Origin of the sequence: Marisediminicola senii, assembly GCF_011057645.1 — a bacterium.
Classification (GTDB): Bacteria; Actinomycetota; Actinomycetes; order Actinomycetales; family Microbacteriaceae; genus Marisediminicola; species Marisediminicola senii.
In genome coordinates, this window is sequence record NZ_JAALGE010000021.1 from 1 (window position 1) to 43,583 (window position 43,583).

42 protein-coding genes are annotated in these 43,583 nt (G+C 69.8%); 18 read left to right on the top strand and 24 right to left on the bottom strand.

Annotated features, from left to right (window positions below; translation table 11 throughout):
- Positions 1 to 187 precede the first annotated feature (187 nt).
- From G5S38_RS08455 to G5S38_RS08465, 3 genes are read left to right on the top strand one after another with little or no spacing between them, the layout of a single operon-like run.
- Positions 188 to 1,378, top strand: coding sequence for an OmpA family protein (locus G5S38_RS08455; RefSeq protein WP_165067257.1), 1,191 nt, complete (start codon positions 188 to 190; stop codon positions 1,376 to 1,378).
- Entirely contained in the window at positions 1,375 to 2,037 is a 663-nt protein-coding gene (locus tag G5S38_RS08460) for a hypothetical protein (RefSeq protein WP_165067260.1), read from the top strand. Before G5S38_RS08455 ends, G5S38_RS08460 begins: the two co-directional genes overlap by 4 nt.
- Positions 2,038 to 2,096: 59 nt before the next feature.
- Positions 2,097 to 2,990, top strand: a complete 894-nt coding sequence (locus tag G5S38_RS08465) for an oxidoreductase (protein ID WP_165067263.1) — start codon at positions 2,097 to 2,099, stop codon at positions 2,988 to 2,990.
- A 28-nt stretch (positions 2,991 to 3,018) separates the two neighbouring features.
- On the opposite strand, the gene G5S38_RS08470 is transcribed toward G5S38_RS08465, so the two are convergent.
- On the bottom strand, positions 3,019 to 3,894 hold the full coding sequence (locus tag G5S38_RS08470; protein WP_165067266.1) for an alpha/beta hydrolase: 876 nt from the start codon (positions 3,892 to 3,894) through the stop codon (positions 3,019 to 3,021).
- A 96-nt stretch (positions 3,895 to 3,990) separates the two neighbouring features.
- Here G5S38_RS08470 and G5S38_RS08475 point away from each other — a divergent pair, with 96 nt between their 5' ends.
- A complete protein-coding gene (locus tag G5S38_RS08475; RefSeq protein ID WP_165067269.1) occupies positions 3,991 to 4,440 on the top strand; it encodes a MarR family winged helix-turn-helix transcriptional regulator in 450 nt (149 codons plus the stop codon).
- A complete protein-coding gene (locus G5S38_RS08480; protein ID WP_201276628.1) occupies positions 4,437 to 5,840 on the top strand; it encodes an MFS transporter in 1,404 nt (467 codons plus the stop codon). The genes G5S38_RS08475 and G5S38_RS08480 overlap by 4 nt, the downstream gene beginning before the upstream one ends.
- Here G5S38_RS08480 and G5S38_RS08485 read toward each other — a convergent pair.
- Genes G5S38_RS08485 through G5S38_RS08495 form a run of 3 tightly spaced genes read right to left on the bottom strand, consistent with a single transcriptional unit; the run spans position 5,824 to position 9,250 of the window.
- The gene (locus G5S38_RS08485; protein WP_165067272.1) at positions 5,824 to 6,669 is read right to left on the bottom strand and encodes a transglutaminase family protein; all 846 of its coding nucleotides are present in this window, start codon (positions 6,667 to 6,669) and stop codon (positions 5,824 to 5,826) included. The genes G5S38_RS08480 and G5S38_RS08485 overlap by 17 nt on opposite strands.
- Entirely contained in the window at positions 6,666 to 7,595 is a 930-nt protein-coding gene (locus G5S38_RS08490; RefSeq protein WP_165067275.1) for an alpha-E domain-containing protein, read from the bottom strand. The genes G5S38_RS08485 and G5S38_RS08490 overlap by 4 nt, the downstream gene beginning before the upstream one ends.
- Positions 7,589 to 9,250: a circularly permuted type 2 ATP-grasp protein gene (locus tag G5S38_RS08495; protein ID WP_165067278.1), complete on the bottom strand. Its 1,662-nt coding sequence runs from the start codon at positions 9,248 to 9,250 to the stop codon at positions 7,589 to 7,591. Before G5S38_RS08495 ends, G5S38_RS08490 begins: the two co-directional genes overlap by 7 nt.
- A 194-nt stretch (positions 9,251 to 9,444) precedes the next feature.
- Here G5S38_RS08495 and G5S38_RS08500 point away from each other — a divergent pair, with 194 nt between their 5' ends.
- From G5S38_RS08500 to G5S38_RS08520, 6 genes are all read left to right on the top strand, one after another.
- Positions 9,445 to 9,795: a hypothetical protein gene (locus G5S38_RS08500; protein WP_165067280.1), complete on the top strand. Its 351-nt coding sequence runs from the start codon at positions 9,445 to 9,447 to the stop codon at positions 9,793 to 9,795.
- Between the two features lie 25 nt (positions 9,796 to 9,820).
- Positions 9,821 to 9,952: a hypothetical protein gene (locus G5S38_RS15850; protein ID WP_268921058.1), complete on the top strand. Its 132-nt coding sequence runs from the start codon at positions 9,821 to 9,823 to the stop codon at positions 9,950 to 9,952.
- Positions 9,953 to 9,970: 18 nt separating this feature from the next.
- Positions 9,971 to 10,894, top strand: coding sequence for an SMP-30/gluconolactonase/LRE family protein (locus tag G5S38_RS08505; protein WP_165067283.1), 924 nt, complete (start codon positions 9,971 to 9,973; stop codon positions 10,892 to 10,894).
- 132 nt (positions 10,895 to 11,026) lie between these two features.
- Positions 11,027 to 11,998: an aldo/keto reductase gene (locus G5S38_RS08510; RefSeq protein ID WP_165067286.1), complete on the top strand. Its 972-nt coding sequence runs from the start codon at positions 11,027 to 11,029 to the stop codon at positions 11,996 to 11,998.
- A gap of 116 nt (positions 11,999 to 12,114) precedes the next feature.
- Positions 12,115 to 12,861, top strand: coding sequence for a FadR/GntR family transcriptional regulator (locus G5S38_RS08515; RefSeq protein ID WP_165067289.1), 747 nt, complete (start codon positions 12,115 to 12,117; stop codon positions 12,859 to 12,861).
- Positions 12,855 to 14,093, top strand: a complete 1,239-nt coding sequence (locus G5S38_RS08520) for an alpha-hydroxy acid oxidase (RefSeq protein ID WP_165067292.1) — start codon at positions 12,855 to 12,857, stop codon at positions 14,091 to 14,093. The genes G5S38_RS08515 and G5S38_RS08520 overlap by 7 nt, the downstream gene beginning before the upstream one ends.
- A gap of 79 nt (positions 14,094 to 14,172) precedes the next feature.
- Here the strand turns inward: G5S38_RS08520 and G5S38_RS08525 are convergent, their stop codons facing one another.
- The 3 genes from G5S38_RS08525 to G5S38_RS08535 all read right to left on the bottom strand — a co-directional run bounded on the left by G5S38_RS08525 (position 14,173) and on the right by G5S38_RS08535 (position 17,253).
- Positions 14,173 to 15,567 carry a dihydrolipoyl dehydrogenase family protein gene (locus G5S38_RS08525; protein WP_165067295.1) on the bottom strand — a complete coding sequence of 465 codons (1,395 nt, stop codon included), beginning with the start codon at positions 15,565 to 15,567 and terminating at the stop codon, positions 14,173 to 14,175.
- 88 nt (positions 15,568 to 15,655) lie between these two features.
- Entirely contained in the window at positions 15,656 to 16,276 is a 621-nt protein-coding gene (locus tag G5S38_RS08530; RefSeq protein WP_235928972.1) for an alpha/beta hydrolase, read from the bottom strand.
- 5 nt (positions 16,277 to 16,281) lie between these two features.
- Entirely contained in the window at positions 16,282 to 17,253 is a 972-nt protein-coding gene (locus tag G5S38_RS08535) for a ring-cleaving dioxygenase (RefSeq protein WP_165067298.1), read from the bottom strand.
- A gap of 168 nt (positions 17,254 to 17,421) precedes the next feature.
- On the opposite strand from G5S38_RS08535, the gene G5S38_RS08540 reads away from it, so the two are divergent.
- The gene (locus G5S38_RS08540; RefSeq protein WP_165067301.1) at positions 17,422 to 18,399 is read left to right on the top strand and encodes an ATP-binding cassette domain-containing protein; all 978 of its coding nucleotides are present in this window, start codon (positions 17,422 to 17,424) and stop codon (positions 18,397 to 18,399) included.
- A complete protein-coding gene (locus G5S38_RS08545) occupies positions 18,396 to 19,253 on the top strand; it encodes an ABC transporter permease (protein WP_165067304.1) in 858 nt (285 codons plus the stop codon). The genes G5S38_RS08540 and G5S38_RS08545 overlap by 4 nt, the downstream gene beginning before the upstream one ends.
- 21 nt (positions 19,254 to 19,274) lie before the next feature.
- Here the strand turns inward: G5S38_RS08545 and G5S38_RS08550 are convergent, their stop codons facing one another.
- The 3 genes from G5S38_RS08550 to ddaH form a co-directional block, all read right to left on the bottom strand.
- Complete coding sequence (locus G5S38_RS08550) at positions 19,275 to 20,474, bottom strand: kynureninase (RefSeq protein ID WP_165067307.1); 1,200 nt, start codon at positions 20,472 to 20,474, stop codon at positions 19,275 to 19,277.
- Between the two features lie 78 nt (positions 20,475 to 20,552).
- Positions 20,553 to 21,797 (bottom strand): ornithine--oxo-acid transaminase, encoded by a 1,245-nt coding sequence (gene rocD / locus G5S38_RS08555; protein WP_165067310.1) that lies wholly within the window; start codon positions 21,795 to 21,797, stop codon positions 20,553 to 20,555.
- Positions 21,794 to 22,645: a dimethylargininase gene (gene ddaH / locus G5S38_RS08560; RefSeq protein ID WP_407943834.1), complete on the bottom strand. Its 852-nt coding sequence runs from the start codon at positions 22,643 to 22,645 to the stop codon at positions 21,794 to 21,796. Before ddaH ends, rocD begins: the two co-directional genes overlap by 4 nt.
- A gap of 193 nt (positions 22,646 to 22,838) precedes the next feature.
- On the opposite strand from ddaH, the gene G5S38_RS08565 reads away from it, so the two are divergent.
- Positions 22,839 to 23,276, top strand: coding sequence for an Lrp/AsnC family transcriptional regulator (locus G5S38_RS08565; RefSeq protein WP_165067313.1), 438 nt, complete (start codon positions 22,839 to 22,841; stop codon positions 23,274 to 23,276).
- Positions 23,277 to 23,368: 92 nt separating this feature from the next.
- Here the strand turns inward: G5S38_RS08565 and G5S38_RS08570 are convergent, their stop codons facing one another.
- The 5 genes from G5S38_RS08570 to G5S38_RS08590 form a co-directional block, all read right to left on the bottom strand.
- On the bottom strand, positions 23,369 to 25,210 hold the full coding sequence (locus G5S38_RS08570; protein WP_407943835.1) for a glycoside hydrolase family 15 protein: 1,842 nt from the start codon (positions 25,208 to 25,210) through the stop codon (positions 23,369 to 23,371).
- 116 nt (positions 25,211 to 25,326) lie between these two features.
- The gene (locus G5S38_RS08575) at positions 25,327 to 25,782 is read right to left on the bottom strand and encodes an SRPBCC family protein (protein WP_165067316.1); all 456 of its coding nucleotides are present in this window, start codon (positions 25,780 to 25,782) and stop codon (positions 25,327 to 25,329) included.
- A 153-nt stretch (positions 25,783 to 25,935) separates the two neighbouring features.
- Positions 25,936 to 27,351 carry a DUF2252 domain-containing protein gene (locus G5S38_RS08580; RefSeq protein ID WP_165067318.1) on the bottom strand — a complete coding sequence of 472 codons (1,416 nt, stop codon included), beginning with the start codon at positions 27,349 to 27,351 and terminating at the stop codon, positions 25,936 to 25,938.
- Positions 27,352 to 27,425: 74 nt separating this feature from the next.
- Positions 27,426 to 27,782 carry a GntR family transcriptional regulator gene (locus G5S38_RS08585; RefSeq protein ID WP_165067320.1) on the bottom strand — a complete coding sequence of 119 codons (357 nt, stop codon included), beginning with the start codon at positions 27,780 to 27,782 and terminating at the stop codon, positions 27,426 to 27,428.
- On the bottom strand, positions 27,779 to 28,708 hold the full coding sequence (locus G5S38_RS08590; RefSeq protein ID WP_165067322.1) for a hypothetical protein: 930 nt from the start codon (positions 28,706 to 28,708) through the stop codon (positions 27,779 to 27,781). The genes G5S38_RS08585 and G5S38_RS08590 overlap by 4 nt, the downstream gene beginning before the upstream one ends.
- A 201-nt stretch (positions 28,709 to 28,909) precedes the next feature.
- On the opposite strand from G5S38_RS08590, the gene G5S38_RS08595 reads away from it, so the two are divergent.
- Positions 28,910 to 29,911, top strand: a complete 1,002-nt coding sequence (locus tag G5S38_RS08595) for an isopenicillin N synthase family dioxygenase (RefSeq protein ID WP_165067323.1) — start codon at positions 28,910 to 28,912, stop codon at positions 29,909 to 29,911.
- Positions 29,912 to 30,250: 339 nt separating this feature from the next.
- Here the strand turns inward: G5S38_RS08595 and pdxH are convergent, their stop codons facing one another.
- The 5 genes from pdxH to G5S38_RS08620 form a co-directional block, all read right to left on the bottom strand.
- The gene (gene pdxH / locus G5S38_RS08600; RefSeq protein WP_165067325.1) at positions 30,251 to 30,913 is read right to left on the bottom strand and encodes a pyridoxamine 5'-phosphate oxidase; all 663 of its coding nucleotides are present in this window, start codon (positions 30,911 to 30,913) and stop codon (positions 30,251 to 30,253) included.
- Between the two features lie 167 nt (positions 30,914 to 31,080).
- Positions 31,081 to 34,557 (bottom strand): bifunctional proline dehydrogenase/L-glutamate gamma-semialdehyde dehydrogenase, encoded by a 3,477-nt coding sequence (locus G5S38_RS08605; protein ID WP_165067327.1) that lies wholly within the window; start codon positions 34,555 to 34,557, stop codon positions 31,081 to 31,083.
- A 289-nt stretch (positions 34,558 to 34,846) separates the two neighbouring features.
- Positions 34,847 to 35,707: an ABC transporter permease subunit gene (locus tag G5S38_RS08610; RefSeq protein WP_165067329.1), complete on the bottom strand. Its 861-nt coding sequence runs from the start codon at positions 35,705 to 35,707 to the stop codon at positions 34,847 to 34,849.
- Positions 35,697 to 36,617, bottom strand: a complete 921-nt coding sequence (locus tag G5S38_RS08615; RefSeq protein WP_165067331.1) for an ABC transporter ATP-binding protein — start codon at positions 36,615 to 36,617, stop codon at positions 35,697 to 35,699. Before G5S38_RS08615 ends, G5S38_RS08610 begins: the two co-directional genes overlap by 11 nt.
- Positions 36,614 to 37,321, bottom strand: coding sequence for a TetR/AcrR family transcriptional regulator (locus G5S38_RS08620; protein ID WP_165067334.1), 708 nt, complete (start codon positions 37,319 to 37,321; stop codon positions 36,614 to 36,616). The genes G5S38_RS08615 and G5S38_RS08620 overlap by 4 nt, the downstream gene beginning before the upstream one ends.
- Before the next feature lie 140 nt (positions 37,322 to 37,461).
- Between G5S38_RS08620 and G5S38_RS08625 the strand changes: the two genes are divergently transcribed.
- Positions 37,462 to 39,426, top strand: a complete 1,965-nt coding sequence (locus tag G5S38_RS08625) for an FAD-binding protein (RefSeq protein WP_165067336.1) — start codon at positions 37,462 to 37,464, stop codon at positions 39,424 to 39,426.
- A 296-nt stretch (positions 39,427 to 39,722) separates the two neighbouring features.
- Here the strand turns inward: G5S38_RS08625 and G5S38_RS08630 are convergent, their stop codons facing one another.
- A complete protein-coding gene (locus G5S38_RS08630) occupies positions 39,723 to 40,130 on the bottom strand; it encodes a DUF202 domain-containing protein (RefSeq protein WP_165067339.1) in 408 nt (135 codons plus the stop codon).
- Positions 40,127 to 40,525, bottom strand: coding sequence for a YidH family protein (locus tag G5S38_RS08635; RefSeq protein ID WP_165067342.1), 399 nt, complete (start codon positions 40,523 to 40,525; stop codon positions 40,127 to 40,129). The genes G5S38_RS08630 and G5S38_RS08635 overlap by 4 nt, the downstream gene beginning before the upstream one ends.
- A gap of 237 nt (positions 40,526 to 40,762) precedes the next feature.
- Between G5S38_RS08635 and G5S38_RS08640 the strand changes: the two genes are divergently transcribed.
- Positions 40,763 to 41,086 (top strand): hypothetical protein, encoded by a 324-nt coding sequence (locus G5S38_RS08640; RefSeq protein WP_165067345.1) that lies wholly within the window; start codon positions 40,763 to 40,765, stop codon positions 41,084 to 41,086.
- 16 nt (positions 41,087 to 41,102) lie between these two features.
- Positions 41,103 to 41,909: a DNA/RNA non-specific endonuclease gene (locus G5S38_RS08645; RefSeq protein ID WP_165067348.1), complete on the top strand. Its 807-nt coding sequence runs from the start codon at positions 41,103 to 41,105 to the stop codon at positions 41,907 to 41,909.
- Positions 41,910 to 41,950: 41 nt separating this feature from the next.
- Here G5S38_RS08645 and G5S38_RS08650 read toward each other — a convergent pair whose 3' ends face one another.
- Both G5S38_RS08650 and G5S38_RS08655 read right to left on the bottom strand, forming a co-directional pair.
- The gene (locus G5S38_RS08650; RefSeq protein ID WP_235928973.1) at positions 41,951 to 42,493 is read right to left on the bottom strand and encodes an acyl-CoA thioesterase; all 543 of its coding nucleotides are present in this window, start codon (positions 42,491 to 42,493) and stop codon (positions 41,951 to 41,953) included.
- 69 nt (positions 42,494 to 42,562) lie between these two features.
- On the bottom strand, positions 42,563 to 43,486 hold the full coding sequence (locus tag G5S38_RS08655) for a DNA-3-methyladenine glycosylase family protein (RefSeq protein WP_165067353.1): 924 nt from the start codon (positions 43,484 to 43,486) through the stop codon (positions 42,563 to 42,565).
- Positions 43,487 to 43,583 lie beyond the last annotated feature (97 nt).

Genomic DNA, 43,583 nt, shown 5'->3' on the forward strand with positions numbered 1-43,583 from the left:
GGTTCAGGGCGCGCACGAAGGCTGCCGCACGGGTGTAGCGCAATCGGCCCGCCGCCCCGCCGCCCCGCCGCCCGGCCCAGTGTCAGGCGGCGGGGTGGCGCTCATCCAATCCCGCCTGCACCACCCTGTCGTTGCCCCGTCAGGGACGCGCCTGTCATAGGGTGATCCGACACCGGTGCTGGAGGGGATGATCGCTCATGATGTCGAACCAGGGCGGGCCAACGTGATGTTGGCGTCGTCGGTCCGCCAACGGCCGTCGCGCCGCCGCCCGCTCGTCGCCACCCTTGTGGCCTGCCTCGCATTGGGCATCGTTCCCCTGTCTGGCCAAACCCCTGCCAGTGCAGCACCCGCGGCCAGTGACCTGCGCGAGCCGCAGCAGTCGGAGGACGGCGTCGAGGTCTCGACCTATGGGACCGACTCGGTGGCAGTCGACATGCGCGGGCACGAGACCCGTGTCTATCAGGCCGTGCATGCGGTGCAGCGACTGGACAACGTCACCGTCGTCTACTGGTCGATCGGGTGGGACGTCGAACCCTGGTTGTGCTGTTCACTGTTCGGGCCATACGGTCGCGGCCCGATCGGTCAGAACACGTTCGCCGTCAGCATCTCGCCCGCTTTCGTCAACGTCGTATTTCCCACCGACGGGCGGCTGCTGTATGCGATTCCTGACCCGACCCGCGACTTCGGTACGCCACCGACAGCCGCCTCGACCGCCGATGCGCTCCCGGACGAACCGGGTGTCATGAACGTGGTCTACAGCGTCCTCCCGCCACTCCCCGCAGGCGTCGACACCGTCGACGTGACCCTCGGGTACGCGGGCCTCGTTCTCGACGTTCCCGTCGACGACGGCCTGCTCGAACCCACTGTCGAAGGCCCGCAAATACCGGTCGGGACAGGATGGCCGGAGATTCCGCCACAGATGCTCGAACCTCTGCCATACCCCGAAGTCTCGGAGCGCCCCCTCTTCGCCCCAACAGAACGAATCGACGGCTTCAGCCGGGAACGCGCAGCCGATGCGGACGTGACGATCGATGTGGCAGCCGACCTCCTCTTCGCCTTCAACTCCGCCGATCTGTCACCCGACGCATCTGCGCAGTTGGCAGCGCTCGTCGACCAGATTGCGGAACGCGCGACGGCCGGTGAGATCGCGGTCATCGGTCACACCGACGACGTCGGCGACGACGCATTCAACTCGGACCTCTCGGTGCGGCGGGCTGCCGCGGTGGCCGGCGTGCTCGAGCCGGCGCTGGCAACCGCTGGACTCGACGTCTCGATCGAGGGCAGGGGCGAACGAGAACCAGTGGTGGAGAACGATACCGAGCAGAACAGGCAACTGAACAGGCGTGTCTCGATCGTCTTCACGGCGGCTGCATCATGATGCGGGCCGTTCGTCCCGTCGCTGCCCTGCTCGGTGTGATGGCCATGGGCGGCATGGCGGGCTGCACCGCGTTTGGCGGGGACGAACCCGCGCCATCGTCCTCTGCTTCCCCGGAATCGTCGCCGGCCGCGGTGGAGTCCTCAGAGCTGTCGCGCCAGATACTGGACGCGGCCGCTGCGGCCGATGGCGACCTGCCGGTACTCGGTTCACAGACGATCGAGGTGGATTCATTCAACTTCGACGACGAGGTGATCGACGTCACGGTAGCGGTGCACCGAATCGAACGACGCGCAGACTCGACGATGGTCACGCTCTCGATGTCGAGTCCGAGCGAAGGAGCTGCGCTCGACGGCGCGGTCTTCGCGGACGGAGCTGCCGGAACGTTCTTCGACCGCATCGCTATCGAAGACCCGGAAGGCGGCGTGCGTTATCTCGGACTGTCCTGGCGTCGCGAAGTCAACTCCGAGCTGTCTCCGCCCGCCGATTCGCCGCTCAATTCATGCGTGTGCGCGTACCGACAGAACCTGACCCTCGGCAATGAGCCAGTCTTCATGGACGCCCTCTACGCGCCACTTCCTCCAGACCTGTCGACCGTCTCGGTGACCGCACCGGGCGGATTATCGATACCCGGCATTGATGTGAGCGAATCCCCCGAATAGGGCGACTGCCCGCGAGCGCCGCGCAGGCGATGTACCGGGGCGCGGGATACCGTGAATGCATGCCCTCCCCCGACTGGACCACGTCAGACCTGCCCGCCCTCGCCGGCTCCACCGCCATCGTCACGGGCGGCAACAGCGGCATCGGGCTCGCGGCCGCCCGCGCCCTCGCCGGGCGCGGCGCCCATGTCGTGCTGGCCGTGCGCGACCTGCAGAAGGGGGCAGATGCCGCGGCATCCATCGCCGGGTCGGTCGATGTTCGACGGCTCGACCTCGCCGACCTCGCGTCGGTGCGCGAGTTCGCGGCATCCATCACCGACCGGGTCGACCTGCTCATCAACAATGCCGGGGTCATGGCGCCCCCGCTCAGCCGCACCGCCGACGGCTTCGAGATGCAGTTCGGAACGAACCACCTCGGGCACTTCGCGCTGACCAACCTGCTGCTTCCACAGGTCACCGGCCGCGTCGTCACGGTGTCGAGCCTGGCCCACCGCGCTGGCACCATCGACCTCGTCGACCCCAACTACACCTCGCGCCGCTACAACCGCTGGTCGGCATACGGGCAGTCGAAGCTCGCGAACCTGCTGTTCACGCTGGAGCTGCAGGCGAAGCTCGCTGCGGGCGGATCGGGAGTCATCGCGGTCGCCGCGCACCCCGGGTGGGCATCGACCAACCTGCAGGGACGCTCGAGCAACCCGGTGTCTGCCTGGTTCTCGCGGCAGGGCAACCGGCTGTTCGCACAGGACGCCGATGGTGGCGCACTGCCGACGCTGTATGCCGCGACCGCCGGCGTACCGGGCGGCAGCTACATCGGCCCGGGAGAACGCGGCGGCATGCGCGGCGCCCCCACCTTCGTGGACCGCGTTCCCGCGGCATCCGACGCCGACATGGCGCGCAAGCTGTGGGACCTGTCGGAGCGGCTCACGGGCGTCGGCTACCCGGTGCAGTCGGTCTAGCCTCGCTGGCCCTGCCTGCCCCGCTCGCCTAGCGGGCGGGTGGGATGCGTTCGCCGAGCCAGCGCACCAGGTCGGCGGTGACGTCGAGGTAGTTGGTCTCGTTGTAGACCTCGTGGCGTGCGTCGTCGTAGATGATCAGTTCGACGTCGGTGAGCTTGGACCTGGCGAGGTAGGCCTCGGCGAGCAGCTCGGCGCTGCGGGATCCGCCGAACGAGTCGTCGCTGCCGACCTGGATGAGCACCGGCACGTCGTGGCTGAGGTTCTTGGCGGGCCTGCCGAGCAGCCTGACCGCGTCTGCCGGGCCGAACAGGGTGATCGCGTCGGCCTCGAACGTGAGCTTGTCCTCCAGAAAGGCGGCGGCGATGGTCTCGTCGCGGCTGAGCCATTCGTGGCCGGTGGTTCCGAGGTGCTTGTGCTTGGCGTTGAGCAGCCGGCCCTTCATGTGCCGCACGGTGCGCAGCGCGGTGCCGGAGAGCACGACGGCGTCGTAGGACTCCGCGTGCTCGTTGAGCAGCTTCTGGGCGATGATCGATCCCCAGCTGTGCCCGAACAGCACGAGCGGGATGCCGGGGTTCTCGCGCCGGATGAGGCCGCTGAGGTGGTAGACCGCGTCGACGGTGGCGTTCATTCCGCCTGGGCCGAGCCTGCCGAGACGGTCGAGCACACCCCCGTGCTGCTCGACCCCGGTCTGGCCGTGGCCGCGGTGGTCGTCGGCGTAGACGGTGAAGCCGGCGCGCACGAGCGCCTGCGCGAGTCGCTCGTAGCGGATGGCGTATTCACCGAGTCCGTGCAGCAGATGCACGACACCGCGCGGCTTGCCGGCCTTCCACTGGTAGTAGTGGATGGTCACGCCTCGCGCGTCGGTGAACGTGTGGTCATGCCGCGCCGCAGTGAACTGGATCACGCTGCCTCCTCGCCTCCCCTCAGTGTATTGCCGCAGTCACCCCCAGCATTCGGGCCCCAGGTCGTTAGCAGGGCTAATTTGCTAGGCTAATCACTTGTGACTGCTCCCGACGATTCCGCGCCCTCCGCCGTCACGTACGAGCTCAGCCGCGAACTCCGCATCGCGGTCAACCGGCTCTCCCGTCGGCTCCGCGCGGAGAAGGCCGACCACGACCTCACCGACGGGCAGACCACGGTGCTCGGCATCATCGAGCTGACCGGGCCGCGCACGCTCACCGAACTGAGCGAGATCGAGCGCGTCACTCCCCCGTCGATGAGCCGCACCGTCACGGCACTGCTCGAGGCGGGCTACATCGAGCGGCAGCCGTCCGACGACGACGGGCGGAAGGTGCTGCTGAGCCTGACGGCGAACGGCCACACCCTGGTGCTCGAGACCCGCCGCCGCCGCGACGAGTGGCTCTATACGCGGCTGGCCACGATGACGGAGGCCGAGCGCCGGACACTCGCCGACGCGGCATCCATTCTCCGCCGATTGTCCGACGAATGAGCTCGATGTTCCGGTCGCTGGCCGGCTACAACTACCGGCTGTGGGCGGCGGGCGCGTTCGTCTCGAATGTCGGGACATGGATGCAGCGCACCGCCCAGGACTGGCTGGTGCTGACTGAGCTCACCGACAACGACGCTTTCGCGGTGGGTCTCGTGATGGCCCTGCAGTTCGGGCCGCTGCTCATCCTGCTGCCCGTGACCGGCCTCGTCGCCGACCGGTTCGACCAGCGCACCATCCTGATGGTCACGCAGGCCACGATGGGCGTGCTCGGGCTGGCGCTCGGCATCCTCACCGTGACCGGGGTGGTCGAGCTCTGGCACGTCTACATCTTCGCGGCGCTGCTCGGCTGCGCCGCCGCGTTCGACGCCCCCGCGCGGCAGGCATTCGTGTCCGAGCTGGTGGGCGGAACCAACCTCTCGAACGCGGTCGCCCTCAACTCGGCGTCGTTCAGCGCGGCCCGCATGGTCGGCCCTGCCGTCGCCGGGATGCTGACCGCGGTCGCGGGCGCCGGCGCGGTGTTCCTGATCAACGCGGCGACCTTCGCCGCGGTGCTCATCGCGCTCAAGATGCTGCGCGTGCGCGACCTGCGGCGCGAGCCCCGAGCGGCCAGGCAGCGCGGCGACCTCGCGGGCGGCTTCCGCTACATCCGGCGCCGGCCCGACATCATGGTCGTGCTCGTCATGATCTTTCTGGTCGGCACCTTCGGGCTCAACTTCGGCATCTACATCGCCACCATGGCGCGCGTCGAGTTCGGCGCTGGGGCGGCCGAGTTCGGGGTGCTGTCGTCGATCATGGCGATCGGCTCGGTCACCGGGGCGCTCCTGTCGGCGAAGCGGGAGTCGCCCCGCATGCGCTTTCTGATCGCGTCATCCATCATCTTCGCGCTCGGCTGCCTGCTGGCCGCGGTGCTGCCGTCGCTGTGGATGTTCGCGGCGGCGCTCGTGCTCATCGGCGTCGCAGCGCAGACCTTCATGACCACGGCGAATGGGCTCGTGCAGCTGTCGACCGACGCGGCGGTGCGCGGCCGCGTGATGGCGATCTACATGGCGATCTTCATGGGCGGCACGCCGATCGGCGCCCCCGTCGTCGGCTGGATCGCCAACGAGTTCGGTCCGCGCTGGTCGCTCGTGGCCGGCGGCGCGGCCGGGCTCATCGCCTGTGCGGTGGGAATTGGATGGCTCGTGCAGCACCAGCACCTGCGCGTCGGGTTCTCCGGCCGGCGGTTGCGGGTGATCCACGACGGGTCGGCCGAGGCGGGCCCCGACACCGTGGTTCCAGACGAGCCGAACGCGAACGGCGCGGTGCGCGGTGCGGGTGTGCGCGACAACGACGTCGACGACGACGACGTCAGCAACGACGTCAGCGACGGCCTGCCGCCCCGCGTCACGTCTCGCGAGTGATCTCGACCTTCACGAAGAGGTTCGACCGGAACGGCCCGGCATACACGCCGCGCAGCGGGGGCACGTCGTTGTAGTCGCGGCCGCGGCCGACCGCCACGTGCCGGTCGCCGATGTCGATCTGGTTCGTGGGGTCGTAGCCGCGCCAGTCGCCGCAGTACCACTCGACCCAGGCGTGCGATTCACCGGTGACGGTCTCGCCGACCTCGGCGTTCGGCTTGGGGTGCAGGTAGCCGGACACGTACCTCGCCGGGATGCCGACCGCGCGCAGTGCGCCGATGGCGAGGTGCGCGATGTCCTGGCACACGCCCTTGCGGTGCTCCCAAGCCTCGGCGGCCGTGGTGTGCACCTCGGTGACGCCCGTCATGTACTCGACCTGCTCGCCGATCATCACGCAGATGCGCTGCGCCGCCTCGCACGGGCTGAGGAAGTCATTGGCGATCTCGCGGGCGAGCGCGACGACCTCCTCCGGCGGGTCGGTGCGGCGGGTCTGCCCGCGCTGCTCGACGTACTCGATGGCGCGCTCAGACGCGATCGCGAGGTCGTCCCAGCTGAGGGTGTGCGGCGAGTGGGTGAACCTGTTGACCTCGACCAGGCTGTTGGCAGTCAGCGTCAGGTCGCGGTGCGGTGATAGCAGCTCGAACGACGAGACCTTGCTTCCCCAGTAGTCGACGTAGTTGTGCGCGGTCGACGTGGGCGAGATCTCGAGGTTGGAGTACAGCACCAGTTGGCCGTCGGCGCTGGCTGGCAGCATCCGTGCCTCGTTGTACGACGCGGTGACTTCGCCCTCGTAGTGGAACCCGGTGGTGTGCCGGATGCGTAGACGTTTCACGAGTTCTCCTTGACCCAGTGCGGGGCCGCGTTGCTGGGGAAGTACCGCTGGCGGATGGCTTCGGATGCCGCACTAGTGGCCGCCTGCACGCTGTCCATGTGGCCGTCGAGGTCTTCGAGGATCTCGGTGATCGGCCGGTACTCGAGCTCGCTGCGGATCTGCCCGAGCACGCGCTGCGCCTGCTCGGAGACGCCGGAACGGTCGGTGCGCGGTTCGATGTCACGCATGCACATCTCGGCCCGTCGAACGGAGAACAGGATGCTTCGCGGAAACAACCGGTCGAGCAGCAGGAACTCCGCCGCATTGCGCGCGCTGGGCACGCCGCGGTAGGTGCGCAGGTATGCCTCGTAGGCGCCGCACGAGCGCAGGATGGTGGTCCACGACGGCCCGCTCGCCTCGGTGAGCGAGCGGGTGGCGAGCAGCCGCGCGGTCATGTCCGCCCGCTCGATGCTGCGGCCGAGGGTGAAGAACTGCCACGCCTCGTCGCGGCTCGTGGCCGACTCGATTATGCCGACGGCGAGCGCCGAGCGCTCCCGCACCCAGCCGAAGAACTCGTGCACCTTGTCGGTGGCGACCTTGCGCGGCATCCGCGCCCGCGTGGTGTTGAGGCACTCCCACAGTTCGGTCGACACGATCTCGCGCGCCCGGCGGGCATTCTCGCGTGCGGCCCCCAGGGAATAGGCGATGGATGCCGGCTCTGACCGGTCGACGGCGAGGATGCTCAGCACGTCTGCACGGGTGATCTCCCGGTCGTCGGAGACCTCGCTTCCCATCACGCTGAGCAGCGAACGGCAGGCCAGGTTCTCCTCGATCCACGGGTCCTCGAGCAGCAGCTGGAGGTGCACGTCGAGGATGCGGGCGGTGCCGTCGGAACGCTCGATGTAGCGGCCGATCCAGAACAGCGACTCGGCGATGCGGCTCAGCATGGGGTGGGCTCCTCGTCTGCGGTGAGGGTCTGTTGCTGCTGCTCCTGCTGCCCGTGGTCCTTGGGCCGCTCGCTCGGCGAGTGGTCGCGTTCGCGCGCCTGCAGCATCTCGGGGGTGATGATGCTGATCGATTCGGTCGCGGCGGCCTGGCCGGCGACGAGGCCCTGGATGCTGTGGCGCGAGACCTGGAGCGAATCCTGCCCGACGACCCAGGTGTCCTTCGACCCGCCGCCCTGGCTGCTGTTGACGACCAGCTGGCCCTCGGGGAGCGCGACCCGGGTGAGACCGCCGGGGAGTACCCAGACGTCCTTGCCGTCGTTGACCGCGAACGGGCGGAGGTCTGCGTGGCGGGGCCGCATGCCGTCGTCGACCAGCGTGGGGATCGTCGACAGCTGCACGACGGGCTGCGCGATCCAGCCGCGCGGGTCGGCGAGCAGCCGGTGGCGCAGCGCCTCGAGTTCGGCGGGCGACGCGTCGGGCCCGATGACGAGTCCCTTGCCGCCCGAGCCGTCCACGGGCTTGACCACGAGTTCGTCGAGCCGGTCGAGCACCTCTTCGAGGGCGCCCGGGTCTTCGAGTCGCCAGGTGTCGACGTTGGGGAGGATCGCCTTCTCCGACAGGTAGTACTGAATGAGGTCGGGCATGTAGGTGTAGACGAGCTTGTCGTCGGCGACGCCGTTGCCGACCGCGTTCGCGATCGTGACGTTGCCGAGCCGTGCGGCGAGCAGCAGGCCGGGCGACCCGAGCATCGAGTCGGTGCGGAACACCAGTGGGTCGAGGAACTCGTCGTCGACCCGGCGGTAGATCACGTCGACCCGCGTCGGGCCCGCGGTCGTGCGCATCCAGACCCGGCCGCCGGAGCAGAACAGGTCGCGCCCCTCGACGAGCTCGACTCCCATCAAGCGAGCGAGCAGGGTGTGCTCGAAATAGGCGGAGTTGTAGACACCGGGGGTGAGCACCACGATCGTGGGGTCTTCGACGCCCTCGGGGGCACTCGCGCGCAGGGCGTGCAGCAGCTTGTGCGGGTAGTCGCCGACCGGGCGCACGCGCATCTTGACGAACAGCTCGGGCAGCGTCTGGGCCATCACCCGCCGGTTGGAGATCACGTAGCTCACGCCGGACGGCACGCGCACGTTGTCTTCGAGCACCCGCCATCCGCCGGTCTCATCGCGGATCAAGTCGATGCCGGAGACCTGCACGCGCACGCCGTTGGCCGGGTCGATGCCCGCGGCCACGCGGTGGAAGTGGCTCGACGAACTGATCAGCGACGCGGGGATGATGCCGTCGCGCACGGCGTTCTGCGAACCGTAGATGTCGGCGAGGAACGCCTCGAGTGCGAGCACCCGCTGCTTCACTCCCGCCTCGACGGTGAGCCATTCGGCCTGGTCGATGACCCGCGGAACGGCGTCGAGCGGGAACGGCCGCTCCTCGCCCGCGAAGTCGAACGTGACCCCCTGGGCGAGGTAGGAACTGGCCAGGGCGTCGGTGCGCCCGCGCAGTTCGTCCTGCGTCATCTCGGCGAGCGCGGAGTGGATCTCGCGGTACGCCGTGCGGATCGAGTCCGGCTTCTCGAACATCTCATCGAACGGGATCGCCCCGCGCCGCTTCGTTGTGGTGAGGGCCGGCGAAGAGTAACCATCAAACAAATCGCCCATGGTGCGAGCCTAAACCCGCGGTGTTGCCGCGATGTTTCGGGCTCAGCGGCCCGCGGGAGGGCGTCGGGAAGCCGCCGGCGAGGGTCGACAGGCGCGCGTGCGTGACGGGCGCGTGACGGGCGCGAAGAGTACACAGCTTTGAGCCCCCCGCAACCGGGTTGTCGCTTTCTGCGGTTTCGGGGCACCCTGTATCAATGCGATCACTTCATTACGCCGGGGAATCCGTCGTGGTCAGCGCCGATACCTGCGACGCGGTCTTCCGCTATGCCCAGGCATTGGCCGACGCCGGACGTTCAGACATCGTCACCATCCCGATCCTCGTCGAGGGTAGGCGCGAGTTCTCGAACATGCTCCTCGGGCCAGCCAGCCTGCTGTTCTGCACGCCGGCGCCCGACAGTGACATCGACATGGAAGACCCGGCGATGCTCGAGCAACTGCGCGAACGCACTGCCGCGCTCGGGCCGCAGATGGCATTCGCCGGCGGACAGGACGAGCAGTCCCGCGACGCGCGGTCGGCCGACATCAACCAGTCCGACTTCCTCTAATACCCCTCCCACCGAATCGAGTCCCGTGTTCCGTCTGCTTCGCTTTCTGCCCATCGTTCTGCCCCTCGCCCGCCGCGCACTGCGTAGCCCGCAGGGCAAGGCCGCCATCGCCAAGGTGAAGTCGCGCCTCGCCGGCGGTGGCAGCACCCCGCGTTAGGGCGAAGGAGCCCGGAGCGTGAACGCCCTACTCGCGGCCGATGCGGTCGTCGAGCTGCTGTGGACCGGATCGGTGTGGGGCGAGGGGCCCGTGTGGCTGCCCGCCACGTCGGCCCTGCGCTGGAGTGACATTCCGAACAACCGCATCCTGCAGTTCGATGCCGCGAGTGGCGCCGTCTCGGTCTATCGCGATGGCGCCGAGTACACGAACGGCCGGACCCTCGACCTGCGGGGCGATGTCGTGCAGTGCAGCCACGGTCGCCGGGCGGTCGAGCGCGACGTCGACGGGCGGGTCGAGACGATCGTCGGCGGATTCGCCCTCGGCCGGTTCAATTCACCGAACGACGTCGTCGTGGCGAGGGACGGCGCGATCTGGTTCACGGACCCGCCGTACGGCATCCAGGAGAACGGCCACGAGGGGCACCCCGGCACGCAGGACTACGACGGGTGCTGGGTGTTCCGTTACGACCCCGTCTCGCGGGTGGCCGAACCCGTGATCACCGACCTGGTGCACCCGAACGGACTCGCCTTCTCGCCCGACGAGGGCACCCTGTACGTGTCGGACACCGCGTCGTCCACGGACGATGCGGCGAATGCCGCGGGCGCGCCAGACCAGGGCGCAGCCGGTAGCGTGCCCCGCAGCATCCGGTGCTACGACACCACCACGCTCGCCGGCCGAGACTTCGCCGCGCCGACCGGTCTGGCCGACGGCCTGCGCGTCGACACCGCGGGCAACGTGTGGACCTCGAGCCACCGCGGGGTCGAGGTGTTCTCGCCGGCCGGCGACCAGTTGCTCTACATCGAGGTGCCAGAGCGTGTCTCGAACCTGTGCTTCGGCGGCGACGACGGCACCGACCTGTACATCACCGCGTCGACCAGCCTGTATCGCATCGGCACCACGGCCAGGGATGCCGCGCGACGGGTGCTGCAGACGGGCCCATAACGCAGTTCGCAGCGCGAGCGTCCCAGGCCGGCTCGCAGGTCGGCTTGCAGGCGGGCTCGCAGGCCGGGTAGCACTCGTGCGCGTCGCCCGCGACCCCTGTACAGGGCGCGCGCCGCGACGGAGAGTGGACCCATGGAATACACACACCTCGGCCGCTCCGGCCTGAACGTCTCCCGCCTCTGCCTCGGCACCATGAACTTCGGCCCGGAGACCGACGAGCCGACCTCGCACGGCATCATGGACTCCGCCCACGACTACGGAATCAACTTCTTCGACACCGCCAACGTCTACGGGGGCGACAAGGGCAAGGGTGCCACGGAGACCATCGTCGGCAACTGGTTCGCGTCGGGCGGCGGTCGCCGCGAACGCACGGTGCTCGCGACGAAGCTCTACGGCGACATGAGCGACTGGCCCAACGACGGCAAGCTGTCGGCACGCAACATCCGGCTCGCCCTCGATGCCAGCCTGCAGCGCCTGCAGACCGACTACATCGACCTGTACCAGTTCCACCACATCGACCGGGCGACCCCGTGGGATGAGATCTGGCAGGCCATGGAGACCGCCGTCGCGCAGGGCAAGATCCTCTACGCCGGAAGCAGCAACTTCGCCGGCTGGCACATCGCGACCGCACAGGCCGAGGCGCGAAAGCGCAACTTCCCCGGCCTCGTGAGCGAGCAGTCGATCTACAACCTGCTGGTGCGCGACATCGAGCTCGAGGTCATCCCCTCGGCGCAGGGCAACGGCCTCGGCATCATCCCGTGGTCGCCGCTCCAGGGCGGGCTGCTCGGCGGCGTACTCAAGAAGCAGCGTGACAGCAGCCGTCGCGTGGGCGAACGTGCGGCGAAGCAGCTCGACGAGAACCGCGAGGCGATCGGGCAGTACGAGGACTTCGCCGACGAGCTCGGCCACGAGCCGGGCGACGTGGGCCTGGCCTGGCTGCTGCACCAGCCCGCGGTGACGGCGCCGATCATCGGACCGCGCACCAGCGAGCAGCTCGACGCGGCCGTGCGCGCCGTCGATGTGACATTGGATGCCGCGGCCCTCGCCCGCCTCGACGAGATCTTCCCCGGTAAGAAGACCGCGCCGGAGCACTACGCCTGGTAGCGGGTAGGTCACTGCGGCACGGGGCCGCGCATCCGGAGTCGGGTGCGCGGCCCCGCACTGTTTCGCTCGACGGGTTGGCGTCGGATCCCGAATCCGGTACGGTGTGGTCAGACCACATGCTCGACGACGAGGACACCGTGACCGCAGAAGGCACCCCAGACCCGCGCAAGGCCTGGGAGACCGTGCTCGCCAGCATCGAGGGCGACCTGCTCTCCGGCCGACTCGGACCAGGCGACCACCTCCCGCCCGAACGCGCACTGGCCACCGCCCTCGGCGTCGGACGGTCATCCGTTCGCGAAGCCGTGCGCGTGCTCGAAGTGCTCGGACTCATCCGCACCCAGACCGGATCCGGACCGCAGTCGGGCGCGATCATCGTCGCCCGGCCGTCCGGCGGCATGTCCCTGCTGATGCGCCTCCAGGTCGCCGCCCGGGCATTCCCGGTCGACGACGTCGTGAGCACCCGCCTGATCCTCGAGGCAGCGATCGCGACGCAGCTCGCATCGGGCCCGTTCGACCTCTCCCCCGCTCGCGAACTGCTGGACTCGATGGATGCGCCGGGGCTCGGGGCCGCGGACTTTCTCGCGCTCGACGCGCAGTTCCACGTGTCGCTCGCCGCGGCATCCACCAACACCGTCCTGGCGGCCATGATGGCGGGCCTGCGCGACTCAGTGGAGGGCTACGTGCTCGCCAGCGCACCCGACGCCGACGCCTGGCCAGACACCGCAGCGCGCCTCAGGGCCGAGCACCGCGGCATCGTCGCGGCCATCGACGCGGGCGACCCCGACACGGCGAGCGCACGCATTCGCGACCACATCCACGGCTACTACCTGCAGACCACCACACCGAAGGAGACCCCATGGTGAAGCGACAGTTTCCCAAGCCCCGCGACCTCGCGCCGCTGATGAAGTTCAAGGCCCCGACCCTCAACGCGAAGAAGCGCCGCCTGCAGGAGGCCCTCACCATCGAGGACCTGCGCCGGATCGCGAAGCGCCGCACCCCGACGGCCCCGTTCGACTACACCGACGGCTCCGCCGAGGCCGAACTGTCGCTGCGCCGTGCGCGACAGGCGTTTCGCGACATCGAGTTCCACCCCGCCATCCTGCGCGACGTCTCCCAGGTCGACACCTCGTCCACCGTGCTCGGCGGCCAGGTCGCGATGCCGTTCGGCATCGCCCCCACCGGGTTCACCCGCATGATGCAGACCGAGGGCGAGATCGCCGGGGCCACCGCGGCGGGTGCTGCCGGCATCCCGTTCAGCCTCTCCACCATGGGCACGACCTCCATCGAAGACGTCGCGGCCGCGAACCCGAACGGGCGCAACTGGTTCCAGCTCTACATGTGGAAGGACCGCGACCGGTCGCTCGCCCTCGTCAACCGCGCCGTCGCGGCCGGGTTCGACACGCTGCTGGTGACCGTCGACGTTCCGGTCGCCGGCGCCCGACTGCGCGACACCCGCAACGGCATGACCATCCCGCCGACCCTGACCCCCGGCACGATCATCGACGCGTTGCCGAGGCCCGCGTGGTGGATCGACTTCCTCACCACCGAACCGCTTGCCTTCGCGTCGCTCGACCACTGGTCCGGCACCGTCGCCGAGCTGATCAACACCATGTTCGACCCCACCGTCACCTACGAGGACCTCGAGTGGATCAAGGCGCAGTGGCCGGGCAAGCTCGTGGTGAAGGGCGTGCAGAACGTGGATGACGCGAAGCGCCTCACCGCGCTGGGAGTCGACGGTCTGGTGCTCTCGAACCACGGCGGGCGCCAGCTCGACCGGGCGCCGATCCCGTTCCACCTGCTGCCGGAGGTCGTGCGCGAGGTCGGGATGGACACCGAGGTGCACCTCGACACCGGCATCATGACCGGTGCCGACATCGTGGCGTCCATCGCCCTCGGCGCGAAGTTCACGCTCATCGGGCGCGCCTACCTCTACGGGCTCATGGCTGGCGGCCGCGAGGGGGTCGACCGCGCCATCGAGATCCTCAGCACCGAGATCACGCGCACCATGCGGCTGCTCGGCGTCACCTCGCTCGACGAGCTGACCCCGGCACACGTCACGCAGCTCGAACGGCTGGTGCCCCGCCCTCGCGTGTGAGCGCCGCGGCGGGCCGACGCAGGCGGGCCAGTGCGCGCAGGCCAGCGCGCGCGGCCCGCGCGGCCTCCGCTGGCCCCGCTCAGTCCCTGGAGTGCTGCAGCGACCGTGCCGCCATGCCGATGACGACGCTGTAGGTCGGGTAGGCGAACTTGACGTTGGCGAGCGTCGCCACGTCGACGCCCGCGGCCATCGCGGTCGTCACCGACTGGATAACCTCGACCGCGTTCTCGCCCACGGCGTGCGCACCGAGGATGAGCTCGCGACGCCGGTCGGTGATGAGCTTGAGGAACCCGGTCTCGCGGTCGTCGATGACCGCTCGGTCGACCGCGGAGTACGGCACTGTGGCGACGACGCAGTGCGGGTCGCGCTCCCTGGCCTGCTCCTCGGTGAGTCCGACGCCGGCGTAGTCGGGGTCGGTGAACCCGCCGGCCGGCAGCAGGTGATGCGGGGTGCGACGGTTCGCGTCGAGTACCGCGTTCTCGGCCGCCGCCTCGCCCTCGAACTGGGCCGCCTGCACGAGCATGTCGCGTCCATTAGCGTCGCCGACCGCGAAGATGTGCGGAACGGCGCTGCGAAAGTACTCGTCGACGGGAATCGCCGGACGCTCGATCTCGATCCCGACGTTCTCGAGCCCGAGGTCTCGAACGTCGGCGGGCCACCCGGTCGCCATGATGACGGCGTCGAAGCTGCTCGAGCGGGGGGCGTCGCCCTCGCGCCAGAGCAGGGTGATCGCGTCATCCTGCCGCACGAGTCCCTCGACCGAGTCGATACCCGTGTGCACGGTGGTTCCCTGCGACCGGAACGCCGCGGTCACGGCCGCCGAGATGTCGGGGTCGGACGGCATCAGGATGCGTGGCGCCACGTCGAGCAGGGTGACGCGTGACCCGAATGCGCTGAAGATCGTGGTGAGCTGCGCACCGGTATTGCCGCCGCCGATGATCGCGACGCGGTCGGGCAGGTCGGGAAGGTCGAGCACGTGCTCCGGCACCGTCGCGAGTTCGGCCCCCGGGATGGGCAGCCGGCGGGAGTGTCCGCCGACGCACACGATCACCGAGTCGGCGGTGACGCGCCGGCCGCTGTCGAGCACGAGGGTGTGGGCGTCGGCGAAGCGGGCACGCCCCTCCATGATGAGTTCGATGCCGGCATCCGCGAACCGCTGGGCCTCGCTCTTGAGCGCGCGAACCCGGTCGATGGTCTCGCGCACCCTGGCCGTGGTGACCGGCCAGTCGATGCGCTGGTCGGTACCACCGATGCCGTAGACGCCGGCCGATCGTGCCTCGCGCACCAGGCGGGCGGTCTTGGCGAGCACCCTGGTCGGAACGCACCCGGTGTTCACGCAGGTTCCGCCGGTGCGAGAGGCCTCCGCCACCCCGACCCTGGCCCCGAGCTCAGCGGCTCGGAGCGCGGCGGCGGTTCCCGCGGGGCCCGCACCGATCACGAAAACGTCGAAGTGGTCTGCAGCATCACCAGTCATGGCATCACTGTGCCACGGCCACCTGACGGGCAGGCGCGAGAACACGCGGCCGGCCTCGCGATGAGACCGGCCGCGGCATCCACAAAAATCAGGCCGCGTGCTGGCGCAACCACTCCTGCGCTGCGGCGAAGTCGGCCTGGTCGATGCCATGGCCGCCAGGGCGCGACGACCTGGTCACCTCGGCGCCGCGGGCGTCGAGGGCCGCGACCAGCCGGTTGACGCTCTCGTGCGGCGCCATCGGGTCGCTGACCCCGTTGGCCAGGAAGATCGCGCTGGCCGACAGGTCGGTGTCGAGTTCGCGGTCGTCGAGCGGGAACATGCCCGAGAACGCGACGACCCGGTCGATCACGTCGGGGCGCAGCAGCGCGGTCGCGAGGGCGATGTTCGCGCCGTTCGACAGGCCGACCGCGATGAGCTGGCGCCCCTCCAGCCCGTAGGCCTCGCGGGCCCTGGCGATGAAGTCGACGAGTTCGGCGCTGCGGGTGACGACGTCCTCGACGTCGAACACTCCCTCGGAGAGGCGGCGGAACCAGCGGTTCATGCCGTTCTCCGAGACGCGTCCGCGAGGCGAGAGCACGGTGGCATCGGGATGCAGCATGCCGGCGAGACCGGCGATGTCGCGTTCGTTGCTCCCGGTGCCATGCAGCATGAGCAGCACCGGTGCGTCGGGCAACCCCGGCGTGTGGAGGTGGATCCAGTCGTCGAGCACGGCCGTCACTCCTCGACCAGCGCCGGGTTGTTCCCGGCCGGGATCGTGATCGGGGCCACGGCGTTCTCGATGGCCTCGCGGGACGGCTCGAGCCACGGCGGCAGCTTCAGCGATCGACCGAGTTCGAGCAGGGGCTCGTCGATGTCGAAACCGGGGGTGTCGGTCGCGATCTCGAACAGCACGCCGCCTGGCTCGCGAAAATAGATCGAGGTGAAGTACTGCCGGTCGAGGATGGCGGTCACGGCGTAGCCGCGCGCCGCGAGCTCCTGGCGCCAGAGTTCCTGCGTCTCGATGTCGGGCACGCGGAACGCGATGTGGTGCACGGTTCCGCCGGCGGTGAGGCCGCTGGGCCCGCGGGGGTCGGCGATCACGTCGACGATGTTGCCGGGGGCGCCGTCACCGGCGGCCACGCGAATGCGCCCGGCGGCTTCGCCGACCGCGTGCATGCCGAGGTCGGCGGTGAGCACCTCGAGGGTTCCGCTCGGGTCGGCGACGGTCAGCACCGACGAGTGCTGGCCGCGCACGGCGAACTCGGCCGGTACCGAGGCCGAGTCCCACGGATTGCGGGGGTCGGTGATGGATGACGCGACCAGGTCGATCTGCAGGCCGTCCGGGTCGCGCAGCGACAGGCGCTCCTCCCCGGGCAGCCCGGTGGTGATCGCGGATTCGACGCCGATGGCACCGAAGTGGTCGGCCCACCAGCCGAGGCTCCCCTGCGGAACCGAGAATGCGGTGGCGGTGGACTGGCCGCTGCCGTGGCGTCCGCTGCGGATGCCCCGCCACGGGAAGAAGGTCAGCAGCGAGCCGGGGTTGCCCGCGTCGTCGCCGTAGTACAGGTGGTAGGTGCCGGGGTCGTCGAAGTTGACCGTCTTCTTGACGAGACGGAGCCCGAGGCCCGTGATGTAGAAATCGATGTTCCGCTGCGGCTCACCGGCGATGGCGGTGACGTGGTGCAGTCCGGATGTCTGGGCTGTCATGATGTGGCCTTTCTGATGGTGGCCGTAGGTGTGCGTGGCGGTCGCTGCCGCGTTATCCATGCAAACGCATGTTATCGGAAATGCATTCCCGCGGGTTCATCGCTCTGTTTTTCGCTGTGGGAGATCAGGTCTGGTCGGCTGTCGGTGGTGGCCACTATCGTCTGGCGCATGGCGTACATCGAAGCGGTGAACCTGGTCAAGACGTATACCCCCAAGGGCGCGCCGGTGGTGCGTGCGCTCGACGGCCTGAGCCTCTCGGTGCCGCGCGGAACGGTCACCGCGCTGCTCGGCCCGAACGGCGCGGGCAAGACCACGGCGGTCAAGGTGCTGACCACCCTCATCACGGCAGACTCGGGCACGGCGACCATCGACGGGCTCGATGTCGCGACCCAGGGGTCGGAGATCCGGCCCATCATCGGCGTCTCCGGGCAGTATGCCGCGGTCGACGAGAACCTCACCGGGTTCGAGAACCTCGACATGGTCGGCCGGCTCTATCACCTCGGCGCGAAGGCATCCCGGCGCCGGGCCACCGAACTGATCGAGCTCTTCGACCTCACCGAGGCGCAGAACCGCCCGGTCAAGGGATTCTCCGGCGGCATGCGGCGGCGCATCGACCTCGCCGGGGCGCTGGTCATCGACCCGAGAGTGCTCTTCCTCGACGAGCCAACCACCGGCCTCGACCCGCGCAGCAGGCTCGGAATGTGGGACATCATCACGCGACTCGTCGCCACCGGCACGACGGTGCTGCTCACCACGCAATACCTCGAGGAAGCCGACCAGCTGGCCGACGACATCGCCGTCATCGACAACGGCAAGGTCATCGCGCAGGGCACCTCCGACGAGCTCAAGTCATCGATCGGCGGCCAAACCGTCGAACTCAGCCTGGTGTCCGAGGCCGACAGCGCGAGCGCGCTCGAGATACTCCGCTCGCACGGCACCTCCGCCCCCGATGTGTCGGCCGACCAGCGCACGCTGTCGGTCACGGTAGCGAGCGGTCCGGCAGCGCTGCAGTCGGTGCTCGCACAGACCGAGGCGCGCGGCATCCGCCTCCACGATGCCGGAATGAAGCGACCGACGCTCGACGACGTGTTCCTCACCCTGACTGGGCACGCCGCCACCGTCGAAGAAGAGGAGAAGGCGTCATGACGACCACCCGGCAGACTCCCACCCACGTCGCGCCGCCCGTCGGCCGGTCGACGGCGGGCCTGGGCGACTGGTTCTCCGACGGGTGGATCACCACCCGTCGCAATCTGATCAAGATCAAGCGCGTGCCCGACATCCTGGTGTTCACCACCCTGCAGCCGATCATGTTCGTGCTGCTGTTCAGCTACGTGTACGCGGGCAGCATCGACATTCCGGGTAGCGACTACAAAGAATTCATCATGGCGGGCATCTTCGCCCAGACCGTGGTGTTCGGCTCCACCTATTCGGGTTCAGCGATGGCGCAAGACCTCAAAGACGGCATCATCGACCGTTTCCGAACCCTGCCGATGAACCCCACGGCCGTGCTGGTCGGGCGCACCAACGGAGACCTGCTCATCAACGCGATCTCGATGGCGGTCATGCTCGCCACCGGGTTCATCGTGGGCTGGCGGGTTCGCTCGAGCTTTCTCGAGGCGGTCGCCGCGGTCGCGCTGCTGCTGCTCTTCGCCTACGCGCTGTCGTGGGTGATGGCGTTCCTGGGCATGAGCGTGCGCAGCCCCGAGATCATCAATAACGTGTCGTTCCTCGTACTGTTCCCGCTCACGTTCATCTCGAATGCGTTCGTTCCGCTCGACAGCCTGCCGACGCCACTGCGCATCTTTGCGGAATACAACCCGGTCTCCGCCCTCGTGGAGGCGGCACGGCAGCTGTTCGGCAACGTGCCGGCGCAGACGCCGGAGCCCACCTCGTGGACCCTGCAGAACCCGGTGCTCACGGTGTTGATCGGCATTGTGCTGATGCTCGCCATCTTCGTGCCGCTGGCCACCCGCAAGTTCAGCCAGGTCAGCACGCGGTAGCGGGCCCTGCGTCGCAGGTCGTTACGCCCCCGGGTATGCGATGGCGAACATGCCGATCTCGACCTCGGCGAAACTCGTCGACAGGGGCGACAGGCCGATGCGGATGCCGTCGGGTCCGCGAAAGTCGGGAATCACGCCCTGGTCCCAGAGCCGCGGCACGATGTCGCCGAAATCGTGGCGGTCGAGGGTGATGTGCGAGCCGCGCATGTCGGCGTCGCGCGGTGAGGCGAGCCGGGCGTCGGGCAGCAGGTCGTCGGCCAGTTCGACCGCGAAGGCCGTGAGCGCCTCCGACTTGGTGCGCACGGCGTCGATGCCGACCGATTCGATGAGTGCGATCATGTCGCGCATGGCCAGCATGCCGAGTACCGGTGGGGTTCCGCTCGTGAAGCCCCGGATGCCGTCTGCCGGCTCGTAGCCCTGGCCCATGGCGAAGGCATCCCTCGTGCCCAGCCAGCCCTGGATCGGCTGCCGCAGCTCGCCCTGCAGCCCGGCCCGCACGTAGGCGAACGCGGGTGATCCCGGGCCGCCGTTGAGGTACTTGTAGGTGCAGCCGACGGCGAGGTCGACCCCCCACGCGTCGAGCTCGGTCGGCACGACGCCGACGGAGTGGCTGAGATCCCACACGACGAGCGCGCCGGCCGCGCGAGCGGCGGCCGTGATGGTCGGAACCTCGGCGAGGTATCCGGAGCGGTACGCCACATGGCTGAGCACGACTACGGCCGTGTTGTCGGTGATCGCGGCGGCGGCGATCTCGGGGGTGACGCCGGCCGCGGCATCCGTGTCGATCCAGCGCACGGTGAGCCCGCGCTCCTCGGCAATGCCCTCGACGATGTAGCGGTCGGTCGGAAAGTTGGCTCGGTCGATGGCGAGCTCGGTGCGCCCGGGCCTGGCGTCGACGGCCGCGCGGATGAGCTTGTAGAGCAGCACCGTCGTGGAGTCGCCGATGGTGACCTGGCCGGGGGCGGCGCCGAGCACGACTCGGCCGAGGTCGTCGCCGATCACGGTGGGCAGCTCGAGCCAGCTCTCGTCCCAGCCGCGGATGAGCCGCGATCCCCACTGCCCGGCGATGAAGTCGGCGATGCGGCCCCGGCTGGCGAGCAGCGGGCGTCCGAGCGAATTACCGTCGAGGTATGCGGCGACGTCGTCGTCGCGGAGGAACAGGGCGCGGTGCGGGGCCAGTACATCGAGGCGGTCGAGGTCTGCGGCCGACGTGGTCGTCATCGTCTCACCCTATGTCGCGGGTGCTGGGCGTCGGCGCCCGCCGGCGAGCTACCGCCCGGCGGGCTACCGCCCGGCGGGCTACCGCCCGGCGAGCTCCTCCAGCACGGCCTCGAGCTGGTCGATGGCGATGTCGAGGTCGGCCGCCTCCACCACGATGGGCGGGGCGAGCCGGATGGTCGACCCGTGGGTGTCCTTGGCGAGCACACCGCGCAGCATGAGCCGCTCGCAGACCTCGCGTCCGGTCGCGAGCTCGGGGTCGATGTCGATACCCGCCCACAGTCCCGCGGTGCGTACTGCGACGACCCCGCGGCCGATGAGCGCCGTGAGCCTCGCGTCGAGGCGGGCGCCCAGCATCCGTGCCCTCTCCTGCATCTCGCCGGTGGCGAGCAGCTCGACTACGGCAGTGCCTACGGCAGCAGCCAGCGGATTTCCGCCGAAGGTCGACCCGTGCTCACCCGCGCCGAGAACGCCGAGGATGTCGCTGTTGCCGACGACTGCCGAGACCGGCACGATGCCGCCGCCGAGGGCCTTGCCCAGCAGGTACAGGTCGGGAACGACCCCGACGTTGTCGCACTGGAAGGTGGCTCCGGTACGGCCGAGGCCGGACTGGATTTCATCGGCGATGAACAGCACGTTGTGCCGGGTGGTGATCTCGCGCACGGCGGGGAGATACTCGGCAGGCGGGATCACGATACCGGCCTCGCCCTGGATGGGCTCGATCAGCACGGCGACGGTGTTCTCGTCGATGGCCGCCTCGAGGGCCGCGGCGTCGCCGTAGGGAACCGAACGGAACCCGGGGGTGAACGGGCCGAAGTCGTCGGTGGCGACCGGGTCGTTCGAGAAGCTGATGATCGTCGTGGTGCGGCCGTGGAAGTTGCCGTCGGCCACGATGATGTTCGCCATGCCCTGGGCGACGCCCTTGACGCGGTAACCCCAGGCGCGGGCAACCTTGATGCCGGATTCGACCGCTTCGGCGCCGGTGTTCATGGGGATGACCATGTCCTTGCCGGCGAGGGCGGCGAGTGCGGCCGCGAACGGTTCGAGCTTGTCGTTGTGGAACGCGCGGCTGGTCAGCGTGATGCGGTCGAGCTGCTGCTTCGCCGCGGCGATCAGCGCAGGGTGCCCGTGGCCGAAGTTGACGGCGGAGTAGGCGGCGAGGCAGTCGAGGTAGCGCCCTCCCGCGGTGTCGGTGACCCAGGCACCCTCTCCGCTCTCGACCATGACCTCGAGCGGGTGGTAGGTGTGCGCGAGGTGGCTCTCAGTCGCCAGCTCGGCGCTCGTGTCGCCCGCGGCGGCCTGGCCCGCGCTCAGTACGGCGCTCATCGGCGCAGCTCCAGCGTGCAGCACTTCACTCCGCCGCCGCCGAGCAGCAGCTCGGAGAGGTCGACGCCGATCGGGTTGTAGCCGCGCTCGCGCAGCTGCCTCTCGAAGTCGGTGGCGCGCGAGGCGATGACCACGTTGTAGCCGTCGCTGAACGAGTTGAGCCCGAGGATCGCGGCATCCACCTCCGTCACCAGCACGGCGTCGGGAAAGCGCTCGCGCAGGATGGCGAGGCTGGCCTCGTCGAAGGCGCTGGGCAGGTAGGCGATGTTGGTGTCGTCGAGCACGGCGATGGCGGTGTCGAGGTGGTAGAAGTTCGGGTCGACGAGGGTGAGCGTCACGACCTCGCGGCCGTACACCGAGCTGACCTCCTCGTGGCTGTGCGATGCGCTGCGAAAGCCGGTGCCGGCCAGGATGACGCCGCCGACCAGGAGGAAGTCGCCCTCGCCCTCGTTGATGTTCTCCGGCTCGCGCACGTCAAAGCCGTTGGCGCGGAACCAGTCCATGTAGGCCGGCCCCTCCGGCTGGCGCTGCGGGTAGGTGAAGCTCGCGCCGTAGGCGATGTTGTCGATGACGAATCCGCCGTTGGCCGCGTAGACCATGTCCGGCAGGCCGTCGACGGGGTCGATGAGCTCGATGTCGAACCCGAGCGACAGGTAGGTGTCGTAAAGCGTCTGCCACTGACGCACCGCGAGCGCGGTGTCGGTGGGCAGCGCGGGATCCATCCAGGGGTTGATGCGGTAGACGACGGTGAAGAAGTCGGGGCGGCACATCAGCACGGTGCGCTTGGTCGCGACACGGGCGGGCTGGGTGCTCGGGGCTGCGGTGGGGGCGGTGGCACTGGTAGTCACGGGGCTCCTTCTGAGAGGTGGTGGCTCGTGGGCTGTCGAGGAATGGGGACGGAGGCCAGTGGATGCCGCGAGGCGCCGTCACTCCCATTGTGCACGCCCGAATCCGACTATTTCGGTCAGATCACGCACTAAATCGGCGTGCTACCCGCGGTTGGCGCATCCGATCGGCGCCACCCGGGCATACGGTGGATGCATGGACAGCCTGGACTACGGCATCATCGAGCACCTCAGACGCAACGCCCGCGCGGGCTACGGCGACATCGGAGAAGAGATCGGCCTGTCGGCATCCGCCGTCAAGCGCCGCGTCGACAAGCTGGTCGCCGACCGGGTGATCAGGGGCTTCACCATTCAGGTCGACCCGACCGTCGACGGCCTCGCCACCGAGGCCTACGTCGAGCTGTTCTGCCGGGGAACCGTCGCCCCCGACGAGCTGCGGCGCATCCTCTCCGGCATTCCCGAGGTGGTCGACGCGGGAACCGTCACCGGTTCGGCCGACGCGATCGTGCACATGCGCTCGAGGGACATCCCGTCGCTCGAGTCGGCCCTCGAGAAGGTGCGGGACGCCCCGAACGTCGACCACACCCGCAGCGCGATCGTGCTCTCCCGCCTCATCTCGCGACAGAAGCACTGACCGGCCCCAAGGATCGGCCAGGGACACTGATCGGTCAGAAGCACTGACCGGTCACCGCACTGCCCGGCGGCTTTGCAGGCCAGCCCCGCGGCTCAGTCCCGCGTCGTGGTGTCGCCGATCGTGCCGTTGATCTGGTCGATCGTGATCACGGCGTTGATGAGCGCCAGGTGGCTCAGCCCCTGTGGCAGGTTGCCGAGAAAATCGTGGGTGTCGGCATCCACCATCTCTGCATAGAGTCCGACGTCGTTGGCGAGCCCGACCAGGTCATTCATTCGGGTGGATGCCTCGTCGCCGCGCCCCACGCAGGCCAGCGCCCCGGCGAGCCAGAATGCGCACGCCACGAACGTGCCCTCCTCCTGCTCCATGCCGGAGTAGCGGTAGACGAGCGAGCCGCGGCCGAGGTCGCGGATGATCGCGTCGATGGTCGACGACATGCGCTCTCCCCGGTCGAACCCACTCGGCGCGTGCAGCAGGATCGACGCGTCGAGCTTGTCGGTGCCGGGATACATCGTGTACGCCTGAAGCGCCTCCGACCAGCAGTTCTCCTCGACCCACTCGCGGATGCGGTCGCGCTCCGCCGCCCAGCGGGCCGATCCGCCGGCGATCTGCCCGAGGTCGGCGAGGTGCACCGCGCAATCGAGGGCCTGCCAGCAGCCGAGCTTCGAGGTGGTGAAGTGCTGCTCCTCCGGTAGTTCCCAGATGCCCGCGTCACGCAGGTGCCAGGTGTCGCAGGCGCGGTCGGCGATGGCCGACAGCAGCCGCCCGGTGTCGGTGTCGAGGACGTTGCCGTCGTCGACGTACAGGCGCATGGCCTCGAACAGGTCGCCGTAGATGCCCAGCTGCAGCTGCCCCTGCGCCTCGTTGCCGACGACGACGGGGCCGACGCCACGCCATCCTGGCACCTCGGGGTTCTCGGCCCCGTGCGGAACGGTGCCGTCGAGAGCGTAGAACACGAACAGCTCCGGCCCGTGTTCGCGGATGGTGGTGAGCAGCCACGAGATGGCCGCGTGGGTCTCCTCGCGCAGGCCGAACCGGATGAGCGAGTTGACGGTGAAGGCGAGGTCGCGCACCCAGGCGAACCGGTAGTCCCAGTTCTTGTCGCCGGCCATGCTCTCGGGCAGCGAGGTGGTAGCCGCCGCGGCGATGGCCCCGGTCGGGCTGTGGATGAGCAGCTTGAGGGCGAGGGCGCTGCGGTGCACGGCCTCCGGCCACGACCCGTCGTAGCTGAACTCCTCAGACCAGACCCGCCAGTTGTCGATGGTGCGGTCGATGCCCTTGTCGACGAGCGACGGGGTGAGCATGCGCAGGGGTTCGCGATTCGTGGCGGCGAGCACGATGATGTGCCGGGAGCCGGGGGCGGTCTCGAACGCCCCGTCGACGGCCTGGCCGCCGGGGTCGTTCGGGCCGTGGTCGTCTCCGCGCACACTGATCAGCACGCCGTCGACCCTGATGACGGTGCCATTGGTGGTCTCTTCGACCCAGGGGGATGCCGCGTTCAGCATGGTGCCGGGGGTCACGCTCCAGCGCATCCGCACGGTGCCGTCGAGGCCTTCCACGCGGCGCGCGAGCTCCGACCATGGCAGGCGGCCGGCGACCCCGGTCACGAGCGCATCGGTCAGGCGCACCGATCCGGTCGCGGTGGTGAACGTGGTCTGCAGCACGTTGGTGCCCGGCACGTACTCGCGCGTCGTCGTGAAGTCGTCGACGGGCCGCATCTCGATGCGTCCGCCGTGTCGCTCGTCGAGGATCGCGGCGAAGGCGGGCGGGGTGCCGAGGTCGGGGGTCGGGAACCAGTCGATCGCGCCGTCGAGTGCGATGAGGGCGACGGTGCGCCCGTCGCCGATCGCGGCGTAGTCGCGCAGGGCGGCGTAGCCGTCGACGCGGGTGACGGTCAGTGCTGCGGGAGGGGTGGCCTGCTGGGGTGTGGATGTCACTGCTGGTTCCCGATCTCGTGCTGGTTGCGTAACGCCACCGAGCCCGCCGACGCCGCCCCGGTGGGGGCGGGCATCGACGGGCCCGGGTGAATGGTGCTGTCTGTTGCGGGTGCCGTCTAGTTCTCGACGTCGCCGCGCCAGGCGCCGGTCGGTGCCGGCTGGGCCTCGATGAACTTCTTGAAGTTCTTGAGGTCGCCCTTGATGATGGCGTCGTCGACACCGAACACGGCGCCGACCTTCTCGAGGAAGCCCTCGGCGGACCAGTCGAGCTGCACGGTGACGCGCGAGGTGGTGTCGCTGAGCTTGTGGAAGGTGACGACTCCGGCGTGGTTCTCATCTCCGCCGGTGCTGTTCCAGGCGACGCGCTCGTCGGCGTGCTGCTCGGTGATCGTGGCGTCGAACTCGCGCTCGACTCCGGCGATCTTGACCTTCCAGTGCGTGTGGGTGTCGTCGATCTGGGTGATGGACTCGACGAAGCTCAGGAACTTGGGGAAGGTCTCGAACTGGGTCCACTGGTTGTAGGCGACAGAGACGGGGACGTCGACATCGACTGTTTCGATTACCTGGGTCATGGTGAAGCTCCTTCTATATGGGTGTGGCTTCGGTGCGGATCGCTGGTCTAGACGTGAGTTTCGTGGGCGGCTGGTGTGCGAAACCTGAACGTCGACCCTCTACGTAATCAAACGAACGTGGGTGTCAGCCGTGTATCGGGCACCGTTCGCGCGTTATTGGTCTGACGGCAGTCGCCCGAGACGCACGGCGTCGAGCAGTGCGGCGTGGTCGCGCTCGGTCTGGTCTGCGTAGGAGCGCGCGAAGCGGCTGAGCGCCGTGTCGAGCTTGGGAGAGGTGCCGACGTACCCGGCGACCATCGACGCTCCGCTCGTGCGGGCGTGCCCCTTGGCGAGCAGTCTCCCGCACACGGCGGCGTAGTCGCGCATCGCCGCGGGCTTGATGTTGTCGATGGGCACGGTGCCCTTCATGTTGCGAAACTGCCGAACGTAGAACTGGCGTCCCTCGACCGTGGTCCAGCCCAGCAGCGGGTCGCTCACCGTCTGCAGCGCCTGCTGGTATTCCACGACCCGCTGTCCCTGGTGCTTGTGCCACGCCGAGTCGCCGTGCACGAACGGTGCGATCACCGAGCGCCTGGCCTCCTTGAGCTGCAGGAACACGACGTCGTCGGGGCTGCTTCCCTCGCAGAGCGCGACGAAGGCGCGCAACCCGACGCTTCCGACGCCGACCACCTTGTTGGCGAGGTCGAGCAGTGTGTAGCCGCCGATGACGCGACGCCAGTGCGGGGCGAGGGTCTGCAGGTAGTCGTCGAGCGCCTCGGCGAGGTGCTCGGCCTCGTCGTCAGGCATGTGCGTGATGAGCGGCGGCTCCTCGACGATGCGCCGCTGCCCGTTCTCCTCGTGCGAGAAGCGCGGCAGCGCGCGGTCGCTCGTGCGCCGGCGGGCCTTGGTCGCGGCCTTCTCGATGTCCCTGTGCAGGGAGACGTCGGTGGTGGACTGCTGCAGGCGGGCGACGTCGACGCGCTGGAACGAGCGCGAGAGCAGCGGCTGGTCGGCGAGGTCGCGCAGTTGCTCGCGGTAGGCGGCGACACAGGATGCCACGGCGGCTTCGCACTGGTCCTCGCTGAAGCCGTTCTGCCGACCGGCGACCCAGATGCTCGCCGCGAGCCGTCGGAGGTCCCATTCCCAGCTGCCGGGGTGTGCCTCGTCGAAGTCGTTCAGGTCGATGACCAGGTCGCGTTCTGGCGACGCGTAGAAGCCGAAGTTGCCGACGTGGGCGTCCCCGCAGATGACCGGGGTGATGCCGGTGGCGGGCAGCGCGGAGAAGTCCGACGCCATCACGATCGCGGTACCGCGCAGAAAGCCATACGGCGACGCCGCCATGCGACCGACCCGCAGCGGAACGAGCCGCTCGAGCCGACCCTCGTGCGACGAGTTGATGAGGTCGATCGGGTCTGGCCGGTTATCGGGGGCTGTCCAGTCGCCGAGCGACGAGCGGGGAACGTCCTTGCGCATCGCCTTGCCGAGCGCGTAGCGCTCGGTGCGCGGGGTGGGGCGGCGGCGCAGCGACGCGTAGTCGTCGCCGCTCAACGAGCGATGCACCACGTGCCGGTTGGAGGTGGGTTCGCTCATGGGTATTACTGTGGCACGCCCTGCGCCGGCCGCCGCGCCATCGGGCCGCGCCCGGGCCCTGGCCGTCCCCGCTCCTACGCCTGCAGCGCGGCGCGTACCAGAGCCAGCGCCTCGTCGGTGCCGAGCCGCAGCTGTCGCACCCGCTCGACGTAGGCGGTCGCCGCGAGCTGCGCCTGGCGGTGCTCCGCGTCGCCGGTGGCCGCGATGAACGAGCCGTTCCTGCCGCGCGTCTCGATGACCTCGTCACGTTCCAGCTCGCGGTAGCTGCGGGCGACGGTGTTGGGCGCGATCCCCAGGTCTTCGGCGAGCCGGCGCACCGTCGGCAGCTTCGTTCCCGGCACCAGGGTTCCGGCCCGTACGGCGTCGATGACCTGCACGCGCAGCTGCTCGTAGGGGGGCGTGGCCGAAGACGGGTCGATCACGAGGATCATGCGGACGCCGCATCCATCCGCGCCTCGGGCTTGGCCCACAGGCGGCGCCAATAGTGCTGCATCGGCTTCGACGCCCACGAGGCGGCCGAGAGTGAGATCGCCGTGGTGACGACAATGAGCAGCACCGCCATGCCGACCAGTGCGGCGGGCGCACCGGCGCCCGCGGTGTCGGCGTTCGACCCGACGAGCAGGAACGTCATCACGGCCGAGACGAAGCCCAGTACGAACGGCACCGACACGAGGTCGCGCAGGGTCATCGCGCGGATCGCGTCCTCCCAGGCGAGCTCGGTGGTCGATCCGGCGGGCTGGCGGTGCGCGACGATGCGGGCGGCGAACAGCTCTGCGCCGATGAGGGCGACGATGGATGCCACGGCCCCCGCCACGGCGCCGGACCCGACGAGATCGACTGCCGACATCCGCGCCTCCCCCAGCGCGCCCACCGACAGCGCGATCGCCGCCCCGACGACGCTGAGGGCCGCGAGGATCACCGCGCCGCGCGCGCCCCAGCGTTCGATCGGGCCGACGTAGTCCGCGAACCCCGGCGCCTGCATCCGCGCGACCCGCGGACCGTCACCGGCCACCGCGAGCTGCCCGCGCACCGAGCTGACGGCCGCGCCGGCCGCGAGGCCCAGCAGCATGCCCGCGACCAGGGCGAGCGGAACCAGGCTCGAGCCGACTCCGCCGGGCAGCAGCAGCGACCCGATGAGGCCGATGCCGATGCCGGTCATGGCGCCCGAGAACATCGATTTCTCGCGGGCGACGAGGCGAGCGACGACGAGCGGCTCGACCTCGGGAGTCATGGCGAGGTTGACCCTGCGCGCGTACTTGTCGAGTACCCGGCCGCGCTGGGCGGGGCGCCGGTCCCACGCGAGGGGAGTGGCGCTCACCACGCCCAGGATGGCGACGACGATGAAGGCGACGTACATGACTGCTCCTTACCGCTTCCGTTAGTAGCAATACAATTACTGTACCAGTACAAACTCACGTCGACAAGCAGCGTCAGCTGCGGCGGACGTTCATGTGGACGTGGACCGCAGCAGCAGCAGCAGCGGCAGCGGCAGCGGCAGCGGCAGCGGCAGCGGCGTAACACGGCGAACGCCCCGGATGCGGCGGACAAGAATAGGAACATGACAACCACAGCACTCACTCTCCCCGTGCTCGATCTCTCGCGGCTCGACGGGCCCGACGCGGAGCAGTTCCGCGCCGATCTCCGCGAGGCGACCCATGAGTACGGTTTCTTCTACCTGACCGGGCACGGTGTCCCCCAGGAACTCGTCGACCGCGTCATCCGCACCGCCCGCCAGTTCTTCGACCTGCCAGAGGCCGACAAGATGGCGATCGAGAGCCTGCAGAGCCCGCACTTTCGCGGCTACACGCGCGTCGGCGGCGAACTGACCATGGGCGCCGTCGACTGGCGCGAGCAGATCGACATCGGCCCGGAGCGCCCCGCCGTGCCCAAGGGCGACGGCGTGCCCGACTACTTCGCACTGCAGGGTCCGAACCAGTGGCCCGCCGCGCTCCCCGAGCTCGAACGCACCGTCACCGAATGGCACGACGCCCTCAGCGAGGTCGCCCTCCGCCTCATGCGTGCCTGGGCCCTCTCGCTCGGCGCAGACGAGAACATCTTCGACCAGGCGTTCGCCGAGAACTCGTCGACCCTCATCAAGATCGTGCGCTACCCGGGCAAGTCCGACCCCGAGCCCCAGCAGGGCGTCGGCGCCCACAAGGACTCCGGAGTGCTGACCCTGCTGTTCGTCGAGCCGGAGAAAGCGGGCCTGCAGGTCGAGAAGGACGGCGAGTGGATCGACGCTCCCCCGATCGACGGCGCCTTCGTGGTCAACATCGGCGAGTTGCTCGAGGTCGCGACGAACGGCTACCTCAAGGCGACCGTGCACCGGGTCATCTCGCCGAGCATCGGCCAGGACCGCATCTCGATCCCGTTCTTCTACAGCCCGGCGCTCGACGCGACGATTCCGCTGATCACGCTGCCCGACGACCTCGACGCCCCCGGCATCACGGTCGACCCGGCCAACCCGATCTACAACACGTACGGCGAGAACGCCCTGAAGAGCCGACTGCGGGCGCATCCCGACGTCGCGGCGATCCACCACCCCGAGCTGGTCAAGTAGCGCGAGGCGTTGCTCGCTGACCAAGCGATGCTAGCGCACCGCCGGTACCCCGAGCTGGTCAAGTAGCACGAGGCGTTGCTCGCTAACCAAGCGATGCTGCACCGCCGGTACCCCGAGCTGGTCAAGTAGCACGAGGCGTTGCTCGCTAACCAAGCGATGCTGCACCGCCGGTACCCCGAGCTGGTCAAGTAGCACGAGGCGTTGCTCGCTAACCAAGCGATGCTGGACCGCCGGTACCCCGAGCTGGTCAAGTAGCACGAGCTCGTGAAGTAACGCGAAGCCAGCAGTGAGGCGTCTGAGGCAGACGCCTCCGGCGCCGGAGCGCCTGCACCCCGCACGTCAGGGTTGCAGGCGCTCCGTCGTCCAGGTGGATGCCGCGGCGCCGGCACCACGGTCGCCGCGGGTGTACACGATGCGATCGTGCAGGCGCGAGGTGCGCCCCTGCCAGAACTCGATGCGATGCGGCACGACGAGATAGGCACCCCAGCCGTCGGGGCGCGGCACGGCGGTCGGGCCGGTGTCCGGGTACTGTGCCTCGAGCTGCGCGACGCGGGCCTCGAGGTCGGCCCGGCTCCCGATCGGCCGCGACTGCTCGCTCGCGACCGCGGCGATCCGCGACCCGTACGGCCGGTGCTGGAAGTACCGGTCGCTCACCTCAGCGGTCGCGCGCTGCGCCGTGCCGGCCACGATCACCTGTCGCTGCAGCGAGTACCACGGGAACAGCAGGCTGACCCTGGATTCGGCCGCGAGCGCGATGCCCTTGCGTGAGCCGTAGTTGCTGACGAACTCGAACCCGCCATCGAGTCCCTTGAGCAGCACCGTGCGGCTGCTCGGCTGCCCGTCGGGGTCGCCGGTGCCCACCACCATGGCGTTCGGCTCGTAGATGTCGTTCGCCTCGGCCTGCTCGAGCCAGGCGGCGAACTGCACCATCGGGTCGTCGTCGAGTGCGGCCTCGTCGATGCCGATCGAGCCGTAGTCGGTGTGCCTCTCGAGTGAATCCATGTCGTTCCCCTCGCGTGCTGGTGCATCGGGTGATGCGCCCGGTGCTTGCGGTTCAGGATGCCACCCCCGGCTGGGACGCCACCCGCGCGCCGTGCACCCGCGCTGCGCGCCGCATGATCGGACGGGCGAACGATCGAACGATCAAAAACGGGCGAACGGGCGTCGGGTCAGACGACCGAATCCATCGCGGTGTCCGGGGTGCCGAAGCGGTGCGCGGTGATGCTCACGGACTGCTCGAGCAGGAAGGGCAGGAGCTCGATGCGACCCTCGGTCGTCACCGGGCCCGCGTGGATCGCGGCATCCGGATCGCCCCCGATGGCCTTCGCGAGGCGTGTCGCATCGCCACCGATGAGGCGGATACGCGACGGCCTGGCCTCGAGCGCCGCGATGCGCGCCTCGAACGCCGCATCGGTCTCGACGACCATGCCCACGACCCGCAGCGGCGAGTCCTCCCCGCGCAGCAACCGTACGATGCCGGCCTGGATCGGCAGGGCGGAGCTGATGGTGACGGTGGCCCTGGCGAGGGTCGCCGCGACGAGCGTGCGCACGAGCTGCGCGGGCGATGCCCCCTCAGACAGCCGGATGGTGACGGCCGCCGGCCGGTAGCGAAAGACGTTGCGCTCCACGCCGAGTGCCGAGACGTCGCGGGCGACGCCGAACTCGGCATCCCACGCGCGCTGGTCGCTGACCGCTCCCGAGCGCACCCGGTCGAACTCGAGGAACTCCATGCCCGGCTGCGCGGCCTCGATCACGGCGACGACGCGGTCGCGCAGGCCGGCGAGCACGACCGATCCCTGGGGCTCGGCGAACACGGGTTCGACCTCGCCGAGGCTGAGCAGGTAATTCGGCCCGCCCGCCTTGGTGCCGCCGCCCACCGACGAGCGCTTCCAGCCCCCGAACGGCTGCCGGCGCACGACCGCGCCGGTGATGCCGCGGTTCACGTAGAGGTTGCCCGCCTCGACCTCGTCGAGCCACCGCGACACCTCGTCGGCGTCGAGCGAGTGGATGCCCGCCGTCAGGCCGTATGCCGACGCGTTCTGCAGCTCGATGGCCTCCTCGAGCGTGTCTGCGCGCATGATGCCGAGCACCGGGCCGAAGTACTCGGTGCGGTGGAATTCGCTGCCGGCCACGACGCCGGTGCGAACGCCGGGCGACCACAGGCGCCCCTCCGCGTCGAGCTTCTCGGGCTTGACGAGCCACTTCTCACCGCGGGCGAGGGTGGTCAGCCCGTCCTTCAGCTTGCCCGTCGCCGGCTCGATGATCGGCCCCATCTGGGTGCGGGGATCCTGCGGCCACCCCACCCGCAGGGTGCGGACCGCGTCGGCCAGCTGGCGCTGGAAACGGGTGGATGATGCGGCAGACCCCACCAGGATCAGCAGCGACGCGGCCGAACACTTCTGGCCGGCGTGACCGAAGGCGCTGCGTACGACGTCGGCCGCGGCGAGGTCGAGGTCGGCGCTGGGCGTCACGATGATCGCGTTCTTGCCGCTCGTCTCGGCCAGCACGGGCAGGTCGGCGCGCCAGGAGCGGAACAGCGCCGCGGTCTCCCATGCCCCGGTGAGGATGACACGGTCGACCGTGGGGTGCGCGATGAGCCGCTGCCCGAGCTCGTTCTCGTCGACGTCGACGAGCGACAGCACGCTGCGCGGAACGCCGCCGTCCCACAGCGCACGCACCATCACGGCCGCGCTGCGGCGGGCCTGCGGTGCGGGCTTGATGATGACCGCAGCGCCGGATGCGAGCGCGGCGAGCACGCCGCCGGCGGGGATGGCGACCGGAAAGTTCCATGGCGGCACGACCACGACGAGGCGGGACGGCATGAAGGTCGCGGCGTCCAGCGCGCCCAGGTCGACGGCGCGATCGGCGTAGTAGTGCGCGAAGTCGACGGCCTCGCTGACCTCGACGTCGCCCTCCGCAATGGTCTTGCCGGTCTCGCTCGCCATGACCTCGATGAGCCGCGCGCGGGCAGCCTCCAGCGATTCCCCCGCGCTGTGCAGCACCTGGGCGCGGGTGGTCGCGCGGCGTTGGCCCCAGGCCTCGCCCGCCGCGGTCGCGTTCTCGATGATGGCCTCGAGGGTGGCGGCATCCATCACCGCAGCTGCGGCGAGGTCGCTCTCGCCCAGCCGGGAGGTGGGAACGGCATCGAGGATGCGGCGCCCCCACGCCCGGTTGACGGCGATCGCGGGATCGGTGTCGCGCGCGTTCGCGAACGGTGCGGCGTAGGGCTCGGGCGGCCGGGTGCGGTCCTGCGAGCGGCGCGAGGCCGGTGCGAGGATGGACTCGCTCGGCTCGAGGTCGGCGAGCGCGGCGGCGAACCGCTGCTCCTCGCGCGCGAACACCTCCTCGGAGGTGGCGAGCTCGAACACTCCCGACATGAAGTTCTCGGGGCTGGCGTTCTCTTCGAGGCGGCGCACCAGGTACGAGATGGCCGAGTCGAACTCGGTCGGGCGCACGACGGGCGTGTACAGCAGCAGTCCCCCGACGTCGCGGCGCACCGCGTCGGCCTGCGCCGCGGCCATGCCGAGCAGCATCTCGAACTCGACGCGGTCGGCGACGCCGCGATGCGTCGCGAGCAGCCAGGCGAACGCGAGGTCGAACAGGTTGTGGCCTGCCACGCCGATGCGCACGGCGTCCGCGCGCTCCGGGGTCATCGCCCAGTCGAGCACGCGCTTGTAATTGGTGTCGGTCTCACGCTTGGTCGGGTAGGTCGCGACCGGCCAGTCGTGCATGGCCGCGTCGACGTGTTCCATGGCGAGGTTCGCGCCCTTCACGACGCGCACCTTGATGCTCGCGCCGCCCTCGGCCCGCCGGCGCATGGCCCATGCGGTCAGCTCCTGCAGCGCGCCGAGCGCGTCGGGCAGGTAGGCCTGCAGCACGATACCGGCCTCGAGCGATGCCAGCGCCGGGGTGTCGAGGATGCGCGTGAACACCGCGATGGTGAGGTCGAGGTCGCGGAACTCCTCCATGTCGAGGTTGATGAACTTCGGGGTGGTGGATGCCGCCGCCAGCTCGTACAGCGGAATCAGCCGCTCGGCCACCCGCTCGACCGTCTCGTCGAACGCCCACATCGACAGCTGGCTGGCCACCGACGACACCTTGATCGACACGTAGTCGACGTCGTCGCGCTCGAGCAGGGTGCGGGTGCCGGCCAGTCGCCGGTCGGCCTCCTCGTCGCCGAGCACGGCTTCGCCGAGGAGGTTCATGTTGAGCCGGTCGCCGTTCTGGCGCAACTGCTCGATGCTCTTGTCGAGCTTGTCGGGGGTCGCGTCGAGGATCAGGTGCGACACCATCGAGCGCAGCACGTGCCGGGCGATGGGGACGACCGGCCACGGCGCGATGAGGGCGAACCCGCCACCGACGGTGACTGCGGCGCGCTGGTACCAGGGCAGGAAGCGGGGTACATTCCGTGACAGCTGCTCGAGGTTGCGGCCGGCGACCCGGAGGTCTTCCGGGCGCACGACGCGGTCGACGAACCCGATGGTGAAGTCGAGGCCGCGCGGATCCTTGAGCAGGCCGGCGAGCCTGTGGGCCGAAGCATCCGTCTCGACATCGGCGCTCTCGTCGAGCCAGCGGCGCACGGTCGCCACGGTCTCGGTTGCAATGTCGGCCGGGAGGGCCGGGGCGCCGGCGAGCTGGTTGTGCATGCTCCCGAGGGTAACCGGCCCCGGGGCCGGGGCCCTCGACGGAACGGGGGATGTCGCGGGTCGAACCCGTCATTATCCAGGACGGGCCCGCGCCGCCCGGGGCGGAACTCGTCATTATTCAGGAAGGGTCGGCGTCGCCCGGGGGCGGCGCCGTGTGCTGGACGCTGTACGTCGCCGGCCCGGGACTCTTGAGCCGCAGGTTCCTGAATGATGAGAGGTTTGCCGCCCGGGTTCCTGAATGCTGAAGCGTTTGGGGCGCACGCTCCTGAATGATGAAACCGGCTGTCGCTCAGGGCGAAACGTCCCTCCGGCCCAGGGCGATCGCCCCCACCGCGATGAGGGCGGCGGCGATTCCGTAGAGCGCCAGCAGCGCACCGGGGTCGGCGCCCTCGGCGAGCGGCAGGCCGCCGAATGCCCAGTCGTAGGGCGAGAAGCGGTGCAGCCAGTCGAGGTCGGGGGTCTGGTTCGCGACGGCGTTGATCGCGTAGCCGAGCACGGCGACACCCGCTGCCCCCGCGGTGGAATAGAGCTTGCGCCCGGTGATCGCGCCGACCGCGACGCCCACCGACGCGGTGACCAGCGTGAGCCCGACCAGTGCGGCAGAGGCCGCCAGCACGTTGCCGGGCTCGAGGTCCAGTTCGGCGGAGTCGGTGATCGCGATGATGAGGGCGGACGCCCACAGGCCCAGCCAGGCCAGGCGCACCGCGATCGCCGCGGAACGCTCGAGCACGAGCTGGCCGCGGCTGACCCCGTGCGCGAGGGTGAGTTCGAGCGACCCGCTCTCCTCGTCGCCCGCGACCGCGGCGGTGCCCCAGGAGACCGCCGCGATGGTGAACAGCAGAAAGCCGATAAGCCCGTAGAACGTTGACTGCGTGTATCCGGCCCCGGTGGCGAGCGAGTAGTAGCCAAGCGCGTTGATCAGCTCGGGCGGCAGGCTGTCGATGAGGGACTGCATCTCGCTGGTCGCGGCGAGCGACGGGTAGAGGGGCAAATACAGCGCGATCGCCGCGGCGATGCCGATGCTCCAGGCGATGAGCGAGCGCCACGAATCGGCGAGCGCGCGACGAAAGAGGGGCAGCGGGCTGGTGCGGGTGTGGCCGGTTGCCGCGCCGCGACCGCGCGCCGCCCGGGTCGGGGCCTCAGTCGACATGGGAAGCCTCCTGGGTTCCGTACAGTCCGAGCACCGATTCCTCGAGGTCGGGTTCCTCGGCGATGAGGTCGGTGACCTCGTAGTGTGAGATGGCCTTGATGAGCGGGTCGATGTCGCCGTCTACGGTGAGGTGCGCGCGGCCGGTCGCGGCATCGACGCGTATCCCGGAGACGTGCGGCACAGCAGCGAGCGCGGTGACGAGCTGCGCGGCATCCATGCCCCGCACACCGAGGCGTACCCTCCGCACCGCGGTGAGGCGGAGCGATTCGACGTCGCTGACGGTGACGATGCGCCCCGCGCGGAGGATCGCCACGGTGTCGGCGACCTGCTCGATCTCGCTGAGCACATGCGAGCTGAGGAACACCGTCTGTCCGTTCGCCCGCACCTCGCGCAGCATGGCGAGGAATTCCTGCTGCACGAGGGGGTCGAGTCCGCTCGTCGGTTCGTCGAGCACGAGCAGCGGCGGGGAGTGCATGAATGCCTGCACGAGTCCGAGCTTCTGCTTGTTGCCCTTGCTGAGCTTGCGAACGTGTCGCGTGAGGTCGAGGCCGAAGCGGTCGGCGAGCTCGTCGATGCGACCGGGCGCGACCGGTCCGCTGATGCGCTCGAAGTGCCGCAGCATGGCGCGGCCGGTCACGCGCCCCTCGAGGCGCAGCTCGCCCGGGAGGAACCCGATGCGCCGGCGGAGCGTGGGGCCGCCTGAGCGCGGATCCTCACCGAGCACGCGTGCCGTGCCGCTGGTGGGGCGGATGAGGTCGAGCAGCAGGCGCATGGTCGTGGTCTTGCCCGCGCCGTTGGGCCCGATCATGCCGACGATGCTGCCCTCGGGAACGGCGAGGTCCATGCCGTCGAGTGCGGTGGTGGAGCCGTAACGCTTGGTCAGCGCGGATGTCTCGATCGCGAGGGTCATCGCCCCGCTCCCTTCGTGGAATCGGTCACGGTGTCGTCATACTCACCCGGGCGCGACCTCGCACCGGGGTCGGTGGCGGCGAGCGCCTCGCGGGTTGCGACCAGCATGGCGTCGTCGGCGTACAGGCCGTTCGTGTAAAGCTCGAGGATGGGCAGCGTCATCCGACGCAGGGCCGAGGCATCGAGAACGTCTGAGCCGAGGCTCCTGCCCAGCTGGCGACGCATCACCAGCGGCGCCACCCCGTAGAGGGCGACGATGGTCGACAGCATGTCGCGGTCGCTCGAGTCGTTCATGCTGCCATCGGCGATGCCCCGATCGATCATGACGCGGGTCTCGGCCACGAACAGGTCGAACAGCCGGTCTCCGCCTTCCGTTCCGTCGAGCAGCATGCGCGACAGGTAGTCGACGAACGGTCGGAACTGGTCGATGTCGCCGAGCCATTCCCGGATGGTCTGGGCGGCTCCCGGCCCGGCGACATCGGACTTGCGGGAGACGAATGTCTCGACCAGGTACTCATCGCACTCGATTCGCAGTGCAGCCTTGCTCCCGAAGTGGTGCATCACGAGGCCGGGGCTCACGCCGGCGCGTTCGGCGATCGCGCGCACGCTGGTGTGCGCGAAGCCCCCCTCGCCGAACAGGGCGATCGATGCTTCACGGATGCGCGCCCGGGTGGTGAGGTCGTCGGGACTCGGCACTGAACGCATGTTCATAATGCTAAACGATCGTTCAACCTCCGCGCAATGCTACTCAACCGCCGGGGACATTTGTGCCTTCTGCGCCGGTCGGCCGGTCACTAAGGTGTGCCGGAGCATCGCGTGACACAACACGAGTGACGGGAGTCGCCATGTTCGACAACACACCACCGACCGGTCGCATCGAGACGCGCGACGCCCATGACGTCGTGGCGATCGACCGCCGCTTCGACGTGCCCGTCGCCGAGCTGTGGTCGCACCTCACGGTGTCCGACCGCACCGCGCGGTGGATCGGCCCGTGGCAGGGCGACGCCAGCACCGGACCGATCGACGTCACGTGGACCGCCGAAGACGGCTCCCCCGTCGAGCAGCTGCGGGTGCTGACCTGCCAGCGCCCGAGCCTGCTCGTGGTCGAAACCGTGGGCGACGACCCGTGGCACCTGGAACTCTCGGTGGAGGAGCTGCCCGGTTCGCGATCCCTCCTCACCCTGCGGCAGCGGCTGTCCGACACCGTGCAGCCGTCGACCGTCGGCGGCGGTTGGGAGTTCTACCTCGATCGGCTCGCGGCGGCAGTCGCGGGGAGGGAGCCGCAACCGTTCGGGGGCTACGACGACACCGTCGAGCGGCATTATTCAGGATTGGATGCCGCAGCCGGCCGCACCGACTCCGATGCGGGCGAAGGCGGCACCGAGACCGACGGCAGCGGCACCGGCGGCGCTAGCGACGGCAGCAGCGCCGGCAGCGCTCACGTCGGGCAGCTCGACCTCACCGACCTCCGCGCCCAGGTCACCGGAGTGGTGCTCACCCCCGGCGACCCGGGCTTCGCCGAGGAGGTCGCCGCGTTCAACCTGGGCGTCGTGCACTCCCCCGCCGTGGTCGTCGGCGCAGCATCCACTTCCGACGTCGCCGCCGCCGTGCGGTTCGCCGCCGCGCACTCCCTGCCGTTGCGGGTGCAGGCCACCGGGCACGGTGCCTTCGTCGCCGCCACCGACGGACTGATGATCACCACCCGCCGGCTCGCCGCCGTCGACGTCAACCCGCACACCAGGATCGCGACCATCGGCGCCGGCCAGAAGTGGCGGGCGGTGCACGCCGCGGCCGCCCCGTTCGGGCTCACTCCGATTCCCGGGTCCTCCCCCGACGTCGGGGCGGTCGGCTACACGCTGGGCGGCGGGCTCGGCCCGCTGTCGCGCAGCCACGGTTTCACCTCGGACTGGGTGCGCTCGTTCACCGTCGTCGACGGCGAGGGCGCGGTGCTCGAGGCCAGCGCGGTCAGCAACGTCGACCTCTTCTGGGCGCTGCGGGGAGGCAAGGGCGGCCTCGGCATCGTCACCGAGATGCAGCTCGAGCTCGCCCTGCTCCCGACCGTCTACGGCGGGTCGATCTTCTTCGCCGAGGAGCACATCGAGGCGGTGCTGCGCGGATGGCTCGACTGGACCGAGACCGCATCGGACGACGTCACCACGAGCGTCGCGATCATGCGCCTGCCGCCGCTCGAGTTCATCCCGGAGCCTCTTCGCGGGCGCACCGTGGTGAACCTGCGCTTCGCCTACCCGGGAACCGACGACGAGGGAGCGCGCCTCGCGGCCCCGCTGCGCGCGCTCGCCCCCGCCGTGATCGACGCCGTCGGCCCGCTGCCTACCTACCAGCTGGGCACGATCCACAACGATCCCGACCAGCCGGGCGCCGTGTGGGACCGCGGCATGATGCTGTCGTTCGCCGACCAGGAGTTCGCCGGGGAGCTGCTGCGGCACGTGGGTGCCGGCATCCACTCGCCGTTCGTGTCCTGCGAGATCCGGCACCTCGGCGGCCGCACCGCGATCGACGTGCCGGAGGGGTCGGCGGTCGGCGGGCGCTCCGGGGCGTTCACGCTGATCCTGCTCGGCGTCGACCCGACGCTGTTCGACAGCGTGCTGCCTGAGGCCGCGGATGCCGCGATCGAAGACATCGAGAAGTGGGTGTCGCCCGAGACCACCATCAACTTCGCCGGCGCCATCCACTCGGAGCGGGAGTTCGCGAGCGCCTGGCCGCACGACATCTTCGACCGCCTGGCCGAGGTGCGGCAGCGCTACGACCCGCAGCGCGTGTTCGCGTTCGGTCCGCTGGTCGACGCCTGACGCTCCGGGTTTCGTCATTCAGGAACGCCGGGCTGGGTTCTTTCATCATTCAGGAACGAGCACGCCGAGAGCGCACGATATCGGCGCGGGATAGACCAGATTGCATGGATGCTGCGCCGGCTGGCAGCATCCACCGAATCTGCTTCATCGGCTCCTGAATGATGAAAGCACCTGACGCGCTGATCGACGCGACCGCGCCCGTTGGCTCCCCGCGCCCGTTGGCTCCCCGCGCCCAGGAGGCGTCGCGCCCAGGAGTCCTCGCGCCCAGGAGAACGCGCGGCGAGCAGACCGCATGCTCAGGAAAACTCGGCGAGCACGGCGGTCGACGCGACGACGGCCCCGAGCGCGGCGAGCGAGACGACGATCGCGACCATACGCCGCAGGGCTGGCGCGGCGAGCATCGAGTCGGCGGCGCGTCCCGCACCCGAGGGAAACCCGCGCACCCCGAGCGTCACCGTCGCCAGCACCAGCGCCGCGGCCAGCACGGCGACGACCGGGAGCCCCTGCCGCAACGCCCCGAGCGCGAGCACCAGCCCCATGGTCGCGGCCGCGAGTCCACTGCGCTGCCAGGCGAGTGCCGTGCGCTCCGGCTGCAGTCCGGGGTCGCGCGGTCGGTTCGGTTGCGAGCCGGGCAGATCGGGCGGGCCTGCCGGGCCAACCGGATCGGGCGAGCCGTGCTGCCCGCCGTGCGGGTCGCCAGTCACAACCGGTCGAGCGCGTCGACGAGTGCGTACCCGCCGAGGGCGATGGCGAGAATCACGACGGCACCCACCAGCCAGGGTAGGGCCGACGGCGCGGGCAGCGGGAGGTTCAACCGCAGGGCACGCTCGGTGCGCCGCCACGAGAACAGCGCGGAGACGGCGAGCGCCGCCCCGATCAGGCAGGCGACCATCGACACCAGGTCGAGCAGCAGCGGGAGGTCGGCGAACGACGCGAGGGTCGAGAGCGCGACGCCGCCGGCGATGAGGGCGAGTCCGGTGCGCACCCAGGCGAGCGCGGTGCGTTCGTTGGCGAGGGAGAAGCGGATGTCGGGCTCTGAACCGACCCCGTAGACACTCCGTGGCCGCCGGTCGTCAGATGCCGCCCTGTCGTCACTCACGCGACGAGCCTACGGGAGGGCCGTCGCGCCCAGCCTGCCGCGGGCCAGGGCCGACCCGCTGTCTGCCCTGTGCAGCAGGCGCCACCGGCAGCCCGCCGTTCTCCCGCGACTCGGCATCTGCCGCTGCCACCCATCGACCCGCGGTCTGCCGTACGCAGCCCGCTATCGCCCGCCCGCCGCCCTCGCCAGCCGAAGGAGTAGGCTTCTGGGGCTAACGGACCACAAGGGGAGGGTGTCATGGGCCAGTTTGACCAGTTCGCGAATCAGGGCGGCGCCGCAGCGTGGGATCCCGCCGAGAAGTCCGAAGCGACCCGAGTCGCCGAGGAGCAGCTGCAGAACGCCGACTACTCCGGCGGACACTCCGAGCCGCTCGGCAGCGCCGATTCCGGCACCCTGAACGAGAAGCCGGACGTGGATGCCGCGGCCGACGCATCCGACACCGCCGGTTCGTCGACCGACGAGCCGGGCACCGCGTTCTCCGATGACGGCCAGGCTGACGCAGCCCAGGCCGACGCAGGCCAGCCAGACGCGGCCCAGCCAGACGCAACCCAGGCCGACTGAGCCGACGCGCCGCGCGATGTCGTCCGGTTACGATCCCGACTTCCTGGGGCTGCCGGTCGCGCTGCCCGCCTCGTCCACCCCTGCCGACCAGCTCGCCCGGCTCGACTACCGGCACTTCACCGTCGTGCTGCACCGGCGGCGGCGCCTCGCCGAACTGACCTCGGTCAACATCGACGGCGACAACCTCGTCGATGTCGGCCGGGGCGACGACTGGCACCTCGACGAGCGCGTGCCGGCCGACGAGCAGGCCGGACCCGAGCTGTACGCCCGTAATGACCTCGACCGCGGGCACCTCGTGCGTCGCCGCGACCCGGTGTGGGGTCCGGACGCCGACGAGGCGAACTACGACACCTTCAGCTATGCCAACGCGGCACCGCAGGTCAATTCGTTCAACCAGTCCAAGGAGCTGTGGCTCGGGCTCGAGGACTACCTGCTCGATCACGCCGACGCGACCGGCCGGCGGCTTACCGTGCTGACCGGGCCGGTCTTCGACGACGCGGATCCCAAGTACCGCGGCATTCAACTGCCCCGCAAGTTCTTCAAGGTCGCCGTCTGGGTGATGGATGACGCGGCTGCCGCGACCGCGTACCTGCTCGACCAGGGGGCTCTGCTCGACCGCCTGACCCTGCCCGCGGCGTGGGCGGTCGACGACCCGCCGGAGCTCGGGCCGTTCCGCACGTTCCAGCTGGCGGTGTCGGAGGTCTCGCGCCTGACCGGCCTCGACCTCGCCCAGCTCGAGGCGGTCGACCGGTTCGCGCCGCGGCCCGGCCTGCTGCGCAGCGACTGGACCCTGCTCGAGAGCGCCGCCGACATCCGCCTGTAGCTTTCACTATTCAGCGGATGACGGCCGCTACCGCGCCCCGCTCACGGCCACTCGCTCGGGGCGGTGGCGCGGGACGGCGGCACCGCGACGTCGCGCGCCCAGCCCTCGAGCCACTCGGGCAGCACGACCTCGCTCGGGTCGGCGCCGGTGACCGCGGCCAGCTCGTCGAGCGCGACCGTTCCGCCGCCCTTGCGCAGGAACCTGGCCCGCACGAACGCCTTCGCGTAGAGCTCCCCGCCGGCGACGAACCGCTGCTCGACGTAGACGGCCTTCGCGTCGTAGCCCACGATCTTGGTCTCGAGCGCGAACCGCTGGAACGGCTGCAGCGACTTGCGGAACGAGATCGTCTCACTCGCCGCGACCGGATAGAACCCGGCCGCGAACAGCTTGTCGAGGGCGCCTGACCGCTGCATGAGGTCCTGCCGGCCCAGGTCCATGATCGACAGGTACACGCCGTTGTTCATGTGGCCGAGCACGTCGAGGTCGGTGGGCAGCACCGTGAGGCGCAGGGTTCCGATGTCGTGCACGCCAAGCCTCGGGCCGCGGTGCCGTCTGAGCCAGACCAGGAACGTTCGAAAGATCATGTGCACGACGGTCAGGCTACCTCCGGGTCGCAACGAGCCGACCGCCCGACGGCGGCGACTGCCCCGCGGTCAGTGCCGCCGGTGGTCCTGGATCGTCATGCGCGGCCCGAACCGGGGCTTCGCGAACCCGCTGTGCTCGATGATGCGCATCACGCGCTGACGGTGGCCGCGCCAGGGCTCGAGCAGCTCGAGCATGCCGTCGTCATCGACCGGACGCCCGACCAGCGCCCACCCGACGAGCGCGGGCAGGTGGTAGTCGCCGACGCTTACAGCATCGGGGTCGCCGTGGGAGCGCTGCGTGGTCTCGGCGGCCGTCCACACCCCGACCCCGCGCACCGACCGCAACCGTGCTGCGAGCTCCTCCCCTCCCCTGCCGAGGGTGAGCGTGCGCTCGAGCCCCGAGGCGACGGATGCCGCGGCGAGCGCCGTCCGCGACCGCTGCGGGTCCACTCCCGCGGCGTGCCACTCCCACGACGGAATCATGCGCCACACGGCCGGCGTCGGGCACGCGCGCATTCCGTCGGGAGCGGGACCGGGAGCGGGCTCCCCGTGCCGCGCGATGAGCTCGCGCCACGACCGCCTTGCCTCCTTGCCGGTAACCTTCTGCTCCAGGATCGCCGGCATCATCGCCTCGAACACCCGGTTGGTGCGCAGCAGCCGAAGCCCGCCGAGGCGCCGCTGTGCCTCGCGCAGGAACTCGTTGCCGCTCACGTCGAAGCCCTCCGTGTCGTCACCGTCGCCGAGCAGCTCGGGCACCCCCGCGATCGCCCATTCCGCGCCATCGCCCCACGCCGTGGCCTCGACCGTCGAGGCGACCACGCGCAGGTGCACGGTCGCGGTGCCGTCGGGGGTGGTGATCACGCGCCACACCGCCGAGCCGTCCCACCGCATGGTCGGGTCGAGGCTGCCGCGGCCCAGGGGGCGCAGCGTTCTGCGCAGGTCGACGGGCTCCGACGGAGACCAGGTGGTCGTGGCATCCCCCCGCGTCGTCATGCAGCCATTGTCGCCCGCGCACCCGACACTGCCCTCCAGACGCCAGCCGGGCCGCGCCGGGCCCGACCGGGCGCCCACCCCGCGCCACCCCGCACCG

Coding starts and splice junctions, on each gene's coding strand:
- G5S38_RS08545 (WP_165067304.1), top strand. CDS start 18,396: ATGACGACCACCCGGCAGACTCCCACCCACGTCGCGCCGCCCGTCGGC.
- G5S38_RS08540 (WP_165067301.1), top strand. CDS start 17,422: ATGGCGTACATCGAAGCGGTGAACCTGGTCAAGACGTATACCCCCAAG.
- G5S38_RS08625 (WP_165067336.1), top strand. CDS start 37,462: ATGTTCGACAACACACCACCGACCGGTCGCATCGAGACGCGCGACGCC.
- G5S38_RS08645 (WP_165067348.1), top strand. CDS start 41,103: ATGTCGTCCGGTTACGATCCCGACTTCCTGGGGCTGCCGGTCGCGCTG.
- G5S38_RS08500 (WP_165067280.1), top strand. CDS start 9,445: ATGCGATCACTTCATTACGCCGGGGAATCCGTCGTGGTCAGCGCCGAT.
- G5S38_RS08650 (WP_235928973.1), bottom strand. CDS start 42,493: ATGATCTTTCGAACGTTCCTGGTCTGGCTCAGACGGCACCGCGGCCCG.
- G5S38_RS08495 (WP_165067278.1), bottom strand. CDS start 9,250: ATGGGCGATTTGTTTGATGGTTACTCTTCGCCGGCCCTCACCACAACG.
- G5S38_RS08465 (WP_165067263.1), top strand. CDS start 2,097: ATGCCCTCCCCCGACTGGACCACGTCAGACCTGCCCGCCCTCGCCGGC.
- rocD (WP_165067310.1), bottom strand. CDS start 21,797: ATGAGCGCCGTACTGAGCGCGGGCCAGGCCGCCGCGGGCGACACGAGC.
- G5S38_RS08535 (WP_165067298.1), bottom strand. CDS start 17,253: ATGACAGCCCAGACATCCGGACTGCACCACGTCACCGCCATCGCCGGT.
- G5S38_RS08565 (WP_165067313.1), top strand. CDS start 22,839: ATGGACAGCCTGGACTACGGCATCATCGAGCACCTCAGACGCAACGCC.
- G5S38_RS08575 (WP_165067316.1), bottom strand. CDS start 25,782: ATGACCCAGGTAATCGAAACAGTCGATGTCGACGTCCCCGTCTCTGTC.
- G5S38_RS08610 (WP_165067329.1), bottom strand. CDS start 35,707: ATGTCGACTGAGGCCCCGACCCGGGCGGCGCGCGGTCGCGGCGCGGCA.
- G5S38_RS08580 (WP_165067318.1), bottom strand. CDS start 27,351: ATGAGCGAACCCACCTCCAACCGGCACGTGGTGCATCGCTCGTTGAGC.
- pdxH (WP_165067325.1), bottom strand. CDS start 30,913: ATGGATTCACTCGAGAGGCACACCGACTACGGCTCGATCGGCATCGAC.
- G5S38_RS08550 (WP_165067307.1), bottom strand. CDS start 20,474: ATGACGACCACGTCGGCCGCAGACCTCGACCGCCTCGATGTACTGGCC.
- G5S38_RS08490 (WP_165067275.1), bottom strand. CDS start 7,595: ATGCTGAGCCGCATCGCCGAGTCGCTGTTCTGGATCGGCCGCTACATC.
- G5S38_RS08615 (WP_165067331.1), bottom strand. CDS start 36,617: ATGACCCTCGCGATCGAGACATCCGCGCTGACCAAGCGTTACGGCTCC.
- G5S38_RS08510 (WP_165067286.1), top strand. CDS start 11,027: ATGGAATACACACACCTCGGCCGCTCCGGCCTGAACGTCTCCCGCCTC.
- G5S38_RS08605 (WP_165067327.1), bottom strand. CDS start 34,557: ATGCACAACCAGCTCGCCGGCGCCCCGGCCCTCCCGGCCGACATTGCA.
- G5S38_RS08640 (WP_165067345.1), top strand. CDS start 40,763: ATGGGCCAGTTTGACCAGTTCGCGAATCAGGGCGGCGCCGCAGCGTGG.
- G5S38_RS08595 (WP_165067323.1), top strand. CDS start 28,910: ATGACAACCACAGCACTCACTCTCCCCGTGCTCGATCTCTCGCGGCTC.
- G5S38_RS08655 (WP_165067353.1), bottom strand. CDS start 43,486: ATGACGACGCGGGGGGATGCCACGACCACCTGGTCTCCGTCGGAGCCC.
- G5S38_RS08515 (WP_165067289.1), top strand. CDS start 12,115: ATGCTCGACGACGAGGACACCGTGACCGCAGAAGGCACCCCAGACCCG.
- G5S38_RS08460 (WP_165067260.1), top strand. CDS start 1,375: ATGATGCGGGCCGTTCGTCCCGTCGCTGCCCTGCTCGGTGTGATGGCC.
- G5S38_RS08525 (WP_165067295.1), bottom strand. CDS start 15,567: ATGACTGGTGATGCTGCAGACCACTTCGACGTTTTCGTGATCGGTGCG.
- G5S38_RS08590 (WP_165067322.1), bottom strand. CDS start 28,708: ATGTACGTCGCCTTCATCGTCGTCGCCATCCTGGGCGTGGTGAGCGCC.
- G5S38_RS08480 (WP_201276628.1), top strand. CDS start 4,437: ATGAGCTCGATGTTCCGGTCGCTGGCCGGCTACAACTACCGGCTGTGG.
- G5S38_RS08585 (WP_165067320.1), bottom strand. CDS start 27,782: ATGATCCTCGTGATCGACCCGTCTTCGGCCACGCCCCCCTACGAGCAG.
- G5S38_RS08520 (WP_165067292.1), top strand. CDS start 12,855: ATGGTGAAGCGACAGTTTCCCAAGCCCCGCGACCTCGCGCCGCTGATG.
- G5S38_RS08455 (WP_165067257.1), top strand. CDS start 188: ATGATCGCTCATGATGTCGAACCAGGGCGGGCCAACGTGATGTTGGCG.
- G5S38_RS08620 (WP_165067334.1), bottom strand. CDS start 37,321: ATGCGTTCAGTGCCGAGTCCCGACGACCTCACCACCCGGGCGCGCATC.